The organism is Luteimonas gilva (assembly GCF_005239095.1).
In the GTDB taxonomy this organism is placed as follows: domain Bacteria; phylum Pseudomonadota; class Gammaproteobacteria; order Xanthomonadales; family Xanthomonadaceae; genus Luteimonas_C; species Luteimonas_C gilva.
In genome coordinates, this window is the sequence record NZ_SZUA01000002.1 from 109,977 (window position 1) to 167,647 (window position 57,671).

At 66.5% G+C, this 57,671-nt stretch carries 44 protein-coding genes and 1 pseudogene (2 of these 45 cut by a window edge); 25 read left to right on the forward strand and 20 right to left on the reverse strand.

The annotated features are described in order from the left end of the window. Together FCE95_RS08500 and FCE95_RS08505 are read right to left on the reverse strand one after the other, a co-directional pair. Positions 1 to 123, reverse strand: the beginning of a protein-coding gene (locus FCE95_RS08500) for a rhomboid family intramembrane serine protease (protein WP_137266603.1). It extends 657 nt beyond the left edge of the window; the window shows 123 of its 780 coding nt (coding positions 1-123); the start codon lies at positions 121 to 123; its stop codon lies beyond the left edge, outside the window. Positions 124 to 174: 51 nt separating this feature from the next. After that, a complete protein-coding gene (locus tag FCE95_RS08505) occupies positions 175 to 1,137 on the reverse strand; it encodes a TerC family protein (protein WP_137266604.1) in 963 nt (320 codons plus the stop codon). A 251-nt stretch (positions 1,138 to 1,388) separates the two neighbouring features. Here FCE95_RS08505 and FCE95_RS08510 point away from each other — a divergent pair, with 251 nt between their 5' ends. Both FCE95_RS08510 and FCE95_RS08515 read left to right on the forward strand, forming a co-directional pair. After that, positions 1,389 to 2,558 (forward strand): class I SAM-dependent rRNA methyltransferase, encoded by a 1,170-nt coding sequence (locus FCE95_RS08510; protein ID WP_137266605.1) that lies wholly within the window; start codon positions 1,389 to 1,391, stop codon positions 2,556 to 2,558. 111 nt (positions 2,559 to 2,669) lie between these two features. After that, positions 2,670 to 3,962 carry a DNA recombination protein RmuC gene (locus FCE95_RS08515; protein WP_189644759.1) on the forward strand — a complete coding sequence of 431 codons (1,293 nt, stop codon included), beginning with the start codon at positions 2,670 to 2,672 and terminating at the stop codon, positions 3,960 to 3,962. 177 nt (positions 3,963 to 4,139) lie between these two features. Here the strand turns inward: FCE95_RS08515 and FCE95_RS08520 are convergent, their stop codons facing one another. From FCE95_RS08520 to FCE95_RS08545, 6 genes are read right to left on the reverse strand one after another with little or no spacing between them, the layout of a single operon-like run. After that, entirely contained in the window at positions 4,140 to 5,105 is a 966-nt protein-coding gene (locus FCE95_RS08520) for an MlaA family lipoprotein (RefSeq protein WP_137266607.1), read from the reverse strand. 45 nt (positions 5,106 to 5,150) lie between these two features. After that, positions 5,151 to 5,444, reverse strand: a complete 294-nt coding sequence (locus tag FCE95_RS08525; protein ID WP_137266608.1) for an STAS domain-containing protein — start codon at positions 5,442 to 5,444, stop codon at positions 5,151 to 5,153. Beyond that, positions 5,428 to 6,078: an MlaC/ttg2D family ABC transporter substrate-binding protein gene (locus FCE95_RS08530; protein WP_137266609.1), complete on the reverse strand. Its 651-nt coding sequence runs from the start codon at positions 6,076 to 6,078 to the stop codon at positions 5,428 to 5,430. Before FCE95_RS08530 ends, FCE95_RS08525 begins: the two co-directional genes overlap by 17 nt. Next, positions 6,075 to 6,629, reverse strand: coding sequence for an outer membrane lipid asymmetry maintenance protein MlaD (mlaD, locus tag FCE95_RS08535; protein WP_137266610.1), 555 nt, complete (start codon positions 6,627 to 6,629; stop codon positions 6,075 to 6,077). Before mlaD ends, FCE95_RS08530 begins: the two co-directional genes overlap by 4 nt. Positions 6,630 to 6,633: 4 nt before the next feature. Beyond that, positions 6,634 to 7,386, reverse strand: a complete 753-nt coding sequence (locus FCE95_RS08540) for an MlaE family lipid ABC transporter permease subunit (protein WP_137266611.1) — start codon at positions 7,384 to 7,386, stop codon at positions 6,634 to 6,636. Next, positions 7,383 to 8,168, reverse strand: coding sequence for an ABC transporter ATP-binding protein (locus tag FCE95_RS08545; RefSeq protein WP_137266612.1), 786 nt, complete (start codon positions 8,166 to 8,168; stop codon positions 7,383 to 7,385). The genes FCE95_RS08540 and FCE95_RS08545 overlap by 4 nt, the downstream gene beginning before the upstream one ends. A 298-nt stretch (positions 8,169 to 8,466) precedes the next feature. On the opposite strand from FCE95_RS08545, the gene recC reads away from it, so the two are divergent. From recC to FCE95_RS08570, 5 genes are all read left to right on the forward strand, one after another. Further along, a complete protein-coding gene (recC, locus tag FCE95_RS08550; RefSeq protein WP_137266613.1) occupies positions 8,467 to 11,802 on the forward strand; it encodes an exodeoxyribonuclease V subunit gamma in 3,336 nt (1,111 codons plus the stop codon). Beyond that, positions 11,799 to 15,389 (forward strand): UvrD-helicase domain-containing protein, encoded by a 3,591-nt coding sequence (locus FCE95_RS08555; protein ID WP_189644692.1) that lies wholly within the window; start codon positions 11,799 to 11,801, stop codon positions 15,387 to 15,389. The genes recC and FCE95_RS08555 overlap by 4 nt, the downstream gene beginning before the upstream one ends. After that, entirely contained in the window at positions 15,386 to 17,302 is a 1,917-nt protein-coding gene (gene recD / locus FCE95_RS08560) for an exodeoxyribonuclease V subunit alpha (protein WP_137266615.1), read from the forward strand. The genes FCE95_RS08555 and recD overlap by 4 nt, the downstream gene beginning before the upstream one ends. A gap of 133 nt (positions 17,303 to 17,435) precedes the next feature. After that, positions 17,436 to 19,226, forward strand: coding sequence for a TrbL/VirB6 family protein (locus FCE95_RS08565; protein ID WP_137266616.1), 1,791 nt, complete (start codon positions 17,436 to 17,438; stop codon positions 19,224 to 19,226). After that, on the forward strand, positions 19,204 to 19,740 hold the full coding sequence (locus FCE95_RS08570) for a hypothetical protein (protein WP_137266617.1): 537 nt from the start codon (positions 19,204 to 19,206) through the stop codon (positions 19,738 to 19,740). The genes FCE95_RS08565 and FCE95_RS08570 overlap by 23 nt, the downstream gene beginning before the upstream one ends. A 212-nt stretch (positions 19,741 to 19,952) precedes the next feature. On the opposite strand, the gene FCE95_RS08575 is transcribed toward FCE95_RS08570, so the two are convergent. Next, the gene (locus tag FCE95_RS08575; RefSeq protein WP_137266618.1) at positions 19,953 to 23,462 is read right to left on the reverse strand and encodes a DUF4020 domain-containing protein; all 3,510 of its coding nucleotides are present in this window, start codon (positions 23,460 to 23,462) and stop codon (positions 19,953 to 19,955) included. A 283-nt stretch (positions 23,463 to 23,745) separates the two neighbouring features. Further along, on the reverse strand, positions 23,746 to 24,822 hold the full coding sequence (locus FCE95_RS08580) for a LysR family transcriptional regulator (protein ID WP_137266619.1): 1,077 nt from the start codon (positions 24,820 to 24,822) through the stop codon (positions 23,746 to 23,748). 129 nt (positions 24,823 to 24,951) lie between these two features. Here FCE95_RS08580 and FCE95_RS17085 point away from each other — a divergent pair, with 129 nt between their 5' ends. From FCE95_RS17085 to FCE95_RS08630, 11 genes are all read left to right on the forward strand, one after another. Beyond that, a complete protein-coding gene (locus FCE95_RS17085; RefSeq protein ID WP_189644693.1) occupies positions 24,952 to 25,209 on the forward strand; it encodes a hypothetical protein in 258 nt (85 codons plus the stop codon). After that, complete coding sequence (locus tag FCE95_RS08585; protein WP_189644694.1) at positions 25,206 to 26,105, forward strand: SDR family oxidoreductase; 900 nt, start codon at positions 25,206 to 25,208, stop codon at positions 26,103 to 26,105. The genes FCE95_RS17085 and FCE95_RS08585 overlap by 4 nt, the downstream gene beginning before the upstream one ends. Further along, positions 26,102 to 27,304, forward strand: coding sequence for an efflux RND transporter periplasmic adaptor subunit (locus FCE95_RS08590; protein ID WP_137266621.1), 1,203 nt, complete (start codon positions 26,102 to 26,104; stop codon positions 27,302 to 27,304). The genes FCE95_RS08585 and FCE95_RS08590 overlap by 4 nt, the downstream gene beginning before the upstream one ends. A gap of 132 nt (positions 27,305 to 27,436) precedes the next feature. Continuing rightward, positions 27,437 to 30,601, forward strand: a complete 3,165-nt coding sequence (locus tag FCE95_RS08595) for an efflux RND transporter permease subunit (protein WP_137266622.1) — start codon at positions 27,437 to 27,439, stop codon at positions 30,599 to 30,601. Continuing rightward, positions 30,594 to 31,163, forward strand: a complete 570-nt coding sequence (locus FCE95_RS08600) for a nuclear transport factor 2 family protein (protein WP_223266831.1) — start codon at positions 30,594 to 30,596, stop codon at positions 31,161 to 31,163. The genes FCE95_RS08595 and FCE95_RS08600 overlap by 8 nt, the downstream gene beginning before the upstream one ends. Further along, entirely contained in the window at positions 31,156 to 32,619 is a 1,464-nt protein-coding gene (locus tag FCE95_RS08605; protein WP_137266623.1) for an efflux transporter outer membrane subunit, read from the forward strand. Before FCE95_RS08600 ends, FCE95_RS08605 begins: the two co-directional genes overlap by 8 nt. Before the next feature lie 144 nt (positions 32,620 to 32,763). Beyond that, complete coding sequence (locus tag FCE95_RS08610; RefSeq protein ID WP_137266624.1) at positions 32,764 to 33,132, forward strand: hypothetical protein; 369 nt, start codon at positions 32,764 to 32,766, stop codon at positions 33,130 to 33,132. 69 nt (positions 33,133 to 33,201) lie between these two features. Further along, positions 33,202 to 33,660 (forward strand): glycine zipper 2TM domain-containing protein, encoded by a 459-nt coding sequence (locus tag FCE95_RS08615; RefSeq protein WP_137266625.1) that lies wholly within the window; start codon positions 33,202 to 33,204, stop codon positions 33,658 to 33,660. 65 nt (positions 33,661 to 33,725) lie between these two features. Beyond that, positions 33,726 to 34,319: a GTP cyclohydrolase I FolE gene (gene folE / locus FCE95_RS08620; RefSeq protein ID WP_189644695.1), complete on the forward strand. Its 594-nt coding sequence runs from the start codon at positions 33,726 to 33,728 to the stop codon at positions 34,317 to 34,319. A 101-nt stretch (positions 34,320 to 34,420) separates the two neighbouring features. Then, positions 34,421 to 34,768: an endonuclease domain-containing protein gene (locus FCE95_RS08625; protein ID WP_137266627.1), complete on the forward strand. Its 348-nt coding sequence runs from the start codon at positions 34,421 to 34,423 to the stop codon at positions 34,766 to 34,768. A 149-nt stretch (positions 34,769 to 34,917) separates the two neighbouring features. Then, positions 34,918 to 35,727 carry a hypothetical protein gene (locus FCE95_RS08630; protein WP_137266628.1) on the forward strand — a complete coding sequence of 270 codons (810 nt, stop codon included), beginning with the start codon at positions 34,918 to 34,920 and terminating at the stop codon, positions 35,725 to 35,727. A gap of 108 nt (positions 35,728 to 35,835) precedes the next feature. Here FCE95_RS08630 and FCE95_RS08635 read toward each other — a convergent pair whose 3' ends face one another. Both FCE95_RS08635 and gltB read right to left on the reverse strand, forming a co-directional pair. Beyond that, positions 35,836 to 37,278, reverse strand: coding sequence for an FAD-dependent oxidoreductase (locus FCE95_RS08635; protein ID WP_137266629.1), 1,443 nt, complete (start codon positions 37,276 to 37,278; stop codon positions 35,836 to 35,838). Positions 37,279 to 37,330: 52 nt separating this feature from the next. Further along, complete coding sequence (gltB, locus tag FCE95_RS08640; RefSeq protein ID WP_137266630.1) at positions 37,331 to 41,929, reverse strand: glutamate synthase large subunit; 4,599 nt, start codon at positions 41,927 to 41,929, stop codon at positions 37,331 to 37,333. Between the two features lie 224 nt (positions 41,930 to 42,153). On the opposite strand from gltB, the gene FCE95_RS08645 reads away from it, so the two are divergent. The 4 genes from FCE95_RS08645 to FCE95_RS08660 all read left to right on the forward strand — a co-directional run bounded on the left by FCE95_RS08645 (position 42,154) and on the right by FCE95_RS08660 (position 45,976). Further along, positions 42,154 to 42,762, forward strand: a complete 609-nt coding sequence (locus FCE95_RS08645; protein ID WP_137266631.1) for a DUF2239 family protein — start codon at positions 42,154 to 42,156, stop codon at positions 42,760 to 42,762. A 321-nt stretch (positions 42,763 to 43,083) separates the two neighbouring features. Next, on the forward strand, positions 43,084 to 44,340 hold the full coding sequence (locus FCE95_RS08650; protein ID WP_137266632.1) for a TCR/Tet family MFS transporter: 1,257 nt from the start codon (positions 43,084 to 43,086) through the stop codon (positions 44,338 to 44,340). Positions 44,341 to 44,511: 171 nt separating this feature from the next. Next, positions 44,512 to 44,739, forward strand: a complete 228-nt coding sequence (locus FCE95_RS08655) for a hypothetical protein (RefSeq protein WP_137266633.1) — start codon at positions 44,512 to 44,514, stop codon at positions 44,737 to 44,739. A gap of 160 nt (positions 44,740 to 44,899) precedes the next feature. Beyond that, the gene (locus FCE95_RS08660; RefSeq protein WP_137266634.1) at positions 44,900 to 45,976 is read left to right on the forward strand and encodes a DNA topoisomerase IB; all 1,077 of its coding nucleotides are present in this window, start codon (positions 44,900 to 44,902) and stop codon (positions 45,974 to 45,976) included. Positions 45,977 to 46,022: 46 nt separating this feature from the next. On the opposite strand, the gene FCE95_RS08665 is transcribed toward FCE95_RS08660, so the two are convergent. The 3 genes from FCE95_RS08665 to FCE95_RS08675 all read right to left on the reverse strand — a co-directional run bounded on the left by FCE95_RS08665 (position 46,023) and on the right by FCE95_RS08675 (position 47,811). Then, complete coding sequence (locus FCE95_RS08665) at positions 46,023 to 46,316, reverse strand: hypothetical protein (RefSeq protein WP_137266635.1); 294 nt, start codon at positions 46,314 to 46,316, stop codon at positions 46,023 to 46,025. Positions 46,317 to 46,437: 121 nt separating this feature from the next. Beyond that, positions 46,438 to 46,755, reverse strand: coding sequence for an I78 family peptidase inhibitor (locus FCE95_RS08670; RefSeq protein WP_137266636.1), 318 nt, complete (start codon positions 46,753 to 46,755; stop codon positions 46,438 to 46,440). A gap of 180 nt (positions 46,756 to 46,935) precedes the next feature. Beyond that, entirely contained in the window at positions 46,936 to 47,811 is an 876-nt protein-coding gene (locus tag FCE95_RS08675; protein WP_137266637.1) for a hypothetical protein, read from the reverse strand. Positions 47,812 to 47,976: 165 nt separating this feature from the next. On the opposite strand from FCE95_RS08675, the gene FCE95_RS08680 reads away from it, so the two are divergent. Both FCE95_RS08680 and FCE95_RS08685 read left to right on the forward strand, forming a co-directional pair. Continuing rightward, positions 47,977 to 49,896 carry a M61 family metallopeptidase gene (locus tag FCE95_RS08680; RefSeq protein ID WP_137266638.1) on the forward strand — a complete coding sequence of 640 codons (1,920 nt, stop codon included), beginning with the start codon at positions 47,977 to 47,979 and terminating at the stop codon, positions 49,894 to 49,896. 229 nt (positions 49,897 to 50,125) lie between these two features. Next, on the forward strand, positions 50,126 to 51,274 hold the full coding sequence (locus tag FCE95_RS08685; protein ID WP_137266639.1) for an acyltransferase family protein: 1,149 nt from the start codon (positions 50,126 to 50,128) through the stop codon (positions 51,272 to 51,274). A 55-nt stretch (positions 51,275 to 51,329) separates the two neighbouring features. On the opposite strand, the gene FCE95_RS08690 is transcribed toward FCE95_RS08685, so the two are convergent. From FCE95_RS08690 to FCE95_RS08705, 4 genes are all read right to left on the reverse strand, one after another. Then, on the reverse strand, positions 51,330 to 51,791 hold the full coding sequence (locus tag FCE95_RS08690) for an MgtC/SapB family protein (protein WP_223266832.1): 462 nt from the start codon (positions 51,789 to 51,791) through the stop codon (positions 51,330 to 51,332). Positions 51,792 to 51,896: 105 nt separating this feature from the next. After that, positions 51,897 to 53,297 (reverse strand): aspartate aminotransferase family protein, encoded by a 1,401-nt coding sequence (locus FCE95_RS08695; RefSeq protein ID WP_137266640.1) that lies wholly within the window; start codon positions 53,295 to 53,297, stop codon positions 51,897 to 51,899. Positions 53,298 to 53,307: 10 nt separating this feature from the next. Continuing rightward, a complete protein-coding gene (locus FCE95_RS08700) occupies positions 53,308 to 53,727 on the reverse strand; it encodes a VOC family protein (protein ID WP_137266641.1) in 420 nt (139 codons plus the stop codon). Further along, complete coding sequence (locus tag FCE95_RS08705; protein ID WP_189644696.1) at positions 53,724 to 54,548, reverse strand: iron-containing redox enzyme family protein; 825 nt, start codon at positions 54,546 to 54,548, stop codon at positions 53,724 to 53,726. The genes FCE95_RS08700 and FCE95_RS08705 overlap by 4 nt, the downstream gene beginning before the upstream one ends. 259 nt (positions 54,549 to 54,807) lie before the next feature. Between FCE95_RS08705 and FCE95_RS08710 the strand changes: the two genes are divergently transcribed. Then, complete coding sequence (locus FCE95_RS08710) at positions 54,808 to 55,593, forward strand: hypothetical protein (RefSeq protein ID WP_137266643.1); 786 nt, start codon at positions 54,808 to 54,810, stop codon at positions 55,591 to 55,593. A 76-nt stretch (positions 55,594 to 55,669) separates the two neighbouring features. On the opposite strand, the pseudogene FCE95_RS08715 reads toward FCE95_RS08710, so the two are convergent. Further along, positions 55,670 to 57,671: pseudogene (locus tag FCE95_RS08715) on the reverse strand (indolepyruvate ferredoxin oxidoreductase family protein) (its annotated part continues 1,631 nt past the right edge of the window); the annotation flags it as partial.

A 57,671-nucleotide genomic window follows, 5' to 3' on the forward strand; every position in this document is an offset into this window, starting at 1 on the left:
GAACACGGTGGCGAGCAGCAGCACGAAACCCAGGCTCCACTTCAACGCGCGAACGATGCGCGCGCGGTCGAGCCGGCCTTGGGCCTTGGCGTCCAGCGGCGTCTCGGGCGTATGCAGGTGCATTCCGCCAGGATGGCGGCGATCCGGACGGATGCAAGGCCCTGGAACCCGCTCCTACGCGCCATTTGCCCCAGGCTTCGGCGGGCGCGCCAGGCTCAGCGCGATCGTGGCCGCCAATATCGCCAGCACCGTCGCCAAGGCCCAGAGCACCGGGATCTTGTAGATGTCCAATAGCAGCATCTTGGCGCCGATGAAGGCCAGCACCACCGCCAGGCCGTAGGGCAGCAGGTGGAAGCGTTCGGCCATGCCGGCCAGCAGGAAGAACATTGCACGCAGGCCCAGCACCGCGAACACGTTGGACGTGAGCACGATGAACGGGTCGGCGGTGATCGCGAAGATCGCCGGTATGCTGTCCACGGCGAAGATCACGTCGGTCACGCCGATCAGGACCAGCACTACGAAGAGCGGAGTGAACCAACGCACGCCATCGCGCCTCACGCTCAGCGCTTGGCCGTGATAGCCGTCCGTCAGCCGCAGATGCCCCCGCATCCAGCGCAGCGCCGGATTGCGTTCCAGATCCGGCGCCTTGCCGGCCGCGAACCACATCTTGATCCCGGTCAGCAGCAGGAAGGCGCCGAACACGTACAGCAGCCAATGGAATTTCGCCAGCAGCGCGGCGCCGGCGAAGATCAAGATCGCGCGCAACGCGATCGCGCCCAGCACGCCGATCACCAGCACGCGCTGGCGGTATTCCTCCGGCACGGCGAAATAGCTCATCAGCATCAGGAACACGAAGATGTTGTCGACCGCCAGCGACTTTTCGACCAGGTAGCCGGTCAGAAACTCCAGGCCGATGCGGTTGGCCTCGGCCGGCCCGGCCGCGGCGTTCGCGTACCACCACAGCGCGGCGTTGAAGAGCAGCGACAGCGCGACCCAGCCGATGCTCCAATACAGCGCCTCCTTGAACGTCACCCGGTGCGCGCCGCCGTGGCGCATCAGCAGCAGGTCGGCCAGCAGGGCGACGACGATCACGCCGGCGAAGCCGGCCCATAACCAAGGGTTGCCAATCGTGTCCATAGCGGTTCCCATGCGAGATTGAGAGAGCCGTCGGAGGGCCCTGGGAACCTGAACTCAAGCGTCGAGGGTTCGGTTCGGGGACATGCCTTCGCCAGCGCGGCGAAGGTCTCGCTCACAACCCTGGCGGGTTGCCGTGGGACCGGAGCGCGGAACGCTCGAAATGACGGCCTTCACGTCGGGAGCTACTCCCCTTCTCGGTCGATTGTGCGGATGCGGCCCGGTCCGGTCAATCGCGCGGATAAAATAGGTTCATGAATTCGCCGCTTCCCATCGTCCGCCTCAAAAACGCCTGGCGCTCCAGCCACCCTTGGATCTTCCAGAAACTGGTGGAGAAGCCCGTTCAGCGGCCCAAGCCGGGAAGCATCGTCGACGTGGTGGGCGTCGACGGTGAGTGGATCGGCCGCGGTTTCTACAACGGCCATTCACGGATCGCGGTGCGCATTCTGGAAACGGACCGCGACGTGCCGGTCGATGCGGCCTGGTTCGCGCGCAAGATCGGCGAAGCGGTCGCGCTGCGCCGCGAAACGCTGAAACTGGATGCGGTCTCCGACGCCTGGCGCGTGGTCCACAGCGAAGGCGACGGCATGAGCGGCCTGGTCGTGGACCGCTACGGCGACCTGCTGGTGGTCGAATTCTTCAGCGCCGGCATGTTCCGCCACCGCGAATGGATCTACGACGCGCTCAAGCGCGAATTCCCCGGCGCGCGCTTCTACAGTTTCGCCGACGAGCACGTGCAGAAGCAGGAAAGCTTCGATTTCCGCGGCACCGAAGCGCCCGCGCCGGCCGTCATCGCCGAATACGGCGTCAAATTCCGCGCCGATCCGGCCGGCGCGCACAAGACCGGCTTCTTCGCCGACCAGCGCGACAACCGCGAATGGCTGTCGCACCAGGCCGCCGGCAAGCGCGTGCTGGACTTGTGCTGCAACACCGGCGGCTTCGGCGTGTACGCGGCGGCGCGCGGCGCAACGGAAGTAGTCGGCATCGACATCGACCAGGACGTGCTGGACATCGCCCGCGGCAACGCCAAGTTGAACGACGTGCGGATCAAGTTCGTGCAGGCCGACATCTTCCCGTGGCTGCGCGACGCGGCCAACAACGGCGAAGCCTTCGACCTGGTGATCCTGGATCCGGCCAAGATGACCCGCGACCGCGAGCAGGTGATCCCGGCGCTGAAGAAATACCTGGACATGAACAAACTGGCGCTGGGCGTGGTCAAGCCCGGCGGCCTGTTCGCCACTTTCTCCTGCACCGGCCTAGTCAGCGAGGAGCAGTTCCTGGACATGCTGCGACGCGCCGCGTTCTACGCCAACCGCACCATCCAGGTGCTGAAAGTGGCCGGCGCGGGCGCCGATCACCCGTTCCTGGCCAGCGTGCCGGAGTCGCGGTATTTGAAGGCCGTGTTTTGCCGAGTCGTGGATTGATGCGGCGAGAGGTTGCGCCGGGCGTCTTAGCCGCTGAGAACGGCCGCGCTAAACTGGGGCATGACCGACGTTCTCGCTTACCTGCTGCTCGCCCTGCTCGCGGCGGTCTTGCTGCTGCAATTGGTCCAGTTGCTGCGCCGGGGCGACCGTAGCCTGGAAAGCGCCCTGCGCGACGAACAGCGCGAAGGCCGCGGCGAATTGCGCCAGCAGCTGGACAGCCTGTCCGCCGCGCAGGAACAGCGCATCCTGGGTTTCGGCAGCCTGCTCAACAGCATGGCGTCGAACAACGACCAGCGGATGGAGGACTTGCGCGAGACCCTCACCGAAGACGCGCGCAAGTCGCGCAGCGAGACCGCGCTGGCCCTGCGCGATTTCGCCGCCGCGCTGGACGCGCGCGTGGCCGAGCTTTCCCGCAACAACGAGACGCGCCTGGGCGAAATGCGCGCCACGCTCGAACAGCAGCTGCTGCGCTTGCAGGCCGACAACGCGCAGAAGCTCGAGCAGATGCGCGCCACCGTCGACGAGAAATTGCAGACCACGCTGGAAACCCGGCTCGGCGCCTCGTTCAAGCTGGTGTCCGAGCGCCTGGAGCAAGTGCAGCGCGGCCTGGGCGAGATGCAGCAGCTGGCGGTCGGCGTCGGCGATTTGAAGCGGGTGCTGGGCAACGTCAAGACCCGCGGCACGTTCGGCGAAGTGCAACTCGGCGCGTTGTTGGAACAAGTGCTCACCATCGAGCAGTACGAAACCAACTGCGTCACCGTGCCGGGGAGCAGCGAACGCGTCGAATTCGCGGTGCGCTTGCCGGGCACGCAGAACGACCAGCCGATCCGGCTGCCGATCGACGCCAAGTTCCCGCGCGAGGATTACGAGCGCCTGCTCGACGCGCAGGATCGCGCCGACGCCGATGCGATGGCCGCGGCGTCGGCCGGTTTGGAGCGGCAGGTGAAGGTCGAAGCCAAGCGCATCCGCGACAAATATCTCGCGCCGCCGCACACCACCGATTTCGCCCTGCTGTTCCTGCCCACCGAAGGCCTGTACGCCGAAGTCCTGCGCCGCCCTGGATTATTCGACGGATTGCAGCGCGAATTCCGCGTCACCTTGGTCGGCCCGACGACGCTGCTGGCCCTGCTCAACAGCCTGCAGATGGGCTTCCGCACGCTGGCGATCGAAAAGCGCTCGAGCGAAGTCTGGCAATTGCTGGGCGCGGTCAAGGCCGAGTTCGGCAAGTTCGCCGGCATCTTGGAGAAGGCGCACGGGCAGTTGGATACCGTGCAGAACAGCCTGAAACAGGCCGGCGTGCGCACCCGCGCGATCGAGAAGCAGCTGAAGGGCGTGGAGACGTTGCCGGGGGCTGAGGCGCAGCACTTGATCGGCGATGCGGTGCGCGACGACGAGAGCGAGTGATCCGCTTGCGTAGAGCGAGCTTGCTCCGCTGCTTGGCTTGTCTCCTTCCCCTTCAAGGGGAAGGCCGGGATGGGGATGGGGTTTACGTCGCGACTCGAAACCCATCCCCACCCAACCCTCCCCTTGAAGGGGAGGGCTAAGAACAAAGCAGCGGAGCAAGCTCCGCTCTACACAAGCTCAGTTGATATCGAAATTCGGATCCGTCGGCATGATCGGCATCGCATCGGCCGGCACGCTCGGGTTGTCTTCTTCTTCGCGCAGGTAATCGGGCAGGTCGCGATCCTGGTCTTTCTCGCGCCTGCTGTCGCCGAAGATCTGGTAGTTGCGGCGCTGGCTCCAGCCGTCGCGGAACAGGGCGTATTCGTCGGTGGCGCCGTCGCGCAGGCTGTCCAGCGGCAGCAGTTGGGCGCGCACGTCGACCAATTGCAGGCCTTGGGTGAAGATGCGGATCTTGTCGTTTTCGATCTGGCGGATCGGCGACAGCGGCGCGTCGCCGATCAGGCCGAAGGTGTCGCGCACGGTGCGCGGCCCGAACAGCGGCAGTTCGAGATAGCGCGAGCGCTTCCAGCCCCACACGCCCAGGGTCTGACCGAAATCCTCGCTCTTGTTCGGGATCTTGGCGTCGTCGGCCGGATCGAAGATGCCGCCGATGCCCAAGGTGGAATTGAGCAGGAAGCGGCCCAGCGATTGCGCGGCCTGCTTCGGCTTGCCCTGCAGCAGCGCGTTCAACGCGCTGACCGGCTGGCCGAGGTTGTTGAAGAAATTGCTGACGCCCAGGCGCATCGGTCGCGGCACGGCTTTCACGTACGCCTTCGCCAACGGCTTGGCGACCGCGCGGTCGACGCCATTGTTGAACTTGTGCATGCGCCGGTTGTACTTCTCCCACGGATCGTAGACCGCGGTCGATTCGACGCCGGGCGGCAAAGTGGGATCGGCGACCGGGTTGTACTCCTGGCTGCCGTACAGCGCGTCGAAATCCTGTTCCGCCGCGGTCGGCGCGGCGTTCGGATCCTGCGGCGGGAGCGCCGCGGCGTCTTGCGCCGCGGCGGTTTGCGGTGCCGCTTCGGGCGCGGTTTGCGCGTGCGCGCCGCCGCACAGGGCGAGCGCGAGGGTGAGCGCCGACAGGGGGATTAATGGACGCATCGGTTCAGTTTACCGGAGGCAGGGCCCGCCGTGGGGCCGGGCGCGTTAGGTATCGAAAGCCAGGTCGGGCGTCAGACGGTAGGCGGCGCGCAGCTCGGCCAGGCCGGGCGGGTCGCCTTCGACCCGGACGCCTGCGCCGATCCGCGCCGCCAACTCGGCCAGCAAAGCCAGACCGGCGCTGTCCACCTGGGCGACCGCGCGCAAATCCAGCCGCCGCGCCTGGCCGATCGCCGCCAGCGCGGCCGGCCACAGCGACGCGACCGCGGGACGGTCGAGCGCGCCGGCGAACGCCAGCGCATCGCCGTCGGCGCGCACGCCGGCGTCAGTCGTTGCCGGCATCGACTTTCATGCTGCCGGCTTTGAGTTCGGCGGCGACTTGGGCGATCGACTTCTGCGACAGCGGCGTATCGAACTGGGTGCGGAAGGTCTGCACGTAGGACACGCCTTCGACCATCACGTCGAACACCTTCCACTGGCCGCCGACCTGGCGCATCAGATAATCCACCGGCACCGGCTCGGCGCCGGGGCGCAGGAATTCGCTGGACACGCGCACGCCGCGTCCGCCCGGCAGCGCGCTTTCGGACTTCACCCTTACCTGCAGCTTGGCGTTGAAATCCAGCAATGCGGCGCCGTAGCGCTGCATCAGGTTTTCGGCCAGCGCGTCGGAGAACAGCTTCACGTCCGCATCGGACGCGCCGCGGCCGTGGCGGCCGAGTACCAATCGGCCGGAGTAGTCGCGGTCGAACATCTGGTTGAACTCGGTGACCATGAACTGGCGCAGCGCGGCGCGGTTCTTGGTGAACTCGGCGCGGCGGTTCTCCAGCGTGGTCAGGATGCGGGTGCTGTTGGTCAGCACCATCTGGCTGGGCGAATTCGCCTTGGCGGCGGCCGGAGCCTGCTGCGCGAACGCGGCGGTCGGCGCCACCGCGGCGACGGCCGCGGCGATCAGGATCGAAAGAACGGTCTGCTTCATGGGGTTTCTTCCGTGGGAGTCTGCTGGGGGGCGGGTGCGGTCTGCGGAGCCGTCTGCGGGGCGTTCTGCGCGCCCGCGGGAGGCTGACCGCCGCCGCCTCCGAACATGTATTTGCCGACCAGCTGCATCAGGTCGACCGCGGATTGGGTGTAGGCGATTTCGTCGCCGGGCTTGAGCGTTTCCGGATCGCCGCCCGGATTCAGCCCGACATAGCTTTCGCCCAGCAGGCCGCTGGTGAAGATGCCGGCGGTGGTGTCGACCGGCAGGTCCTTGTACCGGTTGTCGATGTCCAGGGTGACGATGGAGTCGAATTTGACCGGGTCAAGCTGAATCTCGCCCACCTTGCCGACGACGACGCCGCCGATCTTGACCGGCGCGGCCAGGCGCAACTGGCCGATGGTGCCGAAGCGGGCCTTCAGCGCGTAATTGTCGCCGCCGCCGAAGCCGAACTTGCCGTTGGTGGAGGCGATCGCCAGCACCAGCAGCGAGGCCAGGGCCAGCAGCAGGAAGGCGCCGACCGCGAATTCGAGACGTGGACCACGGATGGCCATAGCGTTAGCTCCGGAACAGCAAAGCGGAAAGTACGAAATTGAACATCAGCACCAGCAGCGAGGCGTTCACCACCGCGCGGGTGGTGGCGACCGAGGTGCCTTCGATGGTCGGCTCGGAATGGAAACCGACATAGGACGCGACCAGCGCCGCGGTGCCGCCGAATACGGCGGCTTTGAGGAAAGCCTGGCCGAAATCGTCGGCGAAATCGACGCTGTCCTTCAGCGTCTGCCAGAACGTGCCCGAGTCGACGCCGATCACGTGCACGGCTTCGAAATAGCCGGCGCTGATCGCCAGGCTGCAGAAGAAGGCGGTGAGCAGCGGCACGCACAGCACCGCCGCCCAGAAGCGCGGCGCGACGGCTTTCGCGACCGGGTCGATCGCCATCAGTCCGAGCGCGGTGATCTGGTCGGTGGCGCGCATCAAGCCGAGTTCGGCCGCGATCGAAGAACCGGCGCGGCCGACGAACAGCAGCGCGGTCAGCACCGGGCCCAGTTCGCGATACAAGCCCAGGCCCAGCAGCACGCTGACCTGGCTGGTGGCGCCATAGGTTTCCAGCGCGCGGTAGCCGAGCAGGGTCACCGACAGGCCGACGAAGGCGCCGCCGGCGGCGACGATGGGCAAGCTGCGCGCGCCGATCTTGTAGATCTCGCGCACCAGCTCGCGCCAGAAATCGGCGGTGGGCTTGGAGGCGCGCAGCACCGACAGCGAGAACAAGCCCGCCTGGCCAAGCGAACGGATCGACGAGAACGCGCTCATGCGGCCTGGCTCCGCGCGACCGCGTCGAAGGCGATCGGGCCGTCGGGCTCGCCGTTGAGGAACTGCTTCACCAGCGGATCCGTGCTGGCTTCCAACTGCGCCGGCGTGCCGGAGAAGACGATGCCGCCGTTGGCGATCACCACCGCGTGGCCGGCGACCGGCATGGTTTCGTGGACGTGGTGGGTGACGATGATGCTGGTCAGGCCCAGGGTGTCGTTGAGGCGCTTGATCAGGCTCATGATCACGCCCGAGGCGATCGGGTCCAGCCCGGTCAGCGGCTCGTCGTAGATCATCAGCGGCGGATCCAGCGCCAGCGCGCGCGCCAAGGCGACGCGCCGCGCCATGCCGCCGGACAATTCGCGCGGGAACAGATCGGCCGCGGCGCGCAGGCCGACCGCATGCAATTTCATTTCGACCAAGCGGCGGATCACCGGCTTGGGCAGATCGGTATGCGCCTGCAGCGGCAGGCCGACGTTTTCGGCGACGGTCAGATCGGTGAGCAGGCCGTTGCCTTGCAGCAGCACGCCGACGCCTTTGCGCATTTCCAGCAAGGCCTTCTTGGCCTGCGGCACCGGCTTTCCGAACACTTCGACCTTGCCCGCGGCCGGCGCCAGTTCGCCGGTCAGCGCCGCCAGCAGGGTCGACTTGCCGCTGCCGCTGGGGCCGAGCACGGCGGTGATGCTGCCGCGCGGCACGTCCAGCGAGATGTCGCGCAGCACGGCGCGGCCGCCGCGGTCGAGGCGGACATCGGCGAGGCGGACGATGGGCGTGTCGGCGGTCATTCGGGCGGGAGCGATCTTTATCTAAGGATCGGGCGCGCGCGGCGCAAAGGGGCGCAGCTTGGCGTCCGGCGGCTGAACAGGGTCATAGCGATGGCATTGTCGCAGGGGCGCAGCGGGGTCATACGCTTGTGATACTGCCTCAACGCGCCGTCGCGCGCTGCGAAAATCGGTTACGAGGGTCGGCATTCCGGCCGGGAGCGGTCTATCCCTTCATCCGGCTACGGTCGCCGGGGTTGTTTAAGAAATCTTTGGCCCGGGCCGTCTCGGCGCTCGCGACCGCGCTGCGGCAAGATAACGCATGTCTTTGCGCGCCGATTTCCGTCTCTACCACTCCAACGCCCTGGACGTGCTCGCCAGCCTGCTCGCCGAGCAGGTGGCGGCGCTCCCGGCCGACGGCGATTGGCTGCGGCCGGACATCGTGCTGGTGCCGCAGCATTCCATGCGCCGCTGGCTGCAGCAGACCCTGGCCGAGCACAGCGGCATCTGCGCCAACTTGATCTTCCTGACCCCGGGCGAGTTCGTCGACCTGGCGCTGGACGCCAACCTCGGCACTGCCGCGGACGCCGACCGCCTGACCGCCGACACGCTGCGCTGGCATCTGATGCGCGAACTGCGCACGGCGCCGCCCGAGGCGCTGCACGCCTTCGGCACCGACGCCGATCCGCTCAAGCGATGGTCGCTGGCGAACGCGCTGGCCGATACGTACGAGAAATACCAGACCTGGCGCCGGCCTTGGCTGCTCGATTGGGAGCGCGCGGCGCCCGCCGGCGATTGGCAGGCCGATCTGTGGCGGCGCATCGCGCGCGGCCGCCGGCATCGCGCGCGCCGCATCGACGACTATTTGCGCCGGGTCGAACATCCGCTGGGCCTGCCGCCGCGCTTGTTCGTGTTCGCTTGCCAGAACACTTCGCCCGACGTGCTGCGCGTCATCGCCAGCCAGGCGCGCGCGGGCGAACAGCATTTCTATCTGCACACGCCGGCGCGTGCGTTCTGGGGCGATCTGGATCGCTGGGCCTCGTACGCGCCCGCGCAAGACGACGATTTCCTCGGCGGCGAGGCGGATATTCCGCCCAATCCACTGCTCGCGGCCTGGGGCCAGGCCGGCCGCGATTTCGTCGCCGGCCTGGTCAGCGGCGAGAGCGTGGCGCCGTCGTTCGAAATCGCGCCGCATGCCGAGCCCGATGCCGCGACCTTGCTCGGACGCATGCAGCGCGACCTGCTCGACAATCGCGCGCCGCTCGCCGGGAACCAAGACGCGCGCTGGCCGCGCAGCGGCGTCGACGCCGGCGACGCGAGCCTGCAATTCCACGCCTGCCACACGCGCTTGCGCGAAGTGCAGGTGCTGCACGACCAGCTGCGCGCGCTGCTGGATGCGCCGGCCGCGCCGGGCCGGCCGAAGCTGCGCCCGCGCGACATCGCGGTGCTGGCGCCCGACATCGACGCCTACGCGCCGCACATCGAAGCGGTGTTCGGCGGCGCGCTCGGCAGCGATCGCGAAATACCGTACACGCTGGCCGACACCAGCCCGCTGGCCAACGCATCGCTCGCCGCCGCGTTCCTGCGCCTGCTCGAGCTGCCGCTGCGGCCGCTCACCGCCAACGACGTGATCGATCTGCTGGCGGTGCCGGCCATCGCCTCGCGCTTCGACCTCGATCAAGGCGACCGCGACGCGCTGCAGGCGCAATTGGAAGAAGCCGGCGCGCGCTGGGGCTTGGATGCCGCCGACCGCGCCCGCCACGGCGCACCGGCCGATGCCGCGTACAGCCTGGAATTCGCGCTGGATCGGCTGCTGCTGGGCCATGCTTCCGGCGACGAGGCCGACATCGGCGATGTCGCGCCCTGGCCGGAACTGGAGGGCCGCTCGACGGCCGCGCTCGACGGGCTGTTGCGCTTCCTCGCGGTGCTGCGCGAAAGCGGCGCGCGCATGGCGCAGGCGCATGCGCCGGCGGTGTGGGCGCGCGATCTGGAGCGGCTGCTCGAACAAGTCTTCGACCCCGAACGCGACAGCCCCGACGCCGCCGCATTGCGCCGGCTGCGCGACCGCATCGCCGGCTTCGCCGAAAGCGCGCGGCTGGCGGATTACGCCGCGCCGGTGGAACACGCGGTGGTGCTCGACCATCTGCGCGGCGAACTCGTCCGCGGCGATGCGCGCGCGCCATTCCTGTCCGGCGGCGTGTGCTTCGGCCTGATGGTGCCGATGCGGCTGATTCCGTTCCAGGCGGTGTGCCTGCTCGGTATGGACGAAGCTTCGTTTCCGGCCCGCGACGCGCGCGATCCGCTCGACCGCATCGTGCGCGACCTGGACACGCGCGAGCGCCGCATCGGCGATCCGTCGCGGCGCGACGCCGACCGCTATTTGTTCCTGCAACTCTTCAGCGGCGCCGGCCGCGTGTTCTATCTCAGCTGGTGCGGGATCGATCCGCGCGACGGCAGCGAGCGCGAACCGTCGGCGACGGTGTCCGAACTGCTCGATGCGGCGGCGCGCTACCACGCGGACGCGGACAAACCAGCGGTGCGCCGGGCGCTGGCGGTGCGGCATGCGCTGCAGCCGTTTTCGCCCGCCGCGTTCGGCGCCGCGATCGTGGACGAAGCGAAAGGCGATCCGCGGCGCTTCAGCTACGATGCGCGCTGGCACGACGCCGCGAGCGGCGCGCCCGGCACCTCTCGGCCGCCCATCTTCGCGCCCAGCCCGCTCGCGCGCGTCGCCGAGCCGGCCGAATCGCTGTCCATCGACCGCTTGCGCCGCGCCATCGCCAAGCCGCACGACATCTACCTGCAGGAAACGCTCGGCCTGCGCCTGCCGGAAGAAGAGCCGCCGCTCGCCGAATACGAACCCTTCGGCGCGCCCGCGCCGTTGCCGCGTTACGCGTTGCGGCAGCAGGCGTTCGGCGCCTGGCTGGCATCGGGCGAGCGCCCGGACGCCGCCGCGTTGCATGCGCACCTGCTCGCCCGCGCGCTGGTCGCGCCGGGCGCGGACGGGCGCGCCAGCGTGGAGGCGACGCTGGACGAGGTGCAACCGTTCGCGCTTTGCGCGCTGGAAGCGGGCTTCGAGGCCGCTTCCGAAACCAAGCCGATCGAAATCGCCGCGGGATCGCGGCTGCTGCAAGGCGCGCTGCGCGACGTGCAGAACGGCGGCGCGCTGCGCGTCGCGCTGCGGCCCGAGGGCCGCCACGGCGGGCATGCGCTGCGGCACGGCCTCGACCGCTGGCTGGCGTCGCTGCACGGCTTGCCGCTGTACGAAATCGCCGCGGCGAACGAAAAAACGGCGCCGACGCTGCGCACGCACCCGCCGTTGCCGAGGGCGCAGGCCATCGCCAACCTCGAAGCGCTGGTCGCTTTGCGGGAATCGGCGCTCGCCGCGCCGCTGCCGTTCCTGCCTAAGCCCGGCTACGTCTATTTCGCGGCGCTGGCCGAGAAAGGCGCGGACGGCGCCCGGCAGGAAGCGAAGAAGGCATGGAGCGGCAGCGACCGCACGTTCGCCGAAGCGGGCGCGACGACGCGTTTGGCCTTGCGCGGCCGCGATCCGTTCTTCGACGACGATGCCGCGCAGCGCGAGCGCTTCGCCCGGTTGTCGGTCGCCTTGTTCTCCGCGCTCGACGGCGATGCGCCGCTTGCGGTGGAGGCGCTGCGATGAGCGACGCGGTGCGCAATGTCGACCTGGAGCGCCGGGCGCTGCTCGAAGCGAGCGCGGGCACCGGCAAAACCTATGCCTTGGCCGGCCTGTTCGCGCGGGCGGTGATCGTCGAACGCCTGCGCGTGCCGCAGATCCTCGCCGTGACCTACACCATCGCCGCGACGCAGGAACTGCACGCCCGCGTCCGCTTGCGCCTGCAGCAAGCCGCGGAACTGGCGATGGCGTGGCGCGAAGGCGATCCGCCGCAGCGCGCGGACGACGCGCCGGAAACCGCGTTGCTGCGCGAATTGATCCACGCCGCGCTCCATCCCGCCGGAAAGGAAGGCGAGCCGCTGCCCGCGCTGCGCTTGCGCCTGGGCCGCGCGGTGCGCGACATGGATCTGGCGGCGATCACCACTATCCACGGTTTCTGCCAGCGTCTGCTCGCCGAACACGCGCTCGACGCCGGCGAACGGCTGGTGGCGAACGCATTGCAGCCGGACAACCGCGCCTCGCGAACGGCGCTCGCGGTCGAGCTGTGGCGCGCTTTCAGCGTCGATGCGGCGGACAGCGATTTCCTGCGGCGCGCGTTCGGCGACATCGGCAAGCTGACCGAAGCGATGGTGCCGCTGCTTTCGTTCGAACCCTTGCTGCCGGAAGCGCCGGCCGCACTGCCGGACGATCCGCGGCCGCAATCCGATGCCGCCTGGCAACGGCTGCGGGCCGCCTTCGCCGCGCACGGAGAAACGGCGCGGCTTGCGGTGTCGGCGGCGATCGACGCGAAGATGCTGCACAGCGGCCAATACAAAGCCGAGCACGTCGAAGGGCTCTGGACGTGGCTGGCGGATCGGACGCGCCAGGCCGCCGCTCCGGATAGCGCGCACGAAAAGTGCGGCAAATACACGCCGGCGGCGCTGGAAGCCGGAACGCTCAAAGCCAACAAGGGGCGCACGCCGCAATCGCCGTTGTTCGAAGCGATGGAAACTTGGATCGACGCGCAGCAACGCGTGCCCGTCTGGCGCGAGGCGGCCGACCTGCAACGGCTGCACGCGCTCCGCGCCGAAGCGAAGGCGCGCGACGCGGCGCGCAAGGCGGCCTTCAACGTGCGCGGTTTCGACGATCTGGTCGACGCCGTCTACCGCGCCCTGGCCGCGCCCGAGTCCCGGGATCGCCTCGTCGCGGCGCTGCATGCGCAGTATCCGTTGGTGCTGGTCGACGAATTCCAGGATACGGACGCGCGCCAGTGGGCGATTTTCGATGCGATATCGCGCGACGGCGGGCTGGTGCTGGTCGGCGATCCCAAGCAGGCCATCTACCGCTTCCGCGGCGGCGACGTGCATGCGTACCTGCGCGCGCGCGCGAACGTCGATCAGAGCGCCCGGCTCGAACGCAATTTCCGTTCGCGGCGCGGCGTGGTCGATACGGTCAATGCGCTGTTCGCGGATTTGCCCGCCGGCGAAATGGGCGCCGGCATCGGCTACGCGCCGGTCGAAGCCGCGAAGGGCGAAGACGGTCTGAGCATCGACGGCGAAACGGCGCCGGCTTTCGTTTTCCGGGCGCTGCCGCAGGTCGCCGGCGAAGGCGGCCCGCTGCGCGATCGCGACGCCGCCGAAACGATGGCTGCCGCGGCGGCCGCGTGCGCGCAGGCGATCCGCGACTGGCTGCAGCTGGCTGCGGACGGCCGCGCGTTGCGCCGCGACGGAGAACGGTCGCGTCCGCTGGAGCCGCGCGATTGCGCGGTGCTGGTGCGTCGCCATAGCGAGGCGCAGGCCGTGCGGGACGCGCTGTCGAAGCTCGGCGTGCCCGCCGTCGCCACGGGCAACCAAAGCCTTTTCTCCAGCGACGCGGCGCAAACATTGTTGACGTTGCTGCTCGCGTTGGCTGCGCCCGGCGACGAGCGCCGCTTGCGCGCCGCGCTGGCCTTGTTCCTGTTCGGCCTGGACGCGGCCGAGCTGCGCGCGCTCGACGACGACGGCGAGGCGCTGCGCCGCTGGCAAACCCGCTTCGAACATTGGCGGCTGCGCTGGCAGCAGCATGGCCCGCAAGCGATGCTGACCGACGTGGCCGCGCAGCAGGCCGCGACGGTGCTCTCCTTCGCCGACGGCGAGCGTCGCCTCACCCACCTGCTCCAGCTCGGCGAAACGATGCAGGAAGCGAATGCCGCGCAGCTCGGCCCGCACAGCCAGGTCGACTGGCTGCGCGCGGCCATCGACCGCGCCGACGACAAGGACGAAGCGCAGTGGCCGCGCCTGGAATCGGATGCGAGCCGCGTGCAGATCCTCACCTTGCACAAGAGCAAAGGCCTCGAATTTCCGCTGGTTTTTCTGCCGTTCGCCGGCGTCGGCCGCAACGCTTCGTCGAAATCCGGCTTCATCGCCTACCACGACGATGCCGACGAACGCGTCCGCCAATGGAAGACGGACGACGCGCACGGCGCGGTGCCGTGGAAGCAGGCCAACGGCCGCGCCCAGCAGGAGGAATCCGAAGAGGACATGCGCCTGCTGTACGTGGGCTTGACCCGCGCGATCGATTTTCTGTGGACTTGCGGTGGCGCCGTATTCGCGAACGGCAAGTCGGCGCTGTTCCGCTTGCTGGGCGGCGCGCAACCCAGCGCATTTCTGCGGCACGAACTGGGCGATCGTTTGTACGTCGACGATCGCCCGCTCGATCCCGAGGACGTCATGCGCTTGCGTGCGGCCGCGGTTGCGCCGACCCCGCCGCCGCGCGTGCCGCAAGGGCCGCTCCGGCGCGACTGGTGGATCCATAGCTTCAGCCAGCTGCATCGCCAGCGCCCGCACGGCGTCGCCGCTTTGGTCGAGGAAACCTCGGCGGGCGACGAAAGGCCCAGCGCGGATTGGCCGCTCGCGGCGCGCGCGTTTTCGGGCGAACGCTTCGGCAACACGCTGCACTACGCGTTGGAGCATGCGAATTTCGCCGCCTGGCGCGATGCCGAGGGCGTGCCGGACGGCGAAACCGACCTGCTGCGCCGCGCGCTGCGCAGCCAGGGCTATCGCGAGGACCAGGATGCCGACGGCATCGCCGAACTCGCGCCGCTGGTTCGCGCCACGCTGCAGGCGACGCTCTCGGCAGGCGATCTCCACTTCCGCCTGTGCGACCTGCCGCCCGCGCAGCGCATCGCCGAGCTCGAATTCCATTTCACCCTGGACGATGCGGACGGCGCCGCGCTGCTGGCGCTGCTGCACGCGCACGGTTTGACTTCGGATCGTCGCGATTTCGGGGTCTGGCCGCGCTTGAACGGGCTGATGAACGGCAAGATCGATTTGATCGTCCGCGCCGACGGCCGCGCCTTCGTGATCGACTACAAGTCCAACTTCCTGCCCGATTACGGCGAGGCGTCGCTGCAACGGGCGATGGCCGCACACGAATACGATCTGCAGGCGCTGCTGTACGCGGTCGCCGTGCATCGCTGGCTGCGCTTGCGATTGGGCGACGCGTACCGTTTCGAGCGCCATTTCGGCGGCGTGCGTTATCTGTTTTGCCGCGGACTCGATCCGCGCCATCCGCAGCGCGGCGTCGTGACGCCAGCATTGCCGCGCGAACTGATCGAAGCCGCGGATGCGTTGTTGTCGAACGGGAAGCGCGCATGAGCGTCAGGCGCCGGACCGAACCCGCGGATCGCGAGACCTTGCGCGCGGTGGACCGCGCCTTCGCCGATGCGTTGCGCCGCCAGGATCGCGCGCGCGGCGCCGATACCGACGAACGCGTGCTGCAGGCGGCGACGCTGGCGTCGTTCGCGGTGGGCGAAGGCCATGCGGCGTTCGACCCGGCGCGACCGCAGCTGCTGATCGACGACGGCCGCCCCTGGCCGGAAGCCAGCGAATGGCGTGCGGCGCTGGCCGCTTCCCGATGGATCGATGCGCCTGCGGCGGACGCGGCTTCCGATCCGGCGAAGCCGCTGACGTTCGAAGGCGGCCTGTTGTATTTGCGCCGTTACCGCGAATACGAGCGGCGCCTGGCCGCGGGCTTGCTGCGTTTGGCGCAATCGGATGCCGCGCCGGCCGATGTGCGCCCGCTCGCATCGCTGTTCGCCGCACTGTTCCCGCAAGCGCGCCAAGGCGATTTGCAGGCGCGCGCCGCGGCGCTGGCGCTGCTGCGCAAGCTGTTGTTCGTCACCGGCGGACCGGGCACGGGCAAGACCACCACCATCGCGCGCCTGCTGGCGCTGTTGGCGGCGCAAGCGCGCGAAACCGGCCACGCCGCGCCCCGGATCGCGCTGGCCGCGCCCACCGGCCGCGCCGCGGAACGGATGGCGCAAAGTTTGGCGAGCGCGATCGCGCAGATGCGCGCGGCCGGCATCGACCCCGCGCTGTGCGACGCGCTGCCCGCCGAAGCGCGCACGCTGCACCGCTTGCTCGGCCCGGTCGGCGACACGCCGCGCTTCCGCCACGATCGCGACAATCCGTTGCCGTTCGATGCCGTGGTGGTCGACGAGGCATCGATGGTCGACTTGCCGCTGATGTGCAAGCTGGTGGAAGCCGTCCCCAGCGGCGCGCGGTTGATCCTGCTCGGCGATCGCGACCAATTGCCGTCGGTGGAAGCCGGCGACGTGCTGGCAGCCATCGTCGATGCCGCCGGCGAAGACGAAACGCTCGCGCCGGAAGATGCCGCCGCGCTGGCGCCGTTGCTCGGCGCACCGCCGAAGCGCGGCGCCTCCGTCGCGAACGACAGCGAAGCCGCGGCGCGGCAGATGTCGCTGTTCGTGCGCGCCACGCCGGCGCCGTCGGCGTCGCCGTTAGCCGGCCATCGCGTGCAATTGCGCCGTGGCTATCGGCAATCGCAGTCGCTGGAACTGGCGCCGTTGGCCGAGGCTGCGCGTCTGGGCGATGCGGACCGAGTGCTGTCGCTGCTGGGCGGAGGCTTGCGCGGCGTCGCCTACCACGCCGGCGCGACCGATCCGCTCGCCGCCTCCACGCGCGAAGCGCTGCTGACGCCCTGGCGCGAACTGACGGTGCTGGACGATCCCGCCGCGGCGCTCGAACGCGCCGCGCGCCAACGCGTGCTGTGCGCACTGCGCGACGGCGCGCAAGGCGCATCGCGCTTGAACGCGCGCATCGAAGAAGCCCTGGCCGGCGCCCAGCGCGAGACTTATTTCCACGGACGTTTGCTGCTGGTCGCCGAGAACAGCTACCGCCACGGCCTGTTCAACGGCGACATCGGCGTCTGCCTGCGCGGCTCCGACGGCGCCGCCGTCGCCTGGTTCGGCGGCGCCGCCGGCGTCCGCGGCTTCCACCCCGCCACCCTGCCCGCGCACACCGGCGCCTTCGCCGTCACCGTGCACAAAGCGCAAGGTTCCGAATTCGACACCGTATGGCTGCAAATGCCCGCCGTGGACACCCGCGTCGCCTCCCGCGAATTGCTCTACACCGCCATCACCCGCGCCCGTAATGCATTGCACCTGTGCGCGGACGAAACCGTGCTGCGCGCGGCGCTGGCGCGACATGCGATGCGGGTTTCCGGGTTGGCGGGGCGGTTGAAGGCACGCGTCGCTAGCGAACACTAGGCCTTGCGCCGATACCTATATGTATAGCTGAGTCAGGCGACTTCTTATCAATCTCTTTGCAGATTGATCGAGGTGGCCACAGGTTTCTTTCGTTGCCGTCTTTCCAGTTCCAACGCATGGAAGAGGCGGAACGATGGACGAGGCTTCGGTCACCACGTTCTTATTCGATGGATTTAAGGCATTCCGCGGCGGGCCGCTGGACGATGCAAGCGGATACGTCGTTTTCCGTGTCCTCTACGAACATCTCGACGGCATGGTCCGGCAGTTCGGCATCGATCTGTTCGGTCGGTTCCTGACCTGGGTCGGCACCGCCGCGACTACCTTGTTGACGCTGTGGTTCCTGGTCGAAGGATTCCAAATCCTCATCGGCCGCTCGCAGCGCTCAATGACGGCTTTCGTGACCGAGACGACGCAGGCGCTGGTGATCACGACCATCGCCACCGGGGCCTGCCTGGGCGGCGGTTCGCTGTACGAATGGGTCGACCATGACCTGGGCCAAATGGTCCACCGCGTCATCACCGGCCAGACCGGCGATGTCTTCGAAGGCATCGACCGGATGCTGGGTTACATGCAGATGGCCTTCGGGTTCATCGACGAAATCCAGGCCGGCGACAACGGCGCTCTGCTTGATGCCAAGGATAGAAACATGGGCTTCGTCGCCGTAGGCATGGGCGGCCCGGCCATCGTCGCCGGCGCCCTGCTGCTGATGTACAAGCTGATGCTGGCGCTATGCCTGGGTTTCGCGCCCTTGTTCGTGTTGTGTCTGCTGTTTCCTCAGACCAAGGCGTTGTTCTGGGGTTGGCTGAACCACTTGGTCGGCGTGCTGTTCGCTTTGTCGGTACTGCACGTCATGGCCGCGATCGCCGTGAACATGATCTGCGCCGTGGCGGCGACCTTCTGGACAGCCAAGCTGACCGGCGCGTCGGTGGAAGGCATCAACAGCCTGGCGATGCAGCAGGGCGGTTTGGGACTGATCTTGACCACCTTGATCATCGGCGCACCGGCGGCCGCAGCTAAGTTCTTCAAGGGGCTGTTGGGGGATTTCAACCCGTATTCGGCGTTCGGCCAAGGTGCGGCAGCCCACACCGGTACGGCGCACGCCCCTCAACCGCACATGCATGCACGTTCGCACACAGACCCAGGCGAGCGCCAGCAGGCGCCTGTGCAGACGCATGCGCATCGCGTACCTGCGTCCACGCATACGGTCGCGCATGAGGATCGGGTTAAGCCGGCCGAGGATACGCGGTCGTTCTTGGAGCGGTATCCGAATGCGACAGCTTCGTTGGACAACCGAACCGGGACAGGCGATTCGTTGCCTGCGCAACTTGTGGCTCTACGCGATAGGGGCGCTGTAGCAAGCACTGTATTTGGTGACAAGGTAGATCGCCTGATAGGCCTTTCGGCAACGCTTCAGCAAGACCTTCTTCAACTACAAACAAAGCACTGGAAGATTGTATATGGCGCACCAGACAAAGGTTCAATTACGGACAGAAGCACCGACCCGCCATCAATAATTATTGATGGACGCTGGAAGGGCAACGACAAAGAAACCTTACGCGCGCTCGTGCACGAAATTGGGCATGCAAGTTACCCATACAAGCCCGACTATTCGTCACGTGAGGCGTACATTCGTGGCGCGTTATGCGATGAGGCCGCAGCCATGGTTAAGAACATTCAAATAAGGAGAGAAATACTGGAATCAACCAATGCGCAGACTGATATCGGTTTGAATGGAACCGCGGTTAATCACGAAAAATATAACGCCGCCTACGATCAGTACTTATTAGATAAAGATGAAGTCAAGTTACGAACGTCAATCGGCAATGTATTCGGAGATCATGAATACGTTTCCGTAAGAAAAGGCGCCAAGAAGAGCTACCGAGAATACTATGGAGAAGAGTATGACCTTAGGTACGGTCGTTAGAAGATCGGCAATTACGGCAGTTTTTATATCTTTCGCAGCGGCGGCGGCAGATAGCTCCCAAGACATCAATACATCCAGCAGGCAGAGGCTATGGGTGCTATTGGATTCTATGGGGCAAAACATGCCGCTGACGAAACCCTCTTTTGAAAGCGTTCTGAATGTTTCTACTTATGAAAGGGAGGAGGAACACCGTGACGGTATTGTTTTGATCGGTGAGCCTCACGCCCTTAGCAACTATCTAGGTGTGTCAGACCTGAAGCTTCAGCTCGACAATGAACATAAATTTCGCCATGCGAGTCTAACGGTTCACGGAGCGTGCATAACGTACAAGGAAGTCAAGAAAAAATATGGCCCACTTGTCATCGTAGACTCTCCAAAAGGGCATACACCGTTCGACGACACAATCGCCCAATCAATCCAGCCATGGGGCAGCTACTATTTCGTGTTCTTAGATATAGCTGCGGATTGCTTGCACTCAGTGGCGCTTAGCCCTCGAAAAGAAGAGGGGATTTAGAACCTGTAGCGGGTTCAACTACTCTGTGCGCGCCGATTGCACTGCCTCGGGTAAATACTGGCGCCGCGCTGGCGGCATGCGGTGCGGGTTTCTGGGTTGGCGGGCGATTAAAAAGAGTCGGCCGCTAGCACGTACGAAGAGCCTACCTGGATTGATCCGTAACCAGATGTCCGCTCTTGGCAAGAACCAGTCATCGATACGACAGCAGGTGACTAGGGTCGAGCACCGGCACGTACTAATGCCTCTTGGAGACGCCGAGAAACGTGCTCCGGTAGTGCGTCGAGTCGCGCGGCCACCTCAGTGAGGTACGCAAGGTCGAACCCTGCTATGCCGTCGGACAGGTAGATCAGCAGCTGTGCAGTAGCCTCCTGGAAACGAGTGACCAGATCACTGGCGCGTAACTCGAACAAGACGTGATTGTGTTCCCCGGGCAGCGCCGGCATGCGAGTCGCCAGCTGCACACCCGCCGGAAAGTGCACGCCCAAATGGGGAAGCCACTCGACCATTTCCCGGCACTCCCTCGGAGCAAGCGGCGCGAGCACGCCCTGGAGCCGTTCCTGCCAATAGCGAGAGAGCCAACCCTCCCAAACCTTGTCGACTCCCTGAGGATCCAGCTGCCGCAGCATGTATTCGATCTGCGATGCAAACGTAGTTCGATTTTCCTCCGTGCCGTGCTGGAATAAATTCGGGAGTAGTTGTTGCAGCGGGTTGTCGACGTGGAAGACACACAGGGCTGCATAGAACTCGATCAGTCGCGCGCGATGTTCCGGCAGATCCGCAGGAGCTCGCGCCACGGCCTCCAGGAAAGCGGGCAACAACGCATTAACTAACGGGGGATAAAGTCGCCCCCAAGATAGAAAGCCATGCCATGCTTGCGCGAAGATCCGCGAATCAGCGTCCTGGAACAGAGGTATCAAGTGCTCCCGTGCCCACGCCTCGTCGAGCCGAAATAGGAAGGCGGCTTGGCTCGCTAATATGGAACGTGCATGCGCTCCTTTCGACGTCGGATCGTGGATGGCTTCGGTAAATCGCTCGCGGTAATAAGGAGGCATCGCCCAATCCGTGCCCTCTTTGCCCTTCAGCGTGAGCGAGAGCGCGGCGAGCCAGTACTCGACCAGCACACCACCTGATCGGTTGATGGCCCGTGTCAGCCAGTCGTTGTCGAAGTCGGCATCGTCGTCGGATTCCAACGCGGCCCAGAGGTGCTCTGCGATCGGGTTCGCGATCTCCAGCAATTCTGACGCGAACGGCTTGCCGCCATCCTTGACCAGCCGCAGCAGGGCATCGGCGATGTCCCGGGTATGTTCGGTATGCAAATCATTGCGAGCGGCGGCTTCGAGCAGGCGACGCCATTGGGTACTGTCCAGTTCTGCGTCCTGGAATCCCTGCAACGTCGCTGACCACAAGTCGGATGACCATAGTGCCCGCTGCTCCAGCTCGGCGACCAGCCGAAAGCCCCAGTCGGGGGCCGACTTGGCAACATCCCGCACTGCCGACAGCAGTCCCTCGCGACTGGGACCATCGAAGTCGGTGCCTTTGAATTCCAAGAGAGCGTCGAGCTGCTCACTTGGTGGCTTCGCGACCAATTGTTCGGTTGACCAGGGGCTCTTTGACCCGACCCACCCTCCGCCCATCCAGTGCGTTAGGTCTGGATGCTCGGAGACGATCCACTGCGGAAAACGCGCACGAATGGGCGCCAGAACGGCCTCTGCGAGCGCACAGTCTGGCTTCGCTGCCAACAACCACGATAACCAGTCGAACTGGAAGCGCTGAGCGTGTATTTCGGCCGGCCAGTTGTCAGCATCCTCAAAGTTGGTGGTCACGATGGCATCAATCAATGCCTGCCGCGCGGCGTCCGTAGCGTCTGGATAGCTGAGTGCCGCCAAGCGATGAACTTCATGGTGCTCGGCGAGCGAATCAAGTTCAAAATGCGACCGAACCCACGCGAGCCGTTCGTCTGCCGACTTGCGGGGGTGCGACGTCACGACGTGCACCGCCAATCGCCGAAACAAGGGAACCTTTGAACTCGACAGATACTCGATCCGTGCATCGAATTGCGCGAGGTGATTTGCCCCGAGCCACTCCATGGCATCACGCGCGGCATCGATGAGCACGTCCGACGCCTCGGTGTAGCGATCCTGCTCATGAGGCTCGATCGCGGATCGTCGATAGCTCATCGAATCCCACTTGTCCCGCGCACCTGACCACGCAGTCAAATCCACGTGCATGCGCTCGAATCGATAGATCAGCCCAGACAGCAAAGGCTGAGCCAGCTCAGCAAGATGTGGTTGTATCTGATTTTTGTAGACCTCGTTCAATAACCAGTGTTCGGTTCGGAGCGCGCATTCTGCGGTTAACCGAGAACGCTCTTCGTCGTCATCGGTTTCCCGCCAATCGTAGCCGCGCTTGAGCTCAAACTTGTGGGTGCACATCTGCAAAAAGACTGACAGCGTATCGTCAATCAAGCCAAGCGCCTCACAACGTTCCGCAAGCCACATAAGCACGTGGCGATCTGCCCTTTCTGGCGTGCTCCCGAGCAGCAGCAGGATCCAGCGTCGTAGCATGGCGGGTTCGATCAGCTTATTCTTCTCTAGTCCAAGCTCTCGACCAATGGCACTCCAAAGTACGGGATTAAGCTGGAGGCCGTGTCCCGCGATGAGCTCGAAGCATTCGTCGAAGTAATCAATCGCATAGTGTTTGGCGAGCCAGAAGGCCAGCTGGACTTCGCGCTCGCTAAGCTCGCTTGGCCGGAACAACGCTTCCAAGTGCTTCCTGCCGTCCAGCCACTTAGGCCATGAGACATCGCGTGCCACGTCAGTGAACAAGCGGCATGTAGATACTTCTCTCAGCGCTTGCTCGATCTCACCGACCAACTCGGGGTCAACTGGTGGCGCTCGGCCAACCAGCTCCAACATCCGTGACTGCCATTCAAGCGTCCCACGCGCGCCCCGTTCGGCAAGCTTTGCCACGCCCTCGTAGAGCTCTCGAAATGCCTCGGCGCCTTCGCCCTTGACGAACCGAACGGGTTGGACTCCGAGAAGGTTCCACTTCCCATCAGTCTCCGTCAGTGCGTATCGCCCTGCTGAACCGTCAGCCGGCAGCGCCCTGGCCAGGTAGTTCATGACCATGTCGTCGTGGCTATAGCCGACGAACAGAACGGTATGGGTGCGAAAGACGTCCAGCAGAAAGCGGCGGGCCCATCCCTCAGTCAAGTAGGCGCGGCCAAAATCGGCATCGGTGAGTACGATGCTGGATGCGCGCGGCAGGGCGCCGTGTACATGCACGATGCCCTGGAAGTCGTAGCCCAAGGGCAGCGCGGGCGCTCGGTAAACTTCTGGCAAGTTGCCATAGACCTCTTGCGCCGCTGTCTCAAAGTGGAGGTCGAAGTTCGTGGTGACCAACTTGATGCGATCCGCTGCACCGAAGAGGCTAATGAGATCGCGATGCAGGTCATTGGGGGCACTGCCTTCCGGTGAGAGCAGTTCCATGGCGCGCTGGTGAACAGCGACTCCCTGGTGCTGTAGCACGCCAAGGAACCGGTCGAGAGGAAGATCTGGTGCCAGTCCAGTGTTGCGGGCGATCTTCTCGGCGAGCTTCCAGAAGCTATCTAGATTCGAAGGCGGCCCCATCGAGACGCCGGCGCCCGCAAACACGACGAGCTTGCCGTCCTTGATCGCATCAAGGATACGGTCGTCGAAGTCGAGGTTTCCTAGTCGCGGCATGCCTAACGGGCTCCTGGCAGAACCACGCTCAGATTATGTCAGGACACTACGCTGGTTCGAAGACCAGGCAAGCAGCCACGACCGGCCCAGCGCGTCTCAGGCTTAAGGTGGCGACGGTGCACGTTCAAGGCCCAGAGCCTTCGGATCATCCCGTCGTCTTGAACGTGACAGGGCGTCCACTTTGGAAGCGGACGTGGTGATTGGATACGCCCGTGGCGTCACCGCACGGCTACGTAGTTCGGGCTTTCGCCTTCCTAATCTGAAGAAGGTTGATGCGCTCTATCTACTCAACCAACGCCTCATCCTCATCATCCCGCGTAGTTCCCACCGGCTCCGCAGCCTTAACCTTGCCCGCGGGCTTCTTCGCCACCTTGTCCAGCTCGGCCTTCATCGCGGCGACGGAGGCGCGTTCGGCTTCCATGCAGCGGCCGCGCGCGTCGGGGCATAGGATCTGCATGTAATCGGCGTCGAAGTTGAGGCGTTCGACCAGGAAGTCGACGAACGCGCGCACCTTGGGCGAAGTGACCTGGCCGCGCGGGAACACCGCGTTCAATTCGTATTCCGGTCCGGTCCATCCGGCCAGCACGCGCTGCACGTAGCCTTGCTCGGCGTAGGCCTTGACCATGATGTCGCTGGCCAGCATCAGGCCTTCGCCGCACAGCAGCGCGCCGCGCACGCCGGCGGGGTCGTTGGCGACCATCACCGGATCGATGCGGTATTCGGACGTCTTCTCGCCGTCGTTCAACGGCCAGTAGTAGTGGCCGTTGCGGTGCATCTTCTGCATGCCGAGGGTGCGGTGGTGCTGCAGATCGTCGGGATGCAGCGGTTCGCCGTGCCGTTCGATGTACGCCGGGCTGGCGTAGATCTGGGTGCGGAACGTCGACAGCTTGCGCGCGACCAGATTGGAATCGGGCAGGCTGCCGACGCGCAGGGCGACGTCGATTTCCTTGTCGATCAAATCCAGCGGTTCGTTGCTGAGCAGCATCTCCACCCGCACTTCGGGATGGCGCGCGTGGAATTCGCCCAGCAGCGGCGCGATGCGTTCGATGCCCAGCGAATACGGCGCGGTGACGCGCAGCCAGCCGCGCGGCCCGCCTTGCAACTGGCCGACGGCGCTTTCGGCTTCGTCGAGTTCGCGCGCGATGCGCTGGCAATGTTCGTAGTAGATGTTGCCGGCTTCGGTGAGGCCGAGTTTGCGGGTGGTCCGGTGCAGCAGTTGCGCGCCCAAGCGCGTTTCCAGGTCCTGCACTTTGCGGCTGACCGTGGTCTTGGGCAGGCGCAGGGATTTGGCCGCGGCGATGAAGCTGCCGTGCTCGACCACTTTGACGAAGATCAGGGTGTCGTTCAGATCGCGGGCCATCGATGGCCTCCTGAGAGTGGGGGTGGGCCCATTGGCCCATCTCGGGGACAATTATTCCCCGATTCAGTGTCTAATCAAGTGGCCTCCACGCGACTACTGTGTATCGCAACCCGATACCCGGTGGCCGCCATGCTTACCCCCGCCCAAGCCCGCTTCATCTATCTGCCCGTTGCCCTGGCGGCGCAGGCCCTGTTCGTCGTCCTGATGGCAATCCTTATGCATCAATGGTTTGCCCTGGACGGCAAGGACTCCTGGCTGGTCGCCGGCGTGATCTCCGTGCCGTCCTCGATGCTGGTGCTGCCTGCTGTCGGCGCCCTGTTGGCCTGGCTCAGCCGGGACCACATCATCCCATTCACGGGAGAAAAAATCCCGGGAGCGGGACAATGAAATCCGCCCTGATTGTCCTAGGCGCCACGGGTATCGTCGGCTGCGGCGTCGTCCAGGCCGCGCTGGCCCATGGCTGGCCGGTGGTCGCGGTGGCCCGCGATACCGAGGCCTTGGACGCTTTGCGCGCCCGCCACGCCGGCGCGGACTTGGTGACGATCAGCGCACCGATCCTGGTCGAAGCCGACGCCGCGAAGTTGGCCGAACGCTTGCGCGCGCTGGGCCGCCCGTTCGGCGGCGTGGTCGCGACCATCTGCGGCGGCAGCAAGCGCGGCCGCCTGCTCGATCAGCCGGCCGACTTCTTGCGCCGCACGCTCGACGAAGACCTGCTGCCGCACCTGGCCGCAGCGCGGCATCTGCTGCCGCTGCTGGCCGCTTCCGATCGCGGCGGCGGCTACGTGCTGATCGGCGGTCCGGGCGGCGAACATCCGTGGGCCGGCTACGGCCACGATTCGATCGCCGCCGCCGCGTTGCGCATGCTCGCGCGCGTGCTGCACGACGAAGCGCGCGCCTACCCGGTGCGCGTGCAGCTGCTCGCCGTGGATTCGCCGCTGCGCACCGAAGCGAACAGCAAGCACGCCTGCTCGCAATGGCCGAACGCGTTGGCGGTCGGCCAGCGCGCGCTGGCCCTGCTCGAACGCTCCGCCGCCGCGCCCGCCCACGCCGTGGTGCGTTACGCGCCGCGGCCGATCGGACAGACGCTCTGGTCGGACGACATCGACCTGCCGGTCCTGACGCCCGACAACGAAACCGAAACCGCCGCCGCCGAAACGTGCGCGCAAACGCAAAACACGGATAGCGACGCCGGCCTGCTGCCATCACGCTGTCTGCAGGACGCGCGCACGCTGTTGCACCAGATCACCGCCAAGAAAACCAACCAGGAACCCTCCCCTCGATGAACGCTCCCCACAAGAACCAATCCCGTTCGGGTACGCGCTACACCCTCGCCTCGCTGGCGCTGAGTGCGCTGGTCGCGGCGGTCATCGCCGCCTGCAGCAGCCAAGCCGCGCCGGGCGAAGGCGCCGGCATGCCGCCGCCGCCGGAAGTCAGCGTCGCCACCGTGCTGTCCAAGCCGGTCAAGCAATGGGACGACTTCACCGGCCGCGTCAGCGCGATCGAAACCGTCGAATTGCGGCCGCGCGTCAGCGGCTACGTCGAACGCGTCGCCTATCAGGAAGGCCAGGAAGTGCATAAGGGCGATCTGCTGTTCGTGATCGACCAGCGCCGCTACCGCGCCGAACTCGCCCGCGCCCAGGCCGACCTGGAACGCGCGCGCAGCGAAGCGCGCCTGGCCCGCAGCCAGGACGTGCGCGCGCAAACCCTGCTGGAAGCCAAGGCGATCTCGCGCGAAGAGTTCGACACGCGCAAGGCCGCCACCGCGCAGGGCGACGCCGGCGTCCGCGCCGCCGAAGCCGCCGTCGCCAGCGCCCAGCTCGATCTGCAGTTCACCCAGGTGCGCTCGCCGATCAATGGCCGCGCCGGCCGCGCGATGGTCACCGAAGGCAATCTGGCCCAGGCCGATTCGACCCTGCTGACCACGCTGGTGTCGCAGGATCCGATGTACGTCTACTTCGAAAGCGACGAACAGAGCTTCTTGCGCTACCAGGAACTCGCTCGCAAGGGCGAGCGAGTGAACAACAAGAACCCGGTGCGCGTCGGTCTGGCCAGCGAGCAGGGCTATCCGCACGAGGGCGTGGTCGACTTCATCGACAACCAGGTCGATCCGGCCACCGGCACCATCCGCGCCCGCGCGGTGCTGCCCAACCCGGACCGCGTGTTCACCCCGGGCCTGTTCGCCCGCGTGCAGCTGGAAGGCAGCGCCGAGTTCAAGGCCATGCTGATCGACGACAAGGCCGTGCTCACCGACCAGGACCGCAAGTACGTGTACGTGCTCGGCCCGAAGAACACCGCGGTGCGCAAGGACATCGTGCTCGGCCGCATGATCGGCGGCCTGCGCGTGGTCGAGAAAGGCCTGGCGGCGAACGACAAGGTGATCGTGCACGGCGTGCAGAAAGTGTTCTTCCCCGGCATGCCGGTGGCGCCGAAGCAGATCGCGATGGGCGATCCGGCGCCGAATCCGCAGGTCGCGATGAAGTGACGTGAAAAGCCCTCTTCCGCGAAGCGGGAGAGGGCTGGGTGAGGGCGCGCCGAATATCCGATCGCGCCGAAACAACCAATAAGCCGGCTGCGCAAGAGCGCGGTCCGGCTACCCGATTGCCAAGGATTCCCCATGGACTTCTCCAAATTCTTCATCGACCGACCGATCTTCGCCGCGGTGCTGTCGATCGTGATCTTCGCCGCCGGCCTGATCTCGATCCCGCTGCTGCCGATCGGCGAATACCCGGAAGTGGTGCCGCCCTCGGTGGTGGTGCGCACGGTGTACCCGGGCGCCAATCCCAAGGTGATCGCCGAAACCGTCGCCACGCCGCTGGAGGAATCCATCCGCGGCGTCGAAGGCCTGATGTACATGAAGTCGGTCGCCAGTTCCGACGGCGTGCTGGCCACCACGGTCACCTTCCAGCCCGACGTCGACGCCGACGAAGCCACCGTGCGCGTGCAGAACCGGGTCAGCCAGGCGCTGGCGCGCCTGCCCGAAGACGTGCGCCGGCAAGGCGTGACCACGCAGAAGCAGTCGCCGGTGTTCCTGATGGTGGTGCACCTGGTGTCGCCGAACGGCAAGTACGACACGCTGTACCTGCGTAACTACATGCGCCTGCACATCAAGGACCGTCTGGCCAGCATTCCCGGCGTCGGCGACGCGCAGGCCTTCGGCGGCGGCGACTACGCGATGCGCTTGTGGCTGGATCCGGACAAGGTCGCCGCGCGCGGCATGACCGCCGGGGATGTGGTGCGCGCGGTGCGCGAGCAGAACATCCAAGTCTCGGCCGGCCAGCTCGGCGCCGAGCCGATGCCCAACGGCAGCCAGTTCCTGACCCCGATCAACGCCCAGGGCCGCCTGTCCACGCCGGAGGAATTCGGCAATATCGTGCTCAAGAGCGGCGAAGGCGGCGAAGTGGTGCGCCTGTCCGACGTGGCGCGCGTAGAGCTCGCCGCCGGCGACTACACCATGCGCGCGCGCCTGGACGGCGAGAACGCGGCCGCGATCGGCATCTTCCAAGCGCCGGGCGCGAACGCGCTGCAGATCCGCGACGAAGTGATCCGGCGCATGGACGAGGCCGCCAAGACCTTCCCTCCGGGCATCGAATACAAGTCGATCTACGACACCACGATCTTCGTCCGCGACTCGATCAAGTCGGTGATCACCACGCTGCTGGAAGCGACCCTGCTGGTGGTGCTGGTGGTGATCCTGTTCCTGCAGACTTGGCGCGCTTCGATCATCCCGCTGATCGCGGTGCCGGTGTCGGTGATCGGCACGTTCGCCGCGCTGTACCTGCTCGGATTCTCGATCAATACCCTGACCCTGTTCGGACTGGTGCTGGCGATCGGCATCGTGGTGGACGACGCGATCGTGGTGGTGGAGAACGTCGAGCGCCATATCGAACACGGGGCCACTCCCCTGGAAGCCGCGCATCTGGCGATGCGCGAAGTGTCCGGGCCGATCATCGCGATCGCCCTGGTGCTGTGCGCGGTGTTCGTGCCGATGGCCTTCCTGAGCGGCGTGACCGGCCAGTTCTACAAGCAGTTCGCGGTGACGATCGCCATTTCCACGGTGATCTCGGCGATCAACTCGCTGACCTTGTCGCCGGCCCTGGCCGCGCGACTGCTCAAGCCGCACGGCGCGCAGAAGGACGGACTCACCCGTTTGATCGACCGCGGCTTCGGCTGGCTGTTCCGTCCGTTCAACCGCTTCTTCGGCACCAACGCGCAGCGCTACGAGCGCGGCGTGTCCAAGGCGCTGGGCAAGCGCGGCGCGGTGTTTCTGGTCTACGCCGCGCTGCTGCTGGCGACCGGCCTGATGTTCCATCTGGTGCCGCGCGGCTTCATTCCGGTGCAGGACAAGTCCTACATCATCGCCGGCGTTAAGATGCCCGAGGGCGCTTCGATCGAACGCACCGACGCGGTCTTGAAGAAGATCGGCGCGATGGCGATGAGCATCGAAGGCACCCAGAACGACGTCGCCTTCCCCGGCTTCAACCCGCTGCAGTTCATCAACACCCCGAACTACGGCGTCACCTTCATCAACCTCAAGCCATTCGGCGAACGCAACCGCAGCGCGGGCGAGATCAACGCCGAGCTTAGCGCCAAGCTGGCCGGCATCCAGGAAGGCTTCGCGTTCTCGCTGTTGCCGCCGCCGATCCAAGGCCTGGGCAACGGTTCGGGCTATGCGGCCTTCGTCGAAGACCGCGGCAACTTGGGCTACGGCGCGCTGCAGAGCGCGGTGCAGGGCATGCAAGGCGCCGGCGCGCAAACGCCGGGACTGGGCTTCATCAATTCCAGCTATCAGGCGAACGTGCCGCAGCTGGACGCCGAAGTGGATCGGGTGAAGGCCAAGGCGCAAGGCGTGCCGTTGACGGAATTGTTCGACACGCTGCAGACCTATCTGGGTTCGGCCTACGTCAACGACTTCAACCTGTTCGGCCGCACTTGGCAGGTGATCGCGCAGGCCGACGGCCCGTATCGCGACAACGTCGAAGACATCGCCAACCTGCGCACCCGCAACCTCAACGGCGAAATGGTGCCGATCGGCAGCATGGTGAAGGTCACCCAGACCTACGGACCCGACCCGGTGATCCGCTACAACGGCTATCCGGCCGCGGACCTGCTCGGCGAAGCCGACCCGAACATGCTGTCGTCGGCGCAGGCGATGCAGAAGATCCAGGAACTGGCGGACAAGACGCTGCCCAACGGCATGGAAATCGAATGGACCGACCTGAGCTACCAGCAGGCGACCCAGGGCAAGGCGGCGCTGATCGTGTTCCCGCTCGCCGTGCTGCTGGCGTTCCTGGTGCTGGCCGCGCTGTACGAGAGCTGGACCTTGCCGCTGGCGGTGATCCTGATCGTGCCGATGTGCATGCTCGCGGCCTTGCTCGGCGTGTACTTGACCGGCGACAACAACGTGTTCGTGCAGGTCGGCCTGGTGGTGCTGATGGGCTTGGCGTGCAAGAACGCGATCCTGATCGTGGAATTCGCCCGCGAGCTGGAACTCCAGGGCAAGAGCATCGTCGAAGCCGCGCTTGAAGCCTGCCGCCTGCGTCTACGTCCGATCGTGATGACCTCGATCGCGTTCATCGCCGGCACCGTGCCGCTGGTGCTGTCGCACGGCGCCGGCGCCGAAGTCCGCCAGGCCACCGGCATCACCGTGTTCTCCGGCATGATCGGCGTGACCCTGTTCGGCTTGTTCCTGACGCCGGTGTTCTACGTCGCGCTGCGCAAGCTGGCCAACCGCAAGCTGGTCAGCCACGGCCCCGCCGTCGCGGAGAGCAGCCATGCCTAACGCAGGACCGCACCTGCCCACGCGCGACGAGATCCGTCGCGCGATGGGCGCCGGCGAAGACCGTCCGCGCAATGCGCCGAGCGCGAACGAGCATTTCGAAATCGTCGATGCGCTGTACCGCTTCGGCGCCGGCCAGGATCTGCGCGATCGCGGCTTGTTCGAATCGGCGTTCGCGGCCGACGCGATCCTGGATTTCACCGGTCCCGCGCGGCGCTTGGGCGTGGAGATCGCAGCGTTCGAAGGCCGCCAGGCCATCGCCGATGCGGTGTTCGCGTCGATCGCCGGGCTGGATACCACCCACACCGTCACCAATCCGCGCGTGACCTCCTACGACGGCGCGCGCGCCACGCTCTCCGCCCTGGTCGAAGCGCAGCACTTGCCGCGCAAGGACCACGCCCGCCATCTGCTGCTCAAGAACCTGTACACGGTGGTCCTGTCCAAGCACGGACCGCGTTGGGTGATCGAGCGGTTGCGGATCGACAACATTTGGTGGAACGGCGATCCCGCGGTGCTGTTCCCGACAGCCGCGCAAACCGCTCCCGAGGAGATTCCCCATGCATAAGCTGAAATTCCCCGCGCTGACGCTGCTCACGGTGGCCTTGGCCGCGTGCGCGGTCGGCCCCGATCACGTGCGTCCCAACATCGCCGTCCCCGCGCAATTCTCGCGCGCCGAAACGCCGGCCGACACGGCGCGCGATCCCGACATCGCCCTGCGCGAAGCCGACGCCGAGTTCTGGCGCGGCTTCGGCGATCCGCAGCTGACTGCGCTGGTGGAGGAATCGCTGGCCGCCAACCACGACCTGCGCATCGCGCTGGCCCGCTACGACAGCGCCAACGCGCTGCTGCGCGAAGCCAAGTTCGACCGCTTCCCCACCATCACCGCGAACGCCGAAGGCAGCGACGCGCGCAGCAGCGCCGACCAGGCGCCGGGCGTGCCCCGCGCCGACCGCGACGGCAAGAGCTACAGCGCCGGCATTTCCGCCGGTTGGGAGCTGGACCTGTTCGGCCGCGTGCGCCGCAACGTCGAAGCGCAGCGCGCCAACGCCGCGGCCGACGCGGCGGATCTGGAAGCGCTGCAGGTGGCCATCGTCGGCGAAGTCGCGCGCACCTACGTCGAGCTGCGCGGCCTGCAGGAGCGTTTGCGCGTCGCGCGCGACAACACCGAGAACCAGCGCGAAACGCTGCGCCTGGTCGAAGCGCGCTTGAACGCCGGCCGCGACACCGAATTCGATACCGCCCGCGCCCGCGCGCAATTGGAAACCACCTCGGCGCGGATTCCGTCGCTGGAAGCGCAAGTGGCGGTGGCCGAACATCGGCTCGCGGTGCTGAGCGGACAAACGCCGGATGCGCTGGTCGCGCAGCTGGATCCGCAGAAACCGCTGCCGGCCCTGCCCGCGCGGCTGGACGCCGGTACGCCGGGCGAACTGCTGCGCCGCCGCCCCGACATCGCCGCCGCCGAACATCGCCTGCACGCGGCTACCGCCAAAATCGGCGTGGCCACGGCGGACTTGTTTCCCCGGTTCACCTTGAGCGGATTGATCGGCAGCCAGGCGATCGACAGCAGCGCCTTGTTCGAACGCGACAGCGAAACGCGCTTGGTCGCGTTGGGCATCGACTGGTCGTTCCTGGACATAGGCCGGGTGAAGGCGCGCATCGCCGCCGCGGACGCGGACGCGTCCGGCGAACTGGCCCGCTACCAGCAAACCGTGCTGCTCGCGCTGGAAGATACCGAAAACGCGCTGGTGCGCTACGCCAAGGCGCGGGTCGAAGACCAGCATTTGGAGCGCGCCGCCACCGACAGCGCGCGCGCCGCGCAACTGGCGCGGGTGCGCTACGAAGCCGGCGCTTCGGGCTTGTTCGAAGTGCTGGACGCCGAACGCACGCAACTGCAGGCGCAGGAAGCCTTCGCCGACGGCCGCACCCGCAGCGTGACCAGCGCGGTGGCGCTGTACAAGGCGCTGGCGGGCGGTTGGCCGCAGCGCAGCCCGGCGCGCGAGGATGTCGCCGGTTTGCGCTGAATGCGGATCGCGACGGCGCAACGGCGGATGAATCGCCGTTGCGCCGGCCGCTGAACGCGCGAGTCTTCACTGCACGCCGACTGCCGCTGTTTTAGCGTCGCGCCCATGTTGGCGAAGCAGCGGCGCCCGAGCGTCGGGAACGGCATGAGGATGAACACGGGGGCGCACTTGCACGGACGCGCATCGCGGCTCGCCGCGGCGGGCGGAGATTGGGCCGAGCACGAAGAGCATTACCTGCTCGCCTTCCGCGATGCGCCCTATTACTCCAGCGGCCGCACCTGGGTGGATTACGCGCCGGCCTACCGCTACGGCTACGAGCATTACGTCCGCCATCCCGGCCGCCATTTCGAAGACGTCGAAGCGCAATTGGAAAGCGACTGGGAAACCGGCCGCGCCGCCTCGCGGCTGGCTTGGGCCGAGGCCCGCGGCGCGATCCGCGACATCTGGCGGCGGCTGGAGCTGAACGCACCGGGGGACATCGGCGCGCGGCCGGCGCAGAACCGCCGGCGCTAGGCGCATATTCACTCGCGGTGGACGCCTCCGGGACTAGTTTCAACTCGTTCCCAGACCAGGAGCGAGACGATGAGTACGCTCCAAAAAGACCATATCCTCGGCACCGGCAGCGCGACCCTCGGCGGCGGCGCCTTGGGCGCGGCGGTAGGCGCGTTGCTCGGCGGCACGCCGGGGCTGACTTTGGGTGCGGTGGCCGGCGGCGCGCTCGGTGCGCTGATCGGGCATCGTCTTTCCGAAGCGACCGATCCGCGCGGCGATCTCGGCCACTACCAGCAGGTCTATCGCACCACGCCCTATTACATCGACGGCATGGCTTGGTCGGACTACGCGCCGGCTTATCGCTACGGCCTGGACACCTATGCCACGCAAGGCGGCCAAACCTTCGAGCGGGCCGCCGCGGCGCTCGCCGAAGGATGGGGCCGCGCGCGCGGCGGATCGCGGCTGGAATGGGACCAGGCGCAAGCGGCCGTCGCGCATGCGTGGCGCGAGCTCGACGAGAACCTACGCACGATGGGCCGCGCGGAATAGAGCGTTGCGGGCCGCGCGCGCTTGGGCGCGCTAACATGGCGGCTTTCCGCAGCATCGGAGCCGCCATGGCCGCGAAGAACGACAACGGCGTGAGCCGCGAACAGGCCGAAGACGCGGTCCGCACCTTGCTGCGCTGGGCCGGCGAAGACCCGGCCCGCGAAGGCCTGCTCGACACGCCCAAGCGCGTGGTCGAAGCCTACGGCGACTGGTTCAGCGGCTACGCCGGCGATCCGCAGGAATACCTGGCGCGCACGTTCGAGGAAGTGGCCGGCTACGACGAGATGATCGTGCTGCGCGACATCGAATTCGAAAGCCATTGCGAACACCACATGGCGCCGATCATCGGCAAGGCCCACGTCGGCTATCTGCCCGACGGCAAAGTGGTGGGCATCAGCAAGCTCGCGCGCGTGGTCGAAACGTACGCGCGCCGCTTCCAGGTGCAGGAGAAGATGACCGCGCAGATCGCGCATTGCATCCAGCAGGTGCTGAATCCGCGCGGCGTCGGCGTGGTGGTCGAAGCCACCCACGAATGCATGACCACCCGCGGCATCCACAAGCGCGGCGTGAGCATGGTCACCTCGAAAATGCTCGGCGGCTTCCGCGACGACGCACGCACCCGCGCCGAGTTTTTGCGCTTCATCCGCGACGGGCACGCGTAACCGCTCGCGGCGTCGGTATGCTTTAAGTCCCTCTCCCTTTTACGGGAGAGGGACAGGCCCGAAGGGCCAGGGAGAGGGTTCGGCTTTTAAGTGGGACCCGAATGACAGAACAGAAATTGTTGGACCATGCCAAGCGCATGCGCACCGGACAGACGGATGCGGAGGCCAAGCTTTGGCAGCATCTGCGCGGAAAGCGGTTTTCAGGGTACAAATTCAGGCGGCAACAGCCGATCGGCCCTTACATTGCCGACTTCGTCTGTTTGCGATGCCGACTGGTTATCGAAGCCGACGGCGGACAGCATGCGGATGCCGTTGGATACGACGAGAAGCGAACGGCTTGGCTGGAAGCGCAAGGTTTTCGCATGCTGCGTTTCTGGAACAACGACATCCTGCAGCGGACGGAGGATGTGCTGGAATCCATCCTTCGAGCGCTAGAAAGTACGCGCTAAAAGCCGAACCCTCTCCCTGGCGCTGCGCGCCTTTCCCTCTCCCGCAAGGGGAGAGGGGCAAGACATCGCGACCTGGGGTTCGCACTAGGTTTTTCCCTGTAAAACCAGGGTCTACCCTCCATGGACACCGGTTGACGGAGGGCACGCCCATGAGCAGCGACGGTAGCGATGGCGCCGGCGGCGTAGGCGGAAGCGGCGGTTCGAATTCCGCGAGCAACGACAGCTCGACCGACGGGCTCGGCAACGCCGCCGATTCGGTCGCCGACAGCCTCGGGCAAGCGGTCGATGCGGTCGCCGACGCGGTCAGCGGCATGCTCGGTTCGGTTGCCGACGCCGCCGGCCTCAGCGAGGCGGTCGGCAATCTGGCGAATATGCTCGGCCTGGATCCGCAGGATCTGCAGGGCCTGGTCGGCGCGGCGTTCATGGGCGCGATCACCGGCGGCTTGCCGGGCGCGGTGATGGGCGTGGTGAACGCGCTCGTCGGCGGCAGCTTGCAGGAGGCGGCGCGCAGCGCGGTCTCGTCGAATCTGCCCGCTTCGATGCAGCCGTTGGCGAACATGGCCATCGACGCCTTCGCCGGCAAGATTCCGGGCGCGGCGACCAGCAGCAGCTTGCAAGGCGTGCTCGGCACGCTGGCGACCGGCGCGCTGACCAACGGCCGCGTGCCGGGCCTGGGCGACATCGCTTCGGTGGCGCGCGAGATGCGCGGTTTGTCGAACGTCGCCAGCAGCGTGATGGACAGCGCCATGCGCGGCGATTTCGTCGACGTGGTCGATGCGGTATCGACGTTGGAAGGCAGCCTCAACAGCGCGTTCTCGCAGGCCAGCCGGATTTCGAGCGACGTCGCTTCCCAATTCGCGCGCGGCAACGGCGTGTATGCCGACGGCGGCCACGGCGATTTCGGCGACGCGGTCGAGCGGCTGGCGGTGTCCACCGCGCAGTTGATGGCGCAGCGCTGATGTCGGACAAATTGTGGGAGCGGCTTTAGCCGCGAGCTCTTCCAATCAGGCCACGGCGATCTGTTGGAAAGAGCTCGCGGCTAAAGCCGCTCCTACAACAGGCCGTTTCTAAGAAGGTTGCGATAGGAACCGCACGATGCCCTTGGCCGCCTCGCGGCCTTCGTGCACCGCCGTCACCACCAGATCCGCGCCGCGCACGCCGTCGCCGCCGGCGAAGATGCGCGGGTTCGAAGTTTGGAACGGCAAGCCGCCATCGACGCGGATGCGACCATTAGCGTGCGCCGCGATGCCGTGAGCGGCCAGCCAGGCCGGCGGATCGGCCTGGAAACCGAAAGCGATGATCACCACGTCCGCGGCGAGCTCCGATTCGCTGCCGGGCACGATGTCCGCGCCGCGCCGGCCGCGCGCGTCGGCTTCGCCCAAGCGCGTCTGCGCGACGCGCACCGCGGCGACATCGCCGTCGCCGAGCAGCGCCAGCGGCTGCCGGTTGAACAGGAATTCGACGCCTTCCTCGCGCGCGTTCGCGACTTCGCGCGCCGAGCCGGGCATGTTCGCTTCGTCGCGGCGGTAGACGCAGCGCACGCTCAACGCGCCCAAACGCACCGCGCTGCGCACGCAATCCATGCCGGTGTCGCCGCCGCCGAGCACGACCACGCGCTTGCCGCGCAGATCGGGCAGCGCGATCTCGTCTTCCCAACCGGCGATCGGCCGGCCGGCCGGATCGTCGCCGGTGACGATCCGGCCGTTCTGCACCAGGAACGGCAACGCCGGCAGCACGTGGCGCAAATCCTGTCCCGGCAGGCCGCCGTCGGTGTAGCGATAGCTGCCCAGGCCCAGGAATACCGCGTCGTATTCGTCGAGCAGACGGTCCAGGCCGATGTCGCGGCCGATCTCCACGCCGAGTTCGAACTCGACGCCCATTCCGCGCAGGATTTCGTGGCGCGTCGCCATTACGCCGCGGTCCAGCTTGAAGCTCGGAATGCCGAATTGCAGTAGTCCGCCGATCTTTTCGTAGCGGTCGAACACGGTGGCGGCGATGCCCGCGCGCGCGAGGCGATCGGCGCAGGCCAATCCCGCCGGCCCGGCGCCGACCACGGCGACGCGCTTGCCGATGCTCTTCGCCGTCGACAAGTCGGGCCGCCAGCCGTCGGCGAGCGCGGCGTCGACGATGTATTTCTCCACCGCGCCGATGGTGACCGCGCCGAAGCCGTCGTTGAGCGTGCAGCTGCCTTCGCACAGGCGGTCCTGCGGACAGACGCGGCCGCAAATTTCCGGCAAGGGATTGGTTTCGTGGCACAACGCCGCGGCCTCGTGGATGCGGCCCTCGCGCGCCAGTTCCAGCCATTGCGGAATGTAGTTGTGCAGCGGACAGCCCCACGAGCAATAGGGGTTGCCGCAATCCAGGCAACGCCCGGCCTGATGCTTGGCTTCCGCTGCGCCGAAGCGGCCGTAGAGCTCGCCCCAGTCGCCTTGCCTGCGCAGTTCCAACGGAATGCGTTCGGGCATGCGCCGCGGCGTGTCCAGGAATTCGAAGGCGGTTTTTTTGCTCATGCACAGCATCCGATGCGGCTGCACGGAGCCCGGATACCGAGGCCTACGATGATCATGCCGCCCGCCTCAAATTGTCGGCCAGCGATTCCAGGCTCGCCGCCTTCGGCTTGACCAGCCAGAACTTGCCGAGGAAATCGCGGAATTCTTCCAGGATGCGCTGCGCGAAGGCGCTGCCGGTCAGGCGCGCGTGGGTTTCGATCAAGTCGAGCAGATGCGAGCGGTGCGCCGCGAAGCCTTCGCTGTTGATGCGCAGGATGTCGATGAGCTCGTGGTTGTAGCGGTCGACGAAATCGCGGTCCAAATCCAGCACGTAGGCCATGCCGCCGGTGAAGCCGGCGCCGAAGTTCAGGCCGGTGCGGCCGAGCACCGCGACGGTGCCGCCGGTCATGTATTCGCAGCAGTGGTCGCCGACGCCCTCCACCACCGCGGTGGTGCCGGAATTGCGCACCGCGAAGCGCTCGCCCGCTTGTCCGGCGGCGTACAGTTCGCCGCCGGTGGCGCCGTACAAACACGTGTTGCCGAGGATCGGCGCCTCGTGCGCGGCGTAGCGCGCGTTCGCCGGCGGTCGCACGACGATGCGGCCGCCGGCCATGCCTTTGCCGACGTAATCGTTGGCTTCGCCGTGCAATTCCAGCTGCAGTCCGCCGGCGAGGAAAGCGCCGAAGCTCTGCCCGGCGGTGCCGTCGAAGCGCAGTTCGATCGGCGCGTCGTTCATGCCGAGGTTGCCGTGCAGGCGCGCGATGCGGCCGGACAAGCGTGCGCCGATGCTGCGGTCGGTGTTGCGGATCGGATATTCGAAGCGGCCGCCGCGTTTTTCCGCAATCGGATCGGCGAGTTCGGTCTCCAGGCGTACGGACAAGCCATTGGGCTCCGCTACTAGCGCGGGTGCGCCGCAAGATCCGACGTTCTCCGCAAATCCCCCTCGGTCCCCCTTTTGCAAAGGGGGAGGAACGGCGGTGCGCGGGCCGTTGCTGTTCTCCCTCCTTTGAAAAAGGAGGGCCGGGGGGGATTTGTGCGTCGCTGCAACGGCCAGCAAAGGCGAGAGGTCCAGGTGCCGGTGCGCGTCGTAACCGCTCTCGATCTGCCGCAATAAATCGACGCGTCCGACTATTTCATCCAACGTCCTTGCGCCCAACTGCGCCAGATAGCCGCGCACTTCCTCGGCCAATCCGCGGAAGAAATTCTCGACCCGCTCCGGCAATCCGGAGAAATGGTTTTCGCGCAAGCGTTCGTCCTGCGTCGCCACGCCGGTCGCGCAGTTGTTCAAATGGCAGATGCGCAGGTATTTGCAGCCCAGCGCGATCATCGGCGCGGTGCCGAAGCCGAAACTTTCGGCGCCGAGCAGCGCGGCCTTGATCACGTCCAGGCCGGTCTTCAGGCCGCCGTCGGCCTGCACGATCACGCGCTCGCGCAGGTCGTTCGCCAGCAAGGCTTGCCGCGCTTCGGACAAGCCCAGTTCCCAAGGCGTGCCGGCGTAGCGGATCGACGACAAAGGGCTCGCGCCGGTGCCGCCGTCGTGGCCGGAGATCGTGATCAGGTCCGCGCCCGCCTTCGCCACGCCGGTAGCGATGGTGCCCACGCCCGCGTGCGAGACCAGTTTCACCGATACCAGCGCGTCGGGATTGACCTGCTTCAGGTCGAAGATCAGCTGCGCCAAGTCTTCGATCGAATAGATGTCGTGGTGCGGCGGCGGCGAGATCAGGCCGATGCCCGGCCGCGCGTAACGCAAGCGCGCGATCAGCTCGTTGACCTTGTGGCCCGGCAGCTGGCCGCCCTCGCCCGGCTTGGCGCCTTGCGCCATCTTGATCTGCAGCACTTCGGCGTTGACCAGGTATTCGGGCGTGACGCCGAAGCGGCCGGAGGCGATCTGCTTGATCTTCGACGTCTTCTCGCTGCGATAGCGAACCGGATCCTCGCCGCCTTCGCCGGAATTGCTGCGTCCGCCCAGACGGTTCATCGCGATCGCCAACGCTTCGTGCGCTTCCGGCGACAGCGCGCCCAGGCTCATCGCCGCCGTGTCGAAGCGTTTGACGATGGCTTCGATCGGTTCGACTTCGTCCAGCGGAACCGGCTGCACGGCGGTCGTGTCGAAAGCCAGCAAATCGCGCAGCGCGGCCGGCGGACGCGAATTCACGGTGTCCGCATAGCGTTTCCAATCCGCGGCGTCGCCGCTGCGCACCGCGCGCTGCAGCGACATCACCACATCGGGATTGAATTGGTGGTATTCGCCCTCCGGCGTGTACTGCAGCAGGCCGCCGATTTCCGGCAGCGCATTGTTGTCCCAACCCAACGCGGCCAGATGCGCGGCCTCGGCCTGCAGCGCGTCGAAGCCGGCGCCGCCGATCCGCGACGGCGTGCCGGCGAAGCACAGCTCGACGACTTCGCGATCCAGGCCGACGATCTCGAACAGCTGCGCGCCGCGATAGCTGCCGATGGTGCTGATGCCCATCTTCGAGATGATCTTGAGCAACCCCTTCTTGACCCCGCGCCGATAGCTGCGGCCGATCTGGGCCGGCTCTTGGGAAGCATATCCGCCGTGCTTGGTCTTGAGGATCCCGCGCACGCCCAGATCGTGCAGCGTCTGGTACGCCAGATACGGATACACCGCGGTCGCGCCGAAGCCGACCAGGCAGGCGAAATGGTGCGGATCGCGCGCGGTGCCGGTTTCCACGATCAGGTTCGCCGCGCAGCGCAGGCCGATGCGCACCAGATGCTGGTGCACCGCGCCGGTGGCCAGCAACGCGTGCAGCATCAGATGGTCGCGGCGCGGGCGGCGGTCGCTCAGGATCAACAGCAGCACGCCGGCGCGCGCGGCCTCTTCGGCTTCGGCGCAAATGCGTTCCAAAGCGGCGCGCAGGCCCTCTTCCGGTGCGAAATTCAAATCGATGTAGCGATGCGACGCGTCGTACGGCGCCATCGACAGCAACTGCCGCACCTTGCGCTGCGACATCACCGGCGAATTCAGCAGCACGTGGTGGACCACGTCCGGCCCGTCGACGAACACGTTGCCTTCGCGGCCGATCTGGGTGGCCAGCGACATCACGCAGTCTTCGCGCAGCGGATCGATCGGCGGGTTGGTCACCTGCGCGAACGCCTGGCGGAAGCGGTCGTACAGCGGCCGCACGTGTTGCGACAGCGCGGCCATCGGCACGTCGTCGCCCATCGAGCCGATCGCTTCCTGTTCGGTTTCGGCCAAAGGCCGCAGCACCTGCTCGCGTTCTTCGCGGGTCAGCTGGAACAGTTTCTGGAAGCCGGCCAGGGTGCCGTGGTCGAACGGTTCCGCAGCGAGCGCAGGATCGATCAATTCGCTGTGCAGATAGGTCATGCCCTGCTTCAGCCAGCGCTTGTACGGCGCGCGCGCGCGGTTGACCGCGTCGATCGCGTCGCTGTCGAGCAATTCGCCGGTATGCAGATCGGCGGCGATCATCTGCCCGGGTCCGAGCTTGCCCTTGGCCTCGATCTCCGCCGTCGGCAATTCCCACACGCCGGCTTCGGAAGCGACCAGGAAATGGCGGTCGCGCGACAGCAGCCAGCGCGCGGGACGCAGGCCGTTGCGGTCGAGCGTGCAGGCGGCGTAGCGGCCGTCGAATACGACGATGCCGGCCGGGCCGTCCCAAGGTTCGGTGTTGAGCGCGTAGTACTCGTAGAACGCGGCCAGATCCGCGTCCTTGTATTCCAGCGACTGCGTCGCCGGCGGAATCAGGATACGCATCGCCTTCAGCAGGTCCATGCCGCCGGCTTGCAGCAGTTCCAGCATCGAATCCAGGCTTTGCGAATCGGAACCGTCGATTTCGATCACCGGATCGAATTCGCGCGGATCCAGCGTGTCGGTGCGCCACTCGGCGGCGCGCGCCTGCGCCCAGCGCCGATTGCCGGCGATGGTGTTGATCTCGCCGTTGTGCGCCAGCAAGCGGAACGGCTGCGCCAGCGACCAGCGCGAGCTGGTGTTGGTGGAGAAGCGCTGATGGAAGACCACCGCGCTGCTGGCCAGGTCGGCGCGCCGCAAATCCGGATACAGCCGCGGCAGATGCGACGGCAGCACCATGCCTTTGTAGCCGACGCTGTCCGCGGACAAGGTGACGATGTAGAAGTCGGGCAATTCGCCGCGTATGCGTTGTTCCGCGCGGCGCCGCGCCAGGTACAGCCCGCGCTGGAACGCGGCCGGTTCGGGCCGCGCGCCGTCGACGTCCAACGCGGGCCCGACGAAGACCTGTTCGATCCGCGGCAGCGAACGCCGCGCGCTCGCGCCGCAGGCGCTTTCGTCCAGCGGCACGATGCGCCAGCCGGCGATCGCCAAACCGACTTCGCGCAGCGCCTGGGCCAAGCCGGCGCGCGCTTTCGCCGCGTCCGTTTCGTCGTGCGGCAGGAACACCAGGCCGGCGGCGTACTGCACGCCGAGCGCGATGCCAGCTTCGGCGGCGAGCGCGCGTAAAAAAGCGTCGGGGCGTTTGATCAGCAAACCGCAACCGTCGCCGCTGAGTCCGTCGGCGGCGACGCCGCCGCGGTGGGTCATGCGGCCCAGCGCTTCCAGCGCGTGCTCGACCAGATCGCGCGAAGGGCGGTCGTCGAGTTGCGCGATCAAGCCAAAGCCGCAGCTGTCCCGCTCGTCGCGGGGGTCGTACAAACCGGTGCGGCTTTGGCGATCGTCCATCCTGTCTCCGTCGGCTGCGCTTCGCGTGGCGACGGCGGGCTACGGTGCGCTCGCGCGCTCCGGCCTGCCTTTGCAAGGATGGTCCGACTAGAACACAATTTGTGCGTTGCGGCAATTCGTCTCGGTACGGTGATCGATTCCTGCCGCGAACAAAACGCCCGGGTATATTTGACTTTCAAATAAACCCGGGTATTATCCGCGCACTCTTCGGATCGACCGCCCGCATGCAAGCCGCCCCCGACACCCGCTGCACCGCCTTCGCCGGCCAGCACCGCATCGCCTCCGGCGAGCTGCGCCACGTCGCCTTGATGGCGCAACGGGCGTCTTCCGCCCCGGGTGCGGCGCCGGTGCAGATCTTCGACGACCGCAGCAGCGAGCAGATCGAGATCGATCTGCGCGGCACGGCCGCGGATCTGCTCAAGCGCTTGGCGGAGGCTTCGGACCAGGCCGCGCGCAGCGCCGATCCGGCCGCGGCCGAGGCGACCCCGCGCAAAGGGCCGGGCCGGCCGCGGCTGGGCGTGATCGCGCGCGAGGTGACCCTGCTGCCGCGCCACTGGCAGTGGCTGGCGACCCAGCCCGGCGGCGCTTCGGTGGCGTTGCGCAAGCTGGTCGAGGAAGCGCGCCGCACCCACGCCGGCAACGACCGCCGCCGCGAGGCGCAGGAATCGGCCTATCGCTTCATGTCGGCGATGGCCGGCGACGCGCCGGGTTTCGAAGAGGCATCGCGGGCCCTGTTCGCCGGCGAGGCCTCGCAATTCGAGGAGCGCATCGCGGCTTGGCCGGAGGACGTGCGCGAGCACCTGGCCATGCTCGCCGCCGACGCGCTGGCGTGATGGCGGCGCGGGCGCGCAAGCGGCATCATTAGCGCGCGCCGCGGTCCGGCCGTCTCAACGGCTGCGACGCGACAACAGCAAAGTCAAAAGCAAATATCCGCCTGCCCCCTCTTTTTCACAGAGGGGACAGCAAGAGCCGAGTCCGCCACGGCTTTCTTCCCTTTGAAAAAAGGGGAAACAGGGGGCGAGGGCAGCCGCTTGCAAGCCAAAGGCTTGCGGCTGACCGAGCGCCCTCGCGGAAGCGAGGGCCGGGAATCGCATAGTGATTTGCTGTTGGCGAAATTCACACGATCGATCGCGGATCCAACTTCAGGAATCGGCATGAACGCCCTCGCCCCGCAAGCCCGCAAAGCCGCGCTCGCCTTCATCTTCGTCACCGTCCTGATCGACATCCTCGCGTTCGGCTTGATCATCCCGGTGCTGCCGCATCTGGTGCAGCGCTTCGTCGGCGGCGACATCGCCGAGGCCTCGCTGTGGGTCGGCGTGTTCGGCACGATGTTCGCACTGATCCAGTTCGTGACGGCGCCGATCCAAGGCGCGTTGTCCGACCGCTACGGCCGGCGTCCGGTGATCCTGCTGTCCTGCCTCGGCTTGGGCCTGGATTTCATCTTCATGGCATTGGCGCCTACGCTCGCTTGGCTGTTCGTCGGTCGGATCATCTCGGCGATGACTTCGGCCAGCTTCACCACCGCCAACGCCTACATCGCCGACGTCACGCCGCCGGACAAGCGCGCGCAGGCCTTCGGCATGATCGGCGCCGCGTTCGGTCTGGGCTTCATCATCGGTCCGGTGATCGGCGGCTGGCTCGGCGGCATCGATCTGCGCCTGCCGTTCTGGGGCGCGGCGATCCTGGCGCTGTGCAATTTCGCTTACGGCTGGTTCGTGCTGCCCGAATCGCTGGCGCCGGACAAGCGCACGACGCGTTTCGACTGGTCGCACGCCAATCCGCTCGGCTCGCTGATGCTGCTGAAGAGCTATCCGCAGGTGTTCGGGCTGGCCGCGGTGGTGTTGCTGATCAACTTGGCGCATTACGTGTACCCCAGCGTTTTCGTGCTGTACGCCGATTACCGCTACCACTGGGGTCCGCAAGCGGTCGGCTGGGTGCTGGCGGTGGTGGGCGTGTTCAGCGTGATCGTCAACGCCTTGGTGGTGAAGCGGGTGGTCGGCGCTTTCGGCGAACGCCGCACGCTGCTGATCGGCTTGATGTTCGGCACGGTCGGTTTCGCCATCTACGGCTTGGCGCCGACGGGCCACTGGTTCCTGGTCGGCATCCCGGTCATGGCGATGTGGGCGTTGGCGATGCCGGCGACCCAGGCCTTGGTCACGCGCCAAGTCGGCCCGAGCGTGCAGGGCCGCATCCAAGGCGCATTGACCAGCTTGGTCAGCTTCGCCGGCATCATCGGCCCGGCGCTGTACACCACCGTGTTCGCGCTGTTCATCGGCGCGCGCGCGCCGGTGCATGCGCCGGGCGCGCCATTCCTGCTGGCCTGCTTGATGTTGATGGCGGCGGGCTTGGTCGCATGGCGCTTCGCGCGGGTGCCGGCGCCCGCGGCGGACGCGGTGGTGGACGCGGCGTAAATACCTGTGGGAGCGGCTTTAGCCGCGAGCTCTTTCCGTCAGACCGCCGCGACCTGATGGGTAAAGCTCGCGGCTGAAGCCGCTCCCACAAAAAAGCATAGGCATCTCGGCATATGGCGCTGCCGGCGCCGCTGGCGATAATCCCCGCACCCACCGACCGAGGGTTCCGCCATGCGTTTCCCCCTGCTGATCGCCGCCACGCTGCTCGCCAGCGCTTGCGGCAGCGTCGAATACAAGGACACCAACGCCGCCGTCGATGCCAACCCGGCCTGCGTCGGCGCCGAAAGCCGGCCCGGCGAAGCGGTCGCGCCCTGGTGCAAGCGCGAGCTGGGCGCCGAGCTCAAGACCGAGCGCAAGAGCGAGAAGATCGACTTCAAGAAGAAGGACGGCGACGGCTGATCCGCTGAACGGTTAATCGCTTTTTTGTGGGCGCGGCTTCCGCCGCGAGCTCTTACCGCACGTCGCTGCGACTGAAGGCAAGAGCTCGCGGCTGAAGCCGCTCCTACAAAAAACCAAAGCCTTGCCGCGGCGTTGACGCGGGCGGCCCGAAGCTGGGCCGATGGCCCAAACCGACGATCCCGCCCAAGCCGGCAAACGCGCCGCCCGCAGCGCCGGTTTGCGCTACGTCGACGATGCGATGCCCGGCATCCGGCGCAAACGCAAAGGCCGCAGCTTCGCCTATGTGCGCGCGAACGGGCGCGCGGTGCGCGATGCGAAGACGCTGGCGCGGATCCGCGCGCTGGCGATCCCCCCCGCTTACGCCGACGTCTGGATCTGCGCCGACCCGCGCGGCCATCTGCAGGCCACCGGCCGCGACGCGCGCGGCCGCAAGCAATACCGCTACCACCCGCAGTGGAGCGAAGTGCGCGGCTTCGGCAAGTTCGACCGCATCGTCGCTTTCGGCCGGGCGCTGCCGAAACTGCGCCGCGCGGTGCGCCGCGATCTCAAGCTGCCGGGATTCCCGCGCGAGAAAGTGCTGGCCATCGCGATCGCGCTGATGGCGCAAACCTTGCTGCGCGTGGGCAACGACGCTTATGCGCGCGACAACGGCTCGTTCGGGCTGACCACGCTGCGCAACCGCCACGTCGAATTCCTGCGCGGCGGGCGCGCGCGGCTGAGTTTTCCGGGCAAAAGCGGGCAGGCGCAGGAAACCGTACTCGACGATGCGAGGCTGGTGAAGCTGATGAAGGCTTGCCAGCAATTGCCTGGGCAGGCCTTGTTCCAATACGTCGACGACGCCGGCAAGCGGCAGCGCATCGATTCGGGCATGGTCAACGACTATTTGCGCGAAGCGATGGGCGAGGAGTTCACCGCCAAAGACTTCCGCACCTGGGGCGGCACCTTGCTCGCGTTCCGGCGGTTCGTCGCGACGCCGTTGCCCGAATCGGCGCGCGGCGACGACCCCAGCGAACGCACGCTGGCCGCAACGCAGAACGAGGTGATCGCGGAAGTGGCGCGCACGCTCGGCAACACGGTCGCGGTGTGCCGCAAGGCCTATATCGATCCGTCGCTTTACGCCGGATGGCGCGATGGCAGTCTGGCGCGCGCGGCCGGCGCCGCAAAAGGCGCCCGGCAATGGGAAACCGCCGCCTTGCGCTTCCTGCGCCGCGCGCATCGGAACGGCGCACGCGCATAAGACCGCCCCCTCCGCGGAGGGGGCGGTGCGTGCGAAGCGCGATCGATTAGGACGAAGGCGGAGTGGTCTTCTCCGGCTCCTTCTTGTCCGCCGGCGGCTGCGTATCGTCGACCGGGGGCGGCGGTGTCGTCGTCGGTGGTTCCGGCGCCATGCCTTCGGTCGGCGGCGCGCTCTGGTCCGCAGGCGGCGGAGTGGTGGTATCGGCGGGCGGCGTGGTCTGCGTTTCGGCCGGCGTCGGCGTGACGTCGGTCGGCGTCGGCTCGGTGTTCTCGTTTTTATTGCACGCCGCCAGCGTCAGCGCGAAAGCCAAGGCAGCGATGGGCATCGTGATGCGGGTCATGCGGACTCCTTGCGTCAAGTACGCTGCGACTTTGCGCGGAAGTGCGTAGAGCCGCGTCAAAATTAGGCTAACAAAACGCAGCCTGCGCGGCTGCGTTCAAGTTCGCGCTGCGTATCCGTCGTCAGCCGCAACGAACGGCGACGACATTGTTGGCGGCGTCCACTTCGATGTTCAGCCGATCCTGACGGTAATCCATCGTCACCGCTTGGCCGGGTTTGATGACGCGCGCGTTCGACGAATGGCTGTCGGCGACGGCTTTGTCGACCAGCGCTTGATCCGCGGCTTTGCCCACGGCCCACTGCGCGGCGGCGGCATCGCATTGCTTGGGCGCATCGGCCGCGGGCGGCGCGGATGCCGCGGCGTCGGAAGAGGGCGAGCTGCTGCACGCGGAAAGGGCCAGCGGCAACAGAACGGCGAAGCTCAGCGCGGTGCGGGACATGGCGGATCTCCTGAAAGGACCGCGCAAGCCTGCGGCCGGGGACGTGTGCGCGATGTTAACGTCCGCCACGGCTTTTTGTAGGCGCGGCTTCAGCCGCGCGCTTTTCCTTGACATCGCGACGTCGCCGCGATTTGAGAGAAAGAGCTCGCGGCTGAAGCCGCTCCTACAAGAGCGGAAGCGTCAGGCGACAGCATCGCGTTTGGAGGCCGGCAACGCGGCGCGGATCATCGCGTTATAGCCGATGGCCAATACGCCGAAGCCGGCTTCGGTGGGATGGATCTCGTCGTACCAGAACGACTCTTGCGCGGCGTCGGCCACCTGGCTGAAATCGGCGTAGGAGAACAAGCCCGGAAAATCCGCCTTGCTCGGCGCGAGCACGCGATCGCGGAAACCCTTCACCAGCATCAGTTCGGCGAAGCGGCGGGCCTCGGCCTTGCTGCCTAGCGCGGACTTCGTCGCCGGCCACAGCCAAGGGCCGACGTTGCCGATCAGCGGCGCGGCCAAGCCCAGATTCTTGATGCTGGTCGCACCGGGTTCGCCGATCCGCAGCAGCGGCGCATAGCCGTGGCCGACGACGCGGAAACCCGGGCGCACTCGCGACATCGCTTCGAGCAGCACCGAGTAACGCGCGCGGATGGCTTCGAACACGCGCGCGTCCAGCAGTTTCTGGAAGGCTTGTTCGGCGCTCAGCCGTCCCGCGCCGGCGAACAGCGCCGGCAACGCGCCGATGCCGTCGTTGCCGCCGATGCTCAGGCACAGCGCGTCGAATTCGCGCGATTTCAAGCGCTCGGCGTAATTGCGGCAGGCCGACGGCGTGAGCATCTTGGCGGCGGTCAGGCCTGGGCCGCCCAGGCGCAGCGAGATGCCGTCGATGCGGGCGAAGCTGTTCCAGTACAGGTTCTTGTACAGCGGCGTGCTGAACCAGGAATCGCCCCAATAGGCGATGGCCGGGCGCGTGGCCAGGTATTCGCGCCAGGCGCGGCGTTCGCGGCTGCCGGGCGTGCCGGTTGCGCGGCGGACCTGGTCCCAGTTGTCGTAGATGCGTTTGAGGGCCATGCCCGCCGCCTCCCTTTCGCCGGAGCATAGCGGGCGCTGCGGACAAGTCCGTGACCGCGGCCGAAAAACGCCCGTGTAAACGCTCCGAGCATGCCGAATGGCAGGGGTACCGGTGGCCTAGAGCCGTCAGGATGCGGAGTTTCGACCACCGGGGGAGATCACCGTATGCCACGCTCGCGCTTCGCCGCTCTCACGCTCGCCGTCGCTTTCGCGTTGTCGGCGCCTTTGCTTTCCTCGATCGTCCGCGCCGAAGTGCCGGCGCCGGTGGACGAAGCCTATCCGGGCACGATCGCGATCGACGTCGACGCCACCGACCTCGCGCAACGCATCTTCAAGATCCGGCAGACGGTGCCCGTGAAGGGCGGCGCGCTGACCCTGCTGTTCCCGCAATGGCTGCCCGGCAATCACGGTCCCTCCGGTCCGATCGACAAGATCGCCGGCTTGAAGATCACCGCCAACGGCCAACCGGTGGCGTGGAAGCGCGATCCGCTCAACGTCTACGCGTTCAACGTAGACGTGCCGACCGGCGCGCAAACGCTGCAGGTGGAATTCCAATACCTGACGCCCACCGACGGTGCCCAAGGCCGGGTGGTGATGACGCCCAACATGCTGAACCTGCAGTGGATCGCAGCGGCGCTGTACCCGGCCGGCCACTACACCAGCAAGATCGAATACAAGGCTTCGGTGAAGTATCCGCCGGGCTTCCAGGCCGCCACCGCGCTCGACGTGGAAAGCCGCGAAGGCGACACCGTGCATTACAAGCCGGTGCCGTTCGACATCCTGGCCGATTCGCCGATCTACGCCGGCCGCTACTTCAAGACCTTCGATTTGGCCCCGGGCGCGAAAGTGCCGGTGCGCTTGAACGTGATCGCCGACGCGGCGAAGCAACTCGAAGCCAAGCCCGATCACATCGAACGGCATCTCGAATTGGTCCGCCAGGCGCTGAAGCTGTACGGCGCGCAGCACTACGACCATTACGACTTCCTGTTCTCGCTGTCCAACCAGATGGGCGGCAACGGCTTGGAGCACCAGCGTTCCAGCGAGAACGGCGTGGGCACCGACTATTTCACCGATTGGGACGAAAAGATCGGCAGCACCGATCTGCTCGGCCACGAGTACACGCACTCGTGGAACGGCAAATTCCGCCGTCCCGCCGATCTGTGGACGCCGAATTTCAACGTGCCGATGCAGGACAGTTTGCTCTGGGTCTACGAAGGGCAGACGCAGTACTGGGGCAACGTGCTGACCGGCCGTTCCGGCCTGCGCACCCAGGAAGGTTCGCGCGATGCGCTGGCGATGGTCGCGGCGACTTACGCCGACAACCGCCCCGGCCTGCAGTGGCGCAACGTGCAGGACACCACCAACGATCCGATCATCTCCCGCCGCGCGCCCAAGCCCTATCGCAACTACCAAATGAGCGAGGACTACTACGCCGCGGGCCAGATGATCTGGCTGGAAGCGGATGCGAAGATCCGCCAGCTCACCGGCAACAAGAAGTCGCTGGACAATTTCGCCCGCGCCTTCTTCGGCGTCGACGACGGCGTATGGAAGACGCAGAACACCTACACCTTCGACGACGTGGTCGCCACGCTCAACGGCGTGGCCGCCTACGATTGGGCCACCTTCCTGCGCGAACGCCTGGACGGCAAAGTGCCGCTGACCGGCGGCATCGAAGCCAGCGGTTGGCGCTTGGTCTACAAGGACGAGCCTTCCAAGCTGGCTAAGGCGCGCGCGCGCCAGGGCGGCCGCGGCGCCGGCGGCGCGGACTTCACCTACTCGATCGGCTTGAGCGCCGACAAGGAAGGCAAGGTCGGCGACGTGCGCTGGGACGGCCCCGCGTTCAACGCCGGCGTCGGCTCGGGCATGACCTTGGTGGCGGTGAACGACGTCGAATACAGCAAAGATGCGCTGGAAGACGCGATCAAAGCGGCCAAGGACGACAAGGCGCCGATCCGTCTGATGGTGAAGGAGTTCGACCGCTACCGCACGATTCCGGTCGACTACCACGGCGGCCTGCGCTATCCGCATTTGGAGCGGATCGAGGGCAAGACGGATTATTTGACGCCGATTTTCACCAAGAAGTGATCCGGCGGCATTAGCCGCCGATAGCGAGCGCGATGCTTCTTCCTCCCCCTCGCGGGGGAGGATGCCCGAAGGGCAGGAGAGAGGGCGCGAGCGGAACGAGCGTGCTTTGATGTTGTTTGAAGCAGCACGCCAAAAGCCGAACCCTCTCCCTGGCCTTCGGCCTGTCCCTCTCCCGTAAAAGGGAGAGGGACAACAGCGTGAGCTTCGCTGGTCTGAATAAGAACGAAGAATGGCCATAAGCGCTTCGCGAACATTGCCCCGCAATCCCGGCATCGACGCTCTGCGCGGCTTGTCGATCCTGTTGGTGGTGATCCATCACGTCGCTTTGCGCATTCCGCTCGGCAAGACCGCGTTGGCCGACTTCGTTCCGAAAAGGATACTGAGCGGGCTGAGCTATTCCGGCTACGAAGCGGTGTTCGTGTTCTTCGTGATCTCCGGCTTTCTGATCGCCTCGCACACGATCGCGCGCTGGGGTTCGCTGGCGAGCATCGACGTGCGCGCGTTCTACGTGCGGCGCGCGGCGCGGATCTTGCCGTGCCTGATCGCATTGGTGCCGGCGCTGGCGGCGATGCACTGGGCGGGCGTGCCCCATTACGTGATCGACAAGCCCGGCCAATCGCTCGGCGGCGCCACGCTCTCGGCGTTCGGCCTGTATTTGAATTGGTACGAAGGCCGCACCGGCTGGTTGCCGGGCGGCTGGGACGTGTTGTGGTCGCTGTCGATCGAAGAAGCGTTCTATCTCGGCTTCCCGTTGGTTTGCTTGCTGGTCCGCGACGCGCGACTGCTCGCCGTGTTGCTGCTGGCCTTGGCGCTATCGCTGCCGATCACGCGCGCCGCTTTGGACGGAAACGAAATCTGGCAGGAAAAGGCCTATCTGCCCGGCATGGCCGCGATCGCCACCGGCGTGCTCGCGGCCTTGTTGGCCGACAAGAGGCCGCCGGCTTGGATCGCGTCCTGCGCCCGCATCGCCGGCGCTTGCGGCCTGGTGCTGGTGTGGTTCGCCGGCACCGAACTTTGGCGCGCGATCGGCAACGGCTACATGCTGGCTCTGACGCTGTCCGCCGCGGGCCTGATCCTGGGCCTGCACTGGCATCACGCGGCCGTGCGCCGGCCGTTCCCCGGTTTGGGTTGGCTGCGTTCGATGGGCCGGTTGAGCTACGAAATCTATCTGACCCACATGTTCGTGGTGTTCGCCATCGTCGGCGCGTTCCGCGCCGCCGGCGAAGACATGCGCAACGGATTCTGGTGGCATTTGCCGGCGGTGCTGCTGTGCTGGCTGCTCGGCGCGGCGGTGGCGCGCTGGTTCTCCGATCCCGCGGAACGAGCCGTCCGCCGACATTGGCTGCAGAGAGCGCCGGCGTCCGTTCCTGCGATCTGATCGTTTTTTGCAGTCGGGCTAACTCGGCTTCGTTTACAGGAACCGTCGCGCCGGCTCAGCCGTCTATTTTCGTCTCGAGCCTGCGGAATACCGCGAGCACGACCACGCACAGCAGCGACGCGCCCAAGGCCAATAGATAATTCCCCAAGCCGGCGGCGATGCCGATCGCCGCGGCCATGAGCAGCGAGCTGGCCGTGGTCAGGCCTTGCACCTGATCGGATTCGGAGCGGCGCAGGATGGCGCCGGCGCCTACGAAGCCCACCGCGGCGACGACGGCCTCGATCAAGCGCACCGGATCCACGCGTATCAATTCGCGGTACTGCTCGCCGGAAAAATGTTCGGCGATCATGTCGCCCAAGCCGACGATCAAGGCCGCGGCTCCCGCGATCAGCATATGCGTCCGCAGGCCCGCCGCATGTTTGCCGAGCTCGCGTTCGATGCCCAGCACGCCGCCCAGCAGCATCGCCGCGGCGACGCGGGCCAGGATCCACAGATCTTCTTCGAGTGACAGTTCCATGCGCCCTCCGTCGCCGGAAAAAGCAGCTTAGTGAACGGACGGGGGATGAGGCGTGAAGCCGAACGGCCCGTGGGCACATAAGTTCGAGCGAAAGGCGGAAATCCTTTATCCGACGCTGTGGCGATCGGCGATGTCCAAAGCCTCGTCGACGATCGCCAAACCTTCGCGCAAATCCTGTTCGCCGACGATCAGCGGCGGCACGATGTGCAAGCGATTGCCCGCCACGAACGGCCACAACCCGCGCCGTTTGCAGGCGGCGGCGAATTCGGCCATCGCCGCGTCGGCGCCGCCCGAAGCGTTGAACGGAACCAGCGGCTCGTGCGTGTCGCGGTCGCGCACGAGTTCTATCGCCCAGAACAAGCCCAAGCCGCGCACGTCGCCGACGCTGGGATGGCGCGCTTGCATCGCTTGCAACGCCGGTCCGACGATATCCTCGCCCAACGCGCGCGCGCGATCGATCAAGCCTTCTTCCTTGTAGATGCCGATGCACGCCACCGCGGCCGCGCAAGCCAAGGGATGCCCGGAATAAGTCAGTCCGCCCGGGTAGGCGCGGGTCGCGAAGTCCGCGGCGATCGCATCGCTCATGATCACGCCGCCCAGCGGCACGTAGCCCGAATTCACGCCCTTCGCGAACGTGATGAGGTCCGGCACCACGTTCCAGCGATCGACCGCGAACCATTCGCCGCAGCGGCCGAAGCCCGCCATCACTTCGTCGGCGATCATCGCGATGCCGTGCGCGTCGCACAGTGCGCGCACGCCCTGCAGATAACCGTCCGGCGGCACCAGGATGCCGTTGGCGCCGACTACGGTTTCCAGCAGGATCGCGGCGACGTTCTGAGCGCCTTCGGCCATGATCGTGTCGGCCAGATGCGCGAGCGCGCGCTCGCATTCCTGCGCGGCGTCCGTCGCGTGGAATGCGGAGCGGTACGGATACGGACCCCAGAATCGGACGATGCCGGGAGGCCCGGGTTCCGAAGCCCAGCGCCGCGGATCGCCGGTGGCGGCGATCGCGCCTGCGGTCGCGCCGTGGTAGCTGCGATAGGCGGCGAGGATCTTGTGGCGTCCGGTATGCAGGCGCGCCATGCGGATCGCATTCTCGATGGCTTCGGCGCCGCCGTTGGTGAAGAACACCCGGTTCAGATCGCCCGGCGCGAGTTCGGCGATCAAGCGCGCCGCTTCGCTGGTCGCTTCGTTGGCGTGGTAGGGCGCCACCGTACACAACTTGTCGGCTTGCGCCTTGATCGCGGCGATCAGTTTCGGATGCTGGTGGCCGACGTTGGTATTGACCAATTGGCTGGAAAAATCCAGCCAGCGCCGGCCGTCTTCGTCCCAGAAATGCGCGCCGTCGGCGCCGGCGACCACGACCGGCCGCAGCGCGCCGTGCGACGACCATGGATGCAGCACGTGCCGGGCATCGTTGCGGCGCGCCGCCGACGCTATCGGGACGACCGGGTCGGTTGGCGTCGCCGCATCCATGCCGAGGCGTTCGGCGCCCGCATCGCGCATCGGCGCCTCCTCAGGGAATGAAGGTTTGTTCGGGATCGTCGAAGGACTTGAACTCCAACGCGTTGCCCGACGGATCGAACAGGAACATCGTCACGTGCTGCCCGGGCTTGCCTTTCAAACGCAGGTGCGGCTCTTCGTGGAAAGAGACGCCGGCCGCCTTCAAACGCTTGGCCAGCGCTTCCCAGGATTCGCGGTCGAGGTTCATGCCGAAGTGCGGCACCGGCACCGCTTCGCCGTCGAAGCGGCCGTTCTGCAAGGGCGCGCCGTCGCCGCCGATGTGCGCCACCAAGTGATGGCCGAAGAAATCGAAATCCTGGTACGAAACGTCGCTGCGGCCTTGCGGGCAGCCGATCGTGTCGCCGTAGAAGCGGCGCGCCTCGTCGAGGTCGCGGACCGGAAAGGCGAGGTGGAATTGGGCGATGGCGCTCACGATACGGCCCTCGGCTGGGGCGCGTAGGCATCGAAGATGTTCTGCCAGAACAGGTTCCAGGCGGTGATGCTGCGCTCGTAGCCTTCGGCGAGTTCGGGCAGCACGCTCGGATCGCGCCGCAAATAATCGTCGATGGCGCGGCGTGTCAGCTCGCCGTGGACGATGTCCGCCTCGCCGGTATGGATGGTCCAGAATTCCCAATCGATACGGTCGGCGTTTTCGCGCAGATAAGGATGCGCGCGCATGTGCTCGAACATCACCGACAAATAGGTCTGGCACAGGCATTCGCCGCCCATGCCGCGCAAGCCGACGCCGAAAGCGGCGTCGCGTTCTCGCAGTTCCTCGGTCAGGCCGCCCAGGACGACGTGATTCTCGGGCAGCGCGCGGTCCAGTTCCCGCGGCGCCACGCCGATGCTGGCCAGGAAGCGGTCGTAGATCTCCGGATGCGCCTTGGCCGGATCGCCTTCGCCGAGTTCCTCGGCGAGGATTTCGCTCAAAAGGCTGCGCAATCCGCCGAACGGCAGCTTGGCCAGCAGCAAGGCGAGATCGCTGATGTAGTCGATGGTGAAGAAGCGGTACTGCGTGCAGAACCTGCGCAGCGCTTCGATGGGCAATTGCGGCAGCACCTTCATCTTTTCCGCCGCTAGCGCCTCGGTCGCTTCCTTGGCGTTGTCGGCGAAGCGCCAGAAGGTGTCCCGATCCCAAGCGTCGGGCCGCATCGCGATGGCGGAAAAGGCGGGATGAGCGGGCGCGCTTTGTGTTTTTAGTAGTGACATCGCATCCAATTCGGTACGGGCCGCGAAGAAGCGTAGCGTCGACATGCGGCGATGAAGTGACGAAGCACGCACACCGTAACGTTCGGAGAGCGGCATCGGAACTCTAATGCGCGATGCCGAAGAAGAAGTTCACATCGTGTTCACCGCTGCGACACGAATTTCGACGAGACTCGTTGCGGAACGCTTGCGCTGCTACGCATTCAGCATCCTGGCCTCGCTGTTTCGCGCATTCATGAACATTACCGACTGCGTCGATGCGCAACATCGATGCAGCCGCGATGAACCGAAGAGGAACGCCCGATCGATGAACGTCTCGCGCACCGCCACCGCCGGCCCCGTGAATCTGCTTTGGACCGGCGGCTGGGATTCGACGTTCAGGCTGCTGCAATTGCTGCTGCAGCACCGGTTCGAGGTCGCGCCGATCTATCTGCAGGACGGTACGCGGGCTTCGACGCAGACCGAACTGGAGACGATGGCGCGCATCGGCCGGCGTTTGCGCGAGGAGCATCCGCATACGCGCGGGCTGCTGCAGCCGGTGCGCATTGCCGATGCGGCCGAGGCCGAGGAAGACGCGGACATCGAGAGCGCCTTGCGCGAGGTGCGCAAGCGGGTCTACATCGGCAGCCAATACGGCTGGCTGGCCTCGTTCTGCAAGCGCAACGGCATTCTGGACGTGGAGCTGTGCGTGCACGTCGACGACAAGGTGCAGGCGTTGCTGCGCGATTTCGTGGCGGAAACCCGGCATCCCGCCGGCTATCCGACCCTGCGCCTGGATCCGCGGCACGAAGGCGGCGCCGAGTTCGAGCTGTTCCGTTATTTCAGCTTCCCGGTGTTCCGGATCGACAAGCTGGGCATGGCGCGGCAAGCCGAAGACGCGGGCTGGAGCGCATACATGGACATGACCTGGTTCTGCCATTCGCCGGTGGGCGGCAAGCCCTGCGGGGTTTGCGGGCCTTGCGTGTACACCATCGAGGAAGGCTTGGCGCGGCGCATCCCGCCGTCGCGGCGCGCCCTCTCGTTCTTCTATCGACATCTGGCCTTGCCGCTGAAAGGCCCGTTGCGGCAGATGCGGGCTTCGCTGCGCGGATAGGCGCAGCGAGCAGTAAGACGTCGCCTCGCGATCTATGGACTTCCTCCTTTTTCAAAGGGGGAGAAAGCAAAGAACCTCAAGCCGCCTGCACGATCCTGAGCGGGTTCTTCCACTCCGCCAGCAACGCCGCTTCGCGTTCCTTGGCCTTGTGCAGATGCGCTTCCTTGACATGCCCGTAGCCGCGGATCTGTTCGGGAATGCTCGCGATCTCCGCCGCCAAGGCCGCATTGCCCGAATCCAGTTCGTTCAACAGGCCGCCGATCGTCTTCTCGTAATCCTCGATCAAGCGGCGCTCGCCGCGGCGTTCCTCGGTGTAACCGAAGATATCCAGCGCGCCGCCGCGCAGGCCGCGGAATTTCGCGATCAGCTTGAACGCGGTGAAGACCCACGGGCCGAATTCCTTCTTCTGCAACCGGCCTTGGGCGTCCTTCTTGGCCAACAGCGGCGGCGCCAAGTGGAAGTGCAGCTTGTAGTCGCCGTCGAATTGCTGCTCCAACTTGCGCTTGAAGTCGCCGCTGGTGTACAGGCGCGCCACTTCGTATTCGTCCTTGTAGGCCATCAGCTTGAAGAAGTAGCGGGCCGCGGCTTCGGACAAGTCGGTCGAGCCCGGCGCCTTGGCCTGTTCGGCCGCGCGCACCTTGGCGACGAAGTCCGAGTAGCGCTTGGCGTACTTGGCGTTCTGGTAGTCGGTGAGGAAGGCGACACGGCGCGCGATCACCTCGTCCAGCGAACGCGATAGGCGCGCGTCGTCCAGCGGTAGGAAGGCGACGCTGTCGCCGTGCGCGGGCACATGGCGCAGTTCGTCTTCGCGGCGGGTCGCGTTGAGCGCGTCGTTCAAGCCGGATTCGCGGCCTTCGGACGGGCGCGGCGGCAGCACCGGCAGTTCGCCCGGCTTGGATTCGGCCGCGGTCGGCGCGTTGCGCACGACGCCGGCCGCTTCGGCTACCGCATCCGGATCGATCGCCGCGAGCCGGCCCCAGGCGAACGCGGTCTTGTTCATCTCGACCGCCGCGCCGTTGAGCTCGATCGCGCGCGCGATCGATTCGAACGACAGCGGCACCAGGCCGCGCTGCCATGCATAGCCGAGGATGAAGAGGTTGGCGGCGATCGCATCGCCCATCAGCGCGGTCGCCAGTTGCGTGGCGTCCACTTGCAGCGGCGCGGCGCCCAGCGCGTGCCGCACGGCGGCGACGATGTCCGCGGCCGGGAACTGCATGTCCGGGCGCGTGGTGAAGGTGCCGGGCATCGCCTCGTAGGTGTTCAGCACCACCTGGGTGCGGCCGCTGCGGATCTTCGACAGCGCCCAATAGTCGTTGACCACCACCATGTCGCAGCCCAGCACCAGGTCGGCCTCGCCGGCGGCGATGCGCACGGCGTGGATGTCTTCCGGCGTCTTGGCGATGCGGATGTGCGTGGTCACCGCGCCGCCCTTTTGCGCCAGGCCGGTCTGGTCGAGCACGGTCGAGCCGCGGCCTTCCAGATGTCCGGCCATGCCGAGCAGGGCGCCGATCGTCACCACGCCGGTGCCGCCGACGCCGGTGATGAGGATGTTCCAGGGTTGCGACAGATCGGACGCGAATTGCGGCATCGGAATATTCGCCAACCGCTCGGCGGCCGACACTTTCTTGCCTTTGCGCGGCGCGCCGCCGTGGACGGTGACGAAGCTGGGGCAGAAGCCTTCGACGCAGCTGTAGTCCTTGTTGCAGTTGGATTGGTCGATCTCGCGCTTGCGGCCGAATTCGGTGTCTTTCGGCAGCACCGAGACGCAGAAGCTCTTCTGGCCGCAGTCGCCGCAGCCTTCGCAGACCAGGGTGTTCACGAACACGCGCTTTTGCGGATCGGGCATCTTGCCGCGCTTGCGGCGGCGGCGTTTTTCCGTGGCGCAGGTCTGGTCGTAGATCAGCACGCTGACGCCTTTCACTTCGCGCAGGCGCTTCTGCACCGCATCCAGTTCGCGGCGGTCCAGGAATTCCAGGCCGGATGGGAAGACCGAACGATCCGACCATTTCTCGATGTCGTCCGACAGCACGACGATCGTCTGCACGCCCTCGCTGCGCACCTGATGCGCGATCTGCGGC

Coding starts and splice junctions, on each gene's coding strand:
- FCE95_RS08555 (WP_189644692.1), top strand. CDS start 11,799: ATGAGCGACGCGGTGCGCAATGTCGACCTGGAGCGCCGGGCGCTGCTC.
- FCE95_RS08595 (WP_137266622.1), top strand. CDS start 27,437: ATGGACTTCTCCAAATTCTTCATCGACCGACCGATCTTCGCCGCGGTG.
- FCE95_RS08585 (WP_189644694.1), top strand. CDS start 25,206: ATGAAATCCGCCCTGATTGTCCTAGGCGCCACGGGTATCGTCGGCTGC.
- FCE95_RS08625 (WP_137266627.1), top strand. CDS start 34,421: ATGACAGAACAGAAATTGTTGGACCATGCCAAGCGCATGCGCACCGGA.
- FCE95_RS08710 (WP_137266643.1), top strand. CDS start 54,808: ATGAACGTCTCGCGCACCGCCACCGCCGGCCCCGTGAATCTGCTTTGG.
- FCE95_RS08590 (WP_137266621.1), top strand. CDS start 26,102: ATGAACGCTCCCCACAAGAACCAATCCCGTTCGGGTACGCGCTACACC.
- FCE95_RS08540 (WP_137266611.1), bottom strand. CDS start 7,386: ATGAGCGCGTTCTCGTCGATCCGTTCGCTTGGCCAGGCGGGCTTGTTC.
- recD (WP_137266615.1), top strand. CDS start 15,386: ATGAGCGTCAGGCGCCGGACCGAACCCGCGGATCGCGAGACCTTGCGC.
- FCE95_RS08650 (WP_137266632.1), top strand. CDS start 43,084: ATGAACGCCCTCGCCCCGCAAGCCCGCAAAGCCGCGCTCGCCTTCATC.
- FCE95_RS08685 (WP_137266639.1), top strand. CDS start 50,126: ATGGCCATAAGCGCTTCGCGAACATTGCCCCGCAATCCCGGCATCGAC.
- FCE95_RS08600 (WP_223266831.1), top strand. CDS start 30,594: ATGCCTAACGCAGGACCGCACCTGCCCACGCGCGACGAGATCCGTCGC.
- FCE95_RS08665 (WP_137266635.1), bottom strand. CDS start 46,316: ATGACCCGCATCACGATGCCCATCGCTGCCTTGGCTTTCGCGCTGACG.
- FCE95_RS17085 (WP_189644693.1), top strand. CDS start 24,952: ATGCTTACCCCCGCCCAAGCCCGCTTCATCTATCTGCCCGTTGCCCTG.
- FCE95_RS08655 (WP_137266633.1), top strand. CDS start 44,512: ATGCGTTTCCCCCTGCTGATCGCCGCCACGCTGCTCGCCAGCGCTTGC.
- mlaD (WP_137266610.1), bottom strand. CDS start 6,629: ATGGCCATCCGTGGTCCACGTCTCGAATTCGCGGTCGGCGCCTTCCTG.
- gltB (WP_137266630.1), bottom strand. CDS start 41,929: ATGGACGATCGCCAAAGCCGCACCGGTTTGTACGACCCCCGCGACGAG.
- FCE95_RS08610 (WP_137266624.1), top strand. CDS start 32,764: ATGAGGATGAACACGGGGGCGCACTTGCACGGACGCGCATCGCGGCTC.
- FCE95_RS08605 (WP_137266623.1), top strand. CDS start 31,156: ATGCATAAGCTGAAATTCCCCGCGCTGACGCTGCTCACGGTGGCCTTG.
- FCE95_RS08575 (WP_137266618.1), bottom strand. CDS start 23,462: ATGCCGCGACTAGGAAACCTCGACTTCGACGACCGTATCCTTGATGCG.
- FCE95_RS08565 (WP_137266616.1), top strand. CDS start 17,436: ATGGACGAGGCTTCGGTCACCACGTTCTTATTCGATGGATTTAAGGCA.
- FCE95_RS08580 (WP_137266619.1), bottom strand. CDS start 24,822: ATGGCCCGCGATCTGAACGACACCCTGATCTTCGTCAAAGTGGTCGAG.
- FCE95_RS08510 (WP_137266605.1), top strand. CDS start 1,389: ATGAATTCGCCGCTTCCCATCGTCCGCCTCAAAAACGCCTGGCGCTCC.
- FCE95_RS08545 (WP_137266612.1), bottom strand. CDS start 8,168: ATGACCGCCGACACGCCCATCGTCCGCCTCGCCGATGTCCGCCTCGAC.
- FCE95_RS08630 (WP_137266628.1), top strand. CDS start 34,918: ATGAGCAGCGACGGTAGCGATGGCGCCGGCGGCGTAGGCGGAAGCGGC.
- FCE95_RS08635 (WP_137266629.1), bottom strand. CDS start 37,278: ATGAGCAAAAAAACCGCCTTCGAATTCCTGGACACGCCGCGGCGCATG.
- FCE95_RS08525 (WP_137266608.1), bottom strand. CDS start 5,444: ATGCCGGCAACGACTGACGCCGGCGTGCGCGCCGACGGCGATGCGCTG.
- FCE95_RS08645 (WP_137266631.1), top strand. CDS start 42,154: ATGCAAGCCGCCCCCGACACCCGCTGCACCGCCTTCGCCGGCCAGCAC.
- FCE95_RS08705 (WP_189644696.1), bottom strand. CDS start 54,548: ATGTCGACGCTACGCTTCTTCGCGGCCCGTACCGAATTGGATGCGATG.
- recC (WP_137266613.1), top strand. CDS start 8,467: ATGTCTTTGCGCGCCGATTTCCGTCTCTACCACTCCAACGCCCTGGAC.
- FCE95_RS08615 (WP_137266625.1), top strand. CDS start 33,202: ATGAGTACGCTCCAAAAAGACCATATCCTCGGCACCGGCAGCGCGACC.
- FCE95_RS08675 (WP_137266637.1), bottom strand. CDS start 47,811: ATGGCCCTCAAACGCATCTACGACAACTGGGACCAGGTCCGCCGCGCA.
- FCE95_RS08520 (WP_137266607.1), bottom strand. CDS start 5,105: ATGCGTCCATTAATCCCCCTGTCGGCGCTCACCCTCGCGCTCGCCCTG.
- FCE95_RS08690 (WP_223266832.1), bottom strand. CDS start 51,791: ATGGAACTGTCACTCGAAGAAGATCTGTGGATCCTGGCCCGCGTCGCC.
- FCE95_RS08660 (WP_137266634.1), top strand. CDS start 44,900: ATGGCCCAAACCGACGATCCCGCCCAAGCCGGCAAACGCGCCGCCCGC.
- FCE95_RS08570 (WP_137266617.1), top strand. CDS start 19,204: ATGACCTTAGGTACGGTCGTTAGAAGATCGGCAATTACGGCAGTTTTT.
- FCE95_RS08670 (WP_137266636.1), bottom strand. CDS start 46,755: ATGTCCCGCACCGCGCTGAGCTTCGCCGTTCTGTTGCCGCTGGCCCTT.
- FCE95_RS08530 (WP_137266609.1), bottom strand. CDS start 6,078: ATGAAGCAGACCGTTCTTTCGATCCTGATCGCCGCGGCCGTCGCCGCG.
- FCE95_RS08680 (WP_137266638.1), top strand. CDS start 47,977: ATGCCACGCTCGCGCTTCGCCGCTCTCACGCTCGCCGTCGCTTTCGCG.
- folE (WP_189644695.1), top strand. CDS start 33,726: ATGGCCGCGAAGAACGACAACGGCGTGAGCCGCGAACAGGCCGAAGAC.
- FCE95_RS08505 (WP_137266604.1), bottom strand. CDS start 1,137: ATGGACACGATTGGCAACCCTTGGTTATGGGCCGGCTTCGCCGGCGTG.
- FCE95_RS08695 (WP_137266640.1), bottom strand. CDS start 53,297: ATGCGCGATGCGGGCGCCGAACGCCTCGGCATGGATGCGGCGACGCCA.